Origin of the sequence: Andreprevotia lacus DSM 23236 (assembly GCF_900176275.1) — a bacterium.
GTDB classification, from domain to species: Bacteria; Pseudomonadota; Gammaproteobacteria; order Burkholderiales; family Chitinibacteraceae; genus Andreprevotia; species Andreprevotia lacus.
Map to the genome: position 1 here is coordinate 1 of NZ_FWXD01000023.1, position 56,541 is coordinate 56,541.

Annotated in this window: 54 protein-coding genes (1 of these 54 only partly in view); 31 read left to right on the plus strand and 23 right to left on the minus strand. The window is 62.5% G+C overall.

The features are described from left to right. On the plus strand, positions 1 to 1,404 hold a 1,404-nt coding region (locus B9A19_RS16385; protein ID WP_245804363.1), incomplete at its 5' end, for a glycoside hydrolase family 18 protein. A gap of 106 nt (positions 1,405 to 1,510) precedes the next feature. Here B9A19_RS16385 and fliD read toward each other — a convergent pair. After that, the gene (fliD, locus tag B9A19_RS16390) at positions 1,511 to 2,863 is read right to left on the minus strand and encodes a flagellar filament capping protein FliD (protein WP_176216978.1); all 1,353 of its coding nucleotides are present in this window, start codon (positions 2,861 to 2,863) and stop codon (positions 1,511 to 1,513) included. 476 nt (positions 2,864 to 3,339) lie between these two features. On the opposite strand from fliD, the gene B9A19_RS16395 reads away from it, so the two are divergent. The 4 genes from B9A19_RS16395 to B9A19_RS16410 all read left to right on the plus strand — a co-directional run bounded on the left by B9A19_RS16395 (position 3,340) and on the right by B9A19_RS16410 (position 7,436). Beyond that, the gene (locus B9A19_RS16395) at positions 3,340 to 3,630 is read left to right on the plus strand and encodes a co-chaperone GroES (protein WP_084092176.1); all 291 of its coding nucleotides are present in this window, start codon (positions 3,340 to 3,342) and stop codon (positions 3,628 to 3,630) included. A 179-nt stretch (positions 3,631 to 3,809) separates the two neighbouring features. After that, positions 3,810 to 5,450, plus strand: a complete 1,641-nt coding sequence (groL, locus tag B9A19_RS16400) for a chaperonin GroEL (RefSeq protein ID WP_084092178.1) — start codon at positions 3,810 to 3,812, stop codon at positions 5,448 to 5,450. Between the two features lie 481 nt (positions 5,451 to 5,931). Then, positions 5,932 to 6,453: a BRO-N domain-containing protein gene (locus B9A19_RS16405; RefSeq protein WP_084092180.1), complete on the plus strand. Its 522-nt coding sequence runs from the start codon at positions 5,932 to 5,934 to the stop codon at positions 6,451 to 6,453. A 71-nt stretch (positions 6,454 to 6,524) separates the two neighbouring features. Next, positions 6,525 to 7,436, plus strand: coding sequence for an ankyrin repeat domain-containing protein (locus B9A19_RS16410; protein ID WP_084092182.1), 912 nt, complete (start codon positions 6,525 to 6,527; stop codon positions 7,434 to 7,436). Positions 7,437 to 7,625: 189 nt separating this feature from the next. Here the strand turns inward: B9A19_RS16410 and B9A19_RS16415 are convergent, their stop codons facing one another. Then, complete coding sequence (locus tag B9A19_RS16415) at positions 7,626 to 8,081, minus strand: acyl-CoA thioesterase (protein ID WP_084092184.1); 456 nt, start codon at positions 8,079 to 8,081, stop codon at positions 7,626 to 7,628. On the opposite strand from B9A19_RS16415, the gene B9A19_RS16420 reads away from it, so the two are divergent. Next, positions 8,051 to 9,841 carry a WG repeat-containing protein gene (locus tag B9A19_RS16420; RefSeq protein WP_245804365.1) on the plus strand — a complete coding sequence of 597 codons (1,791 nt, stop codon included), beginning with the start codon at positions 8,051 to 8,053 and terminating at the stop codon, positions 9,839 to 9,841. The genes B9A19_RS16415 and B9A19_RS16420 overlap by 31 nt on opposite strands. 51 nt (positions 9,842 to 9,892) lie before the next feature. Here the strand turns inward: B9A19_RS16420 and lipA are convergent, their stop codons facing one another. The 6 genes from lipA to B9A19_RS16450 all read right to left on the minus strand — a co-directional run bounded on the left by lipA (position 9,893) and on the right by B9A19_RS16450 (position 14,842). After that, positions 9,893 to 10,858: a lipoyl synthase gene (gene lipA, locus B9A19_RS16425; protein WP_084092188.1), complete on the minus strand. Its 966-nt coding sequence runs from the start codon at positions 10,856 to 10,858 to the stop codon at positions 9,893 to 9,895. A 29-nt stretch (positions 10,859 to 10,887) separates the two neighbouring features. After that, entirely contained in the window at positions 10,888 to 11,538 is a 651-nt protein-coding gene (gene lipB / locus B9A19_RS16430) for a lipoyl(octanoyl) transferase LipB (RefSeq protein ID WP_281249582.1), read from the minus strand. Next, complete coding sequence (locus tag B9A19_RS16435) at positions 11,535 to 11,834, minus strand: YbeD family protein (RefSeq protein ID WP_084092190.1); 300 nt, start codon at positions 11,832 to 11,834, stop codon at positions 11,535 to 11,537. The genes lipB and B9A19_RS16435 overlap by 4 nt, the downstream gene beginning before the upstream one ends. Continuing rightward, positions 11,835 to 12,716, minus strand: coding sequence for a D-amino acid aminotransferase (locus tag B9A19_RS16440; RefSeq protein ID WP_217807098.1), 882 nt, complete (start codon positions 12,714 to 12,716; stop codon positions 11,835 to 11,837). 40 nt (positions 12,717 to 12,756) lie between these two features. Next, on the minus strand, positions 12,757 to 13,887 hold the full coding sequence (locus B9A19_RS16445; RefSeq protein WP_084092192.1) for a D-alanyl-D-alanine carboxypeptidase family protein: 1,131 nt from the start codon (positions 13,885 to 13,887) through the stop codon (positions 12,757 to 12,759). Positions 13,888 to 13,993: 106 nt separating this feature from the next. Then, the gene (locus tag B9A19_RS16450) at positions 13,994 to 14,842 is read right to left on the minus strand and encodes a PhzF family phenazine biosynthesis protein (RefSeq protein WP_084092194.1); all 849 of its coding nucleotides are present in this window, start codon (positions 14,840 to 14,842) and stop codon (positions 13,994 to 13,996) included. A gap of 153 nt (positions 14,843 to 14,995) precedes the next feature. Here B9A19_RS16450 and pcnB point away from each other — a divergent pair, with 153 nt between their 5' ends. The 5 genes from pcnB (at position 14,996) to panC (ending at position 19,236) form a co-directional block, all read left to right on the plus strand. Next, complete coding sequence (gene pcnB / locus B9A19_RS16455) at positions 14,996 to 16,357, plus strand: polynucleotide adenylyltransferase PcnB (protein ID WP_084092196.1); 1,362 nt, start codon at positions 14,996 to 14,998, stop codon at positions 16,355 to 16,357. Then, on the plus strand, positions 16,354 to 16,839 hold the full coding sequence (folK, locus tag B9A19_RS16460; RefSeq protein WP_084092198.1) for a 2-amino-4-hydroxy-6-hydroxymethyldihydropteridine diphosphokinase: 486 nt from the start codon (positions 16,354 to 16,356) through the stop codon (positions 16,837 to 16,839). The genes pcnB and folK overlap by 4 nt, the downstream gene beginning before the upstream one ends. Before the next feature lie 156 nt (positions 16,840 to 16,995). Continuing rightward, positions 16,996 to 17,787, plus strand: coding sequence for a 3-methyl-2-oxobutanoate hydroxymethyltransferase (gene panB, locus B9A19_RS16465; protein ID WP_084092200.1), 792 nt, complete (start codon positions 16,996 to 16,998; stop codon positions 17,785 to 17,787). Further along, positions 17,787 to 18,371, plus strand: a complete 585-nt coding sequence (locus B9A19_RS16470; protein WP_084092202.1) for a transglutaminase-like domain-containing protein — start codon at positions 17,787 to 17,789, stop codon at positions 18,369 to 18,371. The genes panB and B9A19_RS16470 overlap by 1 nt, the downstream gene beginning before the upstream one ends. 25 nt (positions 18,372 to 18,396) lie before the next feature. Further along, on the plus strand, positions 18,397 to 19,236 hold the full coding sequence (gene panC / locus B9A19_RS16475; protein WP_084092204.1) for a pantoate--beta-alanine ligase: 840 nt from the start codon (positions 18,397 to 18,399) through the stop codon (positions 19,234 to 19,236). Positions 19,237 to 19,304: 68 nt separating this feature from the next. Here the strand turns inward: panC and B9A19_RS16480 are convergent, their stop codons facing one another. Beyond that, positions 19,305 to 20,372 carry a TRAP transporter substrate-binding protein gene (locus B9A19_RS16480; RefSeq protein ID WP_176216980.1) on the minus strand — a complete coding sequence of 356 codons (1,068 nt, stop codon included), beginning with the start codon at positions 20,370 to 20,372 and terminating at the stop codon, positions 19,305 to 19,307. Positions 20,373 to 20,382: 10 nt separating this feature from the next. Further along, positions 20,383 to 22,035: a flavin monoamine oxidase family protein gene (locus B9A19_RS16485; protein ID WP_084092207.1), complete on the minus strand. Its 1,653-nt coding sequence runs from the start codon at positions 22,033 to 22,035 to the stop codon at positions 20,383 to 20,385. Between the two features lie 180 nt (positions 22,036 to 22,215). On the opposite strand from B9A19_RS16485, the gene B9A19_RS16490 reads away from it, so the two are divergent. Beyond that, complete coding sequence (locus B9A19_RS16490; RefSeq protein ID WP_176216981.1) at positions 22,216 to 26,040, plus strand: hybrid sensor histidine kinase/response regulator; 3,825 nt, start codon at positions 22,216 to 22,218, stop codon at positions 26,038 to 26,040. Next, positions 26,040 to 26,969: a diguanylate cyclase gene (locus tag B9A19_RS16495; RefSeq protein ID WP_139798916.1), complete on the plus strand. Its 930-nt coding sequence runs from the start codon at positions 26,040 to 26,042 to the stop codon at positions 26,967 to 26,969. Before B9A19_RS16490 ends, B9A19_RS16495 begins: the two co-directional genes overlap by 1 nt. Before the next feature lie 238 nt (positions 26,970 to 27,207). On the opposite strand, the gene B9A19_RS16500 is transcribed toward B9A19_RS16495, so the two are convergent. Next, the gene (locus B9A19_RS16500; protein WP_084092213.1) at positions 27,208 to 27,822 is read right to left on the minus strand and encodes a LysE family translocator; all 615 of its coding nucleotides are present in this window, start codon (positions 27,820 to 27,822) and stop codon (positions 27,208 to 27,210) included. Positions 27,823 to 28,018: 196 nt separating this feature from the next. On the opposite strand from B9A19_RS16500, the gene B9A19_RS16505 reads away from it, so the two are divergent. Beyond that, positions 28,019 to 30,004: a PhoX family protein gene (locus B9A19_RS16505; protein ID WP_084092215.1), complete on the plus strand. Its 1,986-nt coding sequence runs from the start codon at positions 28,019 to 28,021 to the stop codon at positions 30,002 to 30,004. 82 nt (positions 30,005 to 30,086) lie between these two features. Here B9A19_RS16505 and B9A19_RS16510 read toward each other — a convergent pair whose 3' ends face one another. From B9A19_RS16510 to B9A19_RS16540, 7 genes are all read right to left on the minus strand, one after another. After that, positions 30,087 to 30,878, minus strand: a complete 792-nt coding sequence (locus B9A19_RS16510; protein WP_084092217.1) for a thiazole synthase — start codon at positions 30,876 to 30,878, stop codon at positions 30,087 to 30,089. Positions 30,879 to 30,919: 41 nt separating this feature from the next. Then, the gene (gene thiS / locus B9A19_RS16515) at positions 30,920 to 31,123 is read right to left on the minus strand and encodes a sulfur carrier protein ThiS (RefSeq protein ID WP_084092219.1); all 204 of its coding nucleotides are present in this window, start codon (positions 31,121 to 31,123) and stop codon (positions 30,920 to 30,922) included. A 69-nt stretch (positions 31,124 to 31,192) separates the two neighbouring features. After that, on the minus strand, positions 31,193 to 33,379 hold the full coding sequence (locus tag B9A19_RS16520) for a RelA/SpoT family protein (RefSeq protein ID WP_084092221.1): 2,187 nt from the start codon (positions 33,377 to 33,379) through the stop codon (positions 31,193 to 31,195). A gap of 11 nt (positions 33,380 to 33,390) precedes the next feature. After that, positions 33,391 to 33,597, minus strand: coding sequence for a DNA-directed RNA polymerase subunit omega (gene rpoZ, locus B9A19_RS16525; RefSeq protein ID WP_084092278.1), 207 nt, complete (start codon positions 33,595 to 33,597; stop codon positions 33,391 to 33,393). A gap of 70 nt (positions 33,598 to 33,667) precedes the next feature. Further along, positions 33,668 to 34,282: a guanylate kinase gene (gmk, locus tag B9A19_RS16530; protein WP_084092223.1), complete on the minus strand. Its 615-nt coding sequence runs from the start codon at positions 34,280 to 34,282 to the stop codon at positions 33,668 to 33,670. A gap of 107 nt (positions 34,283 to 34,389) precedes the next feature. Continuing rightward, positions 34,390 to 36,018 carry a flagellin N-terminal helical domain-containing protein gene (locus tag B9A19_RS23365; protein ID WP_084092225.1) on the minus strand — a complete coding sequence of 543 codons (1,629 nt, stop codon included), beginning with the start codon at positions 36,016 to 36,018 and terminating at the stop codon, positions 34,390 to 34,392. A 411-nt stretch (positions 36,019 to 36,429) separates the two neighbouring features. Next, positions 36,430 to 37,296 (minus strand): YicC/YloC family endoribonuclease, encoded by an 867-nt coding sequence (locus B9A19_RS16540; protein WP_084092227.1) that lies wholly within the window; start codon positions 37,294 to 37,296, stop codon positions 36,430 to 36,432. A gap of 142 nt (positions 37,297 to 37,438) precedes the next feature. Between B9A19_RS16540 and B9A19_RS16545 the strand changes: the two genes are divergently transcribed. The 16 genes from B9A19_RS16545 to B9A19_RS16620 all read left to right on the plus strand — a co-directional run bounded on the left by B9A19_RS16545 (position 37,439) and on the right by B9A19_RS16620 (position 48,495). After that, positions 37,439 to 38,362, plus strand: coding sequence for a serine/threonine protein kinase (locus B9A19_RS16545; protein WP_245804366.1), 924 nt, complete (start codon positions 37,439 to 37,441; stop codon positions 38,360 to 38,362). Between the two features lie 7 nt (positions 38,363 to 38,369). Then, positions 38,370 to 39,278, plus strand: a complete 909-nt coding sequence (locus tag B9A19_RS16550) for a PP2C family protein-serine/threonine phosphatase (protein ID WP_084092231.1) — start codon at positions 38,370 to 38,372, stop codon at positions 39,276 to 39,278. Between the two features lie 72 nt (positions 39,279 to 39,350). After that, entirely contained in the window at positions 39,351 to 40,067 is a 717-nt protein-coding gene (gene rph / locus B9A19_RS16555) for a ribonuclease PH (protein WP_084092234.1), read from the plus strand. Between the two features lie 110 nt (positions 40,068 to 40,177). Continuing rightward, positions 40,178 to 41,191, plus strand: a complete 1,014-nt coding sequence (gene dusA, locus B9A19_RS16560) for a tRNA dihydrouridine(20/20a) synthase DusA (RefSeq protein ID WP_084092280.1) — start codon at positions 40,178 to 40,180, stop codon at positions 41,189 to 41,191. After that, positions 41,188 to 41,826 carry a retropepsin-like aspartic protease family protein gene (locus tag B9A19_RS16565; protein ID WP_084092236.1) on the plus strand — a complete coding sequence of 213 codons (639 nt, stop codon included), beginning with the start codon at positions 41,188 to 41,190 and terminating at the stop codon, positions 41,824 to 41,826. Before dusA ends, B9A19_RS16565 begins: the two co-directional genes overlap by 4 nt. A 37-nt stretch (positions 41,827 to 41,863) precedes the next feature. Next, on the plus strand, positions 41,864 to 42,457 hold the full coding sequence (gene rdgB / locus B9A19_RS16570; protein ID WP_084092239.1) for an RdgB/HAM1 family non-canonical purine NTP pyrophosphatase: 594 nt from the start codon (positions 41,864 to 41,866) through the stop codon (positions 42,455 to 42,457). Next, the gene (locus tag B9A19_RS16575) at positions 42,454 to 42,675 is read left to right on the plus strand and encodes a hypothetical protein (protein ID WP_084092241.1); all 222 of its coding nucleotides are present in this window, start codon (positions 42,454 to 42,456) and stop codon (positions 42,673 to 42,675) included. Before rdgB ends, B9A19_RS16575 begins: the two co-directional genes overlap by 4 nt. 2 nt (positions 42,676 to 42,677) lie before the next feature. Continuing rightward, positions 42,678 to 43,880 carry a radical SAM family heme chaperone HemW gene (gene hemW, locus B9A19_RS16580; protein ID WP_505579038.1) on the plus strand — a complete coding sequence of 401 codons (1,203 nt, stop codon included), beginning with the start codon at positions 42,678 to 42,680 and terminating at the stop codon, positions 43,878 to 43,880. 115 nt (positions 43,881 to 43,995) lie between these two features. Further along, positions 43,996 to 44,301 (plus strand): ElaB/YgaM/YqjD family protein, encoded by a 306-nt coding sequence (locus B9A19_RS16585; RefSeq protein ID WP_084092243.1) that lies wholly within the window; start codon positions 43,996 to 43,998, stop codon positions 44,299 to 44,301. Continuing rightward, a complete protein-coding gene (locus B9A19_RS16590; protein WP_176216982.1) occupies positions 44,298 to 44,675 on the plus strand; it encodes a phage holin family protein in 378 nt (125 codons plus the stop codon). The genes B9A19_RS16585 and B9A19_RS16590 overlap by 4 nt, the downstream gene beginning before the upstream one ends. After that, positions 44,672 to 44,989: a hypothetical protein gene (locus B9A19_RS16595; protein ID WP_139798918.1), complete on the plus strand. Its 318-nt coding sequence runs from the start codon at positions 44,672 to 44,674 to the stop codon at positions 44,987 to 44,989. Before B9A19_RS16590 ends, B9A19_RS16595 begins: the two co-directional genes overlap by 4 nt. A 77-nt stretch (positions 44,990 to 45,066) precedes the next feature. Then, entirely contained in the window at positions 45,067 to 45,450 is a 384-nt protein-coding gene (locus tag B9A19_RS16600) for a Rid family detoxifying hydrolase (protein WP_084092248.1), read from the plus strand. A gap of 84 nt (positions 45,451 to 45,534) precedes the next feature. Continuing rightward, entirely contained in the window at positions 45,535 to 46,221 is a 687-nt protein-coding gene (gene trmB, locus B9A19_RS16605) for a tRNA (guanosine(46)-N7)-methyltransferase TrmB (RefSeq protein WP_139798919.1), read from the plus strand. Positions 46,222 to 46,277: 56 nt separating this feature from the next. Continuing rightward, on the plus strand, positions 46,278 to 46,856 hold the full coding sequence (locus tag B9A19_RS16610; protein ID WP_084092249.1) for an LPP20 family lipoprotein: 579 nt from the start codon (positions 46,278 to 46,280) through the stop codon (positions 46,854 to 46,856). Beyond that, a complete protein-coding gene (locus tag B9A19_RS16615) occupies positions 46,856 to 48,172 on the plus strand; it encodes a flagella assembly protein FlgT middle domain-containing protein (RefSeq protein WP_084092250.1) in 1,317 nt (438 codons plus the stop codon). The genes B9A19_RS16610 and B9A19_RS16615 overlap by 1 nt, the downstream gene beginning before the upstream one ends. Continuing rightward, on the plus strand, positions 48,169 to 48,495 hold the full coding sequence (locus B9A19_RS16620) for a hypothetical protein (protein ID WP_084092251.1): 327 nt from the start codon (positions 48,169 to 48,171) through the stop codon (positions 48,493 to 48,495). Before B9A19_RS16615 ends, B9A19_RS16620 begins: the two co-directional genes overlap by 4 nt. A gap of 68 nt (positions 48,496 to 48,563) precedes the next feature. Here the strand turns inward: B9A19_RS16620 and B9A19_RS16625 are convergent, their stop codons facing one another. The 5 genes from B9A19_RS16625 to B9A19_RS16645 form a co-directional block, all read right to left on the minus strand. Beyond that, positions 48,564 to 49,340, minus strand: coding sequence for an SPOR domain-containing protein (locus tag B9A19_RS16625; RefSeq protein ID WP_084092252.1), 777 nt, complete (start codon positions 49,338 to 49,340; stop codon positions 48,564 to 48,566). Further along, positions 49,337 to 50,083 carry a type III pantothenate kinase gene (locus tag B9A19_RS16630; protein ID WP_084092253.1) on the minus strand — a complete coding sequence of 249 codons (747 nt, stop codon included), beginning with the start codon at positions 50,081 to 50,083 and terminating at the stop codon, positions 49,337 to 49,339. The genes B9A19_RS16625 and B9A19_RS16630 overlap by 4 nt, the downstream gene beginning before the upstream one ends. Then, positions 50,080 to 51,036 (minus strand): biotin--[acetyl-CoA-carboxylase] ligase, encoded by a 957-nt coding sequence (locus tag B9A19_RS16635; protein ID WP_084092254.1) that lies wholly within the window; start codon positions 51,034 to 51,036, stop codon positions 50,080 to 50,082. The genes B9A19_RS16630 and B9A19_RS16635 overlap by 4 nt, the downstream gene beginning before the upstream one ends. A gap of 103 nt (positions 51,037 to 51,139) precedes the next feature. Then, positions 51,140 to 51,673 carry an ATP-dependent protease subunit HslV gene (gene hslV / locus B9A19_RS16640; RefSeq protein WP_084092255.1) on the minus strand — a complete coding sequence of 178 codons (534 nt, stop codon included), beginning with the start codon at positions 51,671 to 51,673 and terminating at the stop codon, positions 51,140 to 51,142. Between the two features lie 91 nt (positions 51,674 to 51,764). Further along, complete coding sequence (locus B9A19_RS16645) at positions 51,765 to 52,967, minus strand: STAS domain-containing protein (RefSeq protein ID WP_139798920.1); 1,203 nt, start codon at positions 52,965 to 52,967, stop codon at positions 51,765 to 51,767. 231 nt (positions 52,968 to 53,198) lie between these two features. Here B9A19_RS16645 and B9A19_RS16650 point away from each other — a divergent pair, with 231 nt between their 5' ends. Next, positions 53,199 to 56,541, plus strand: partial view of a DUF748 domain-containing protein gene (locus tag B9A19_RS16650; protein ID WP_084092257.1) — the 5' portion only. 206 nt of this gene lie beyond the right edge of the window; only the first 3,343 of its 3,549 coding nucleotides appear in the window; the start codon lies at positions 53,199 to 53,201; its stop codon lies beyond the right edge, outside the window.

The window sequence follows — 56,541 nt, forward strand, 5'->3', positions numbered from 1 at the left end:
ACACCGAAGCCGACCGCAACACCGGCTCCGACCGCTACCCCGGCGCCGACCAATGTGCCGACTGCTACACCGAAGCCGACTGCTACACCGGTCCCGGGCACCCCGACCGCGACCCCGGTTCCGTCGGCAGGCGGCAAGGAAGTCGGTTCCTACTTCGCTCAGTGGGGCATCTACGGCCGCAACTACCAGGTAAAGGCCATCCAGACCAGCGGCTCCGCGGCCAAGATGACCTTCCTGAACTACGCCTTCGGTAACGTCTACCAGAAGAACGGCGGCTACGAATGCGACATCCAGTACCGTACCGAATCGGGCAATGGTGACGGTGGCGATCCGTTTGCCGACTACAGCAAATCGTTCGATGCCGCTTCGTCGGTTGACGGCGTGGCTGACAAGTGGGACGACGCACTGCGCGGCAACTTCGGCCAGATCAAGCGCCTGAAGGCCCTCAACCCCAACCTGAAGGTGTACATCTCGGTCGGCGGCTGGTCGTGGTCCAAGTGGTTCTCGGCCGCATCCGCGACCGACGCCCTGCGCAAGCAACTGGTCTCCTCGTGCATCAACACCTACATCAAGGGCAACCTGCCGGTGTATGACGGTGCAGGTGGTACGGGTGCCGCTGCCGGCGTATTCGACGGCATCGACATCGACTGGGAATTCCCGGGCGTACAAGGCTTCGGCTACAACACCGTCTCGGCGGCCGACAAGCAGAACTACACCCTGCTGCTGAAGGAATTCCGCACCCAGCTGGATGCAGTCACTGCCACCACCGGCAAGAAGTACGGCCTGACCGTCGCGATCAGCGCGGGCAAGGACAAGATCGACATGACCGAGCCGGCTGCCTACAGCCAGTACCTCGATCACATCAACATCATGTCCTATGACTTCCATGGCGGCTGGGAAGCCACGGGTCCGACCGACTTCCACAGCAACCTGTACGCCGATCCGGCCAGCCCGAACTACAACGACCCGAAGACCGGTCAACCGGGCCTGGGCGCCACCTACAACATCGACAGCGCAGTGAAGAACCTGATCGCTGCCGGTGCACCGGCTGGCAAGCTGATCGTGGGTGTACCGTTCTACGGTCGTGGCTGGACGGGTGTGACCAACGCCAACAACGGTCTGTACCAACCGGCCGCCAAGGCAGCCACCGGTACCTACGAAGCGGGCATCGAAGACTACAAGGTGCTGAAGAACGCAGCGGGTACGGTGTACACCAACGCGATCACCAAGCAATCGTGGAAGTTCGATGGCAGCACGTTCTGGTCGTATGACACGCCGGCGGACATTGCCACCAAGGTGAGCTATGTGAAGTCGAGTGGTCTGGGTGGCGTGTTCAGCTGGGAGCTGGATGGTGATGACACCGCTGGTACCCTGATGAGCGCAATGAGCGCGGTGCGCCAGTAACGGCACTGCATGGCAGCACGGCCTGACCAGCTGTGGTGCTGGCCAACAAAAAGCCCTCCCGATCGGGGAGGGCTTTTTTGTGGGCGTGATGCCTGCCGGGCGGTGTTTACATCGTATCGAACAGGGTGCCGCTACTGCTGCTGCCGTTGCTGAGTTGCGAGTATTTCTGTGCCAGCGCCTGTGCCTGCAGGGTCATGGCTTTTTGCAGCTGGTCGCGTTTGTTGTTGATGTTGGCGATATCGGCATTCAGCGCCTTGGTCTGCTTCTGCACGGTGCCCGACGAGCCCAGCAGACCGTCGATCTGGCTGCCGATCTGGCTGACCAGCCCCTTGTCCTTGCCGCTGAACAGCGCGGCAGCGCCGGCCGGGTCGGCGGTGACGGCTTTTTGCAAGGTATCCGCATTGATGGTCAGCTCGCTGGTCTTGGCGCGGGTAATGCCCAAGCGGCTCAGCGTGAGGGTGTTGCCGTCCTTGCCGCTGGCGGTGGCGCCATTGAAGATGCGATCCAGCTGCCCCTGGATGCGGCCGGCCAGCCCGTCGGCCTGCAGCTCGCCCTTTTGCAGCGTTTGCAGCTTGCTGCTGAGCTGATTGTAGGCGTTGACCAGATTGGTGATGTTGCTGGCAATCTGGCTGCTGTCCTGCGCAATGGTGACCGTGCTGCTGCCGGTGCCCGACAGCTTGAGCACGGCACCCGGTACAGCGTCAGTCACGGTATTGCTGGCGCTGCTGCGGCTGGTGCCGTTGATGGCCAGCAGCGCATTCTGGGCGGCCTGCGTTTGGGTCATGTTCTTGCCACCGGCCGGGTTGAAGTTGAGCAGCGCGGCCACCGCCGGGTCGCCACTCACGTCCAACCGCATGCTGTTGGCCGCGCCACTGGGCGACTTCAGGCTGAGCACATAGCCATCGGCGGTTTGCGTCACGCTGGCGGTCACCCCCATGTTGGCAGCATTGATGGCGGTGGCAATGCCCTGCAGGCTGGTGTTGTTGCCGCTGACGGTAATGCTCTTGCTGCTGGCAGCGGTAAAGCTCTTGTCGCCAGTGGTGCCCAGGTCCAGCTTGATGGTGATTGGGGCGCCGTTGCCGATATTTGTGGTGGCGCTGCTTTGCGGCTTGGCGGTCAGCACTTGCGATTGGGCGAGTTGATCGACCTTGATCGTATAGCTGCCCGCCGTGGCGTTGCCGGATGCCGTTGCGGTCAGCACGCCGGTATCGGACGACTTGGCCGAGGTGGACAAACCCTTGCCCGCCAGCGTGCTGGCCAGCGACTGGAACGAGGCCAGTGCGCTCTGCAATTGGCCCAGGCCGGATAGCCGGGTCTTGTCGCTGGTCAGCGCCGCATTCAGTTTGGGCGCCAGCGTGTTACGGCTCTGCATGGTCTTGCTGACCATGTCATAGACATCCAGCCCGCTTTTCTTGCCGGTCAGACTGGAAAAGTTGGACAGGGAAAGTGGCGATGTCATGCGTAACCTCTCGGATGCTGGATGGATGGGCAAGCCCGGCACCGGCAAGGCGGTGGTCATTCTTGCCGCCCTTGCCGCCGCCGTGGCGGCAACGAGGGCATTCCAGGGCTTGCCCGGGCTTGCGCTACTGGCTGCAATGCCGGCAAATCCATACATGGCTGAATGTGGACTTACCCCTTTCAAGCAAACTCGATGCCAGCTCAGGGGGGTAATGAAAGATTGCCGTTACATTGCAGGACTGAGGTGGTGGGAGGTGTGTTGCTCAGGCCGCCCGGCATGAAGTGCACAAGCAGAAAAAACGGCAGATATGCCAAGCAAAAAAACCGGCGGATTTTTGCTTTCTTCTATTGAAAAGGCACAGGGGCGTCCCTATTATTAGCACTCGTTAGCGTTGAGTGCTAACAGCTGGCCCGGCCACTATCGGTGCCGGGTTGTTTGTCTGCACATGCACAGATTTTCCAACAGGAGATTGAAAGATGGGTATTCGTCCCTTGCACGACCGCGTCGTGATCAAGCGTGTTGAAGCTGAAGAAAAGACCGCCTCGGGCATCGTGTTGCCGGGCGCTGCAGCCGAGAAGCCGGATCTGGGCGAAGTCGTTGCCATCGGCACCGGCAAGCAGCTGGACAATGGCTCGGTGCGCCCGCTGGCAGTCAAGGTTGGCGACAAGGTCATCCTTGGCAAGTACAGCGGCCAGACCGTCAAGGTCGGCGGCGAAGAGCTGCTGGTGGTGCGTGAAGAAGATATCTTCGGCATCCTCGAGGCCTGATTTCGGTTCGCCTTCGATCCGATGACTGCGTTGGCTGCGCGGCGAATCTCCTCGCCGTACTCATGTACGGCTGCGTCGAGTCTTGCTTGCCGCCTTGTCCTCGAATCGAATCCTTCCCGAAATGCTGCTGCACCCAGCGTGCAGCACTCCCCAGAATTCAATGATTTGGAGTAAATGAAATGGCTGCAAAAGAAGTCAAGTTCGGTGATTCCGCCCGTGCCCGCATGGTGGCTGGCGTCAACATCCTCGCCGACGCGGTTAAAGTAACGCTGGGCCCGAAGGGCCGTAACGTGGTGCTGGAGCGCAGCTTCGGCGCGCCGACCATCACCAAGGACGGTGTATCGGTTGCCAAGGAAATCGAACTGAAGGACAAGTTCGAAAACATGGGCGCACAGCTGGTCAAGGAAGTGGCTTCCAAGACTTCCGACATCGCCGGTGACGGCACCACCACCGCGACCGTGCTGGCGCAAGGCATCGTCAACGAAGGCCTGAAGTATGTTGCTGCCGGCTTCAACCCGACTGACCTGAAGCGCGGTATCGACAAGGCTGTCGTAGCCCTGGTTGCCGAGCTGAAGAAGATCGCCAAGCCGACTACCACCAGCAAGGAAATCGCTCAAGTCGGCTCCATCTCGGCCAACAGCGATGAAATCGTTGGCGCCAAGATCGCTGAAGCGATGGACAAGGTTGGCAAGGAAGGCGTGATCACCATTGAAGACGGTTCGGGTCTGGAAGACGAACTGGCTGTCGTGGAAGGCATGCAGTTCGACCGCGGCTATCTGTCGCCGTACTTCATCAACAACCCGGACAAGCAGATCGCCCTGCTGGACAATCCGTTCGTGCTGCTGTTCGACAAGAAGATCAGCAACATCCGCGACCTGTTGCCGGTGCTGGAGCAAGTGGCCAAGTCGGGCCGCCCGCTGCTGATCATCGCTGAAGATGTCGATGGCGAAGCGCTGGCTACTCTGGTGGTCAACAACATCCGTGGCATCCTCAAGACCGTGGCCGTCAAGGCACCGGGCTTTGGCGACCGTCGCAAGGCCATGCTGGAAGACATCGCCATCCTGACCGGCGGTACCGTGATCGCCGAAGAAGTCGGTCTGACCCTGGAAAAGACCACGCTGGCCGAACTGGGCCAAGCCAAGCGCATCGAAGTGGCCAAGGAAAACACTACCATCATCGACGGTGCTGGCCAGGAAGAAACCATCAAGGCGCGCGTTGCCCAGATCCGCAAGCAGATCGAAGAAGCTTCGAGCGACTACGACCGTGAAAAGCTGCAAGAGCGCGTGGCCAAGCTGGCCGGCGGCGTTGCCGTGATCAAGGTTGGCGCTGCCACCGAAGTCGAAATGAAGGAAAAGAAGGCGCGCGTTGAAGACGCACTGCACGCTACCCGCGCTGCAGTCGAGGAAGGCATTGTGGCCGGCGGTGGCGTTGCGCTGCTGCGCGCTCGTGCCAACCTGGGCGAACTGAAGGGCATCAATGCCGATCAGGATGCCGGTATCAAGATCGTGCTGAAGGCCATCGAAGCACCGCTGCGCCAGATCGTTGCCAACGCCGGCGACGAGCCGAGCGTGGTGGTGAACAAGGTTGTCGAAGGCACGGGTAACTTTGGCTACAACGCCGCTACCGGCGAATACGGCGACCTGGTTGAACTGGGCGTGCTGGACCCGGCCAAGGTCACCCGTTCGGCACTGCAACATGCTGCTTCGGTTGCCGGCCTGCTGCTGACCACCGACGCCATGGTGGCCGAGCTGCCGAAGGACGACGCTCCGGCCATGCCGGGCGGCGGCGGCATGGGCGGCATGGGTGGCATGGACTTCTAAGTCCGGTTTTCCCTGCAGCACACGCAGTCTGAAAAACGCCACCTTCGGGTGGCGTTTTTTTCTGCGCAGCATGGTGATCGGCGCGGGTCATTTGTGCAACAGGACGACCGACAAATACAGCATGCTGCGAGCATGGCCTGTTGAGTATGCGGCCAAACAACTTCGGTGTCGGCAAGCAAGCCCTGTTTTACATAACGGGGGGCAAGGCCGTGGTCTATGAATGGGATAAGCACCCGGCCAGATGATGAAGTCCGATTGGCCGCCATTGCAGTAGGCTATGTGGTGACCTGTTGCCGCTGCTGGCGGCTTGGGCCTGGTGGCGGTGGGGTGGCAGGGGCATTCCCCAAGGGGCGCTAAACAAACCCTGCTGGCAGCGTTACGCTCATTTGCAGGGGCTTGTACCGTCTGCGTTTCGCGTGCCTTGCCAGCTGGTTGTGCGGGGTTTTGCACGCCGCGCCAAACAGGCTTTAAAGAGAATCGCATGCGTGACGACCAAAACGACCTGTGGCAATTGGGCCGGATGCTGGCGATCCGCCTGGCCATCAGCGCGCTGGTGCTGTGGCTGGCCTATCGCCATGCGCTGACCTTGCTGCCCTTTGCTGCCGTAGTGGTGGCTGTGCTGATGGCCAAGCCGCTGCTGGAGCTGCTGCCGGCCATGATCGGCCGCATGAGGGCGGCGGCGTATCAGGATGCCGATCACTGGATCGCTTATGGCGGCTTTGAGGTGCGCATCTATCGTGACGAGCGCGGCGGCTGGTGGTTCGATGCTGCGGACATCTGCCGCCTCATCGACCGGCGCTGGCCGCCGGATGCCGAGGCCGCTGCACTGGCGCCCATGCAGCGCGGCAGGCCGGTGCTGAGCGAGACATCCGTTCATCAACTGCTGGGCGGTAGCGGCCACCCGCTGGCCCGTCGTCTGGACGGCTGGTTTGAGCGTGAAATGAAGGCCTTGCGCAAGCAACCTTCGCCACCGCCGGCTTCCAGTACGGATGCGCAAGACTGACCGGGCTTGTGAGCCTTGATTTGCTGGTCTAGTTTGAAATCAAGTACTTGTCAGCCGGGAGTGTGTGTCCCATGGATCGGATTTTGATTGGCGAGCAGCTCAGGCGCTGTCTGGGTGAATATCAGGAACAATACCCGGCAGAACTGGTAGCCAACTACCCACGCATTGCCAACACCATTGTTGATCTGTGGGGCAGCCGCAATCTGGACAAGTATTTTGAAGACCTGTTGATCGATGATCGCGGTGACCGCCAAGGCTTTCCCCCCTCGGTCGTCCACGAGCTCATGGGGCTGATGCGTGCTTACGACTGGCAGCGCAACATCAAGCCATCCTCCACGCCCGACATCTGGGGCCATGCGGAAGAGCCGCATCTGGAGTTCCGCAAGGCCGAACCGCTGTATACCTCGCTGACGCTGATTGAGGCCGCACAGAAAGGCGAGAAGGACCGCATCATGACCATGGTGAAGGCGGGCATCTCGTCCGACCGCACCGATGATCTGGGCAAGAGCGCCCTGATCTGGGCGGCATCCTATGGCCACACCGATGTGGTCGATTACCTGCTTACCCTGAAAACAGACATCAATCGTGCCGATCTGGGCGGATTCCGCGCCCTGCACTGGGCCGCCACCAATGGCCATCTGGCGGTGGTCAATACGCTGATCGAGCATGGTGCCAATCTGGACGTGCAAAACAAGCGCGGCCTTACGCCGTTGATGCTGGCGGCGCAAAACCTCAAGCAAGCCGTGGTATCGCGCCTGTTGCAGGCCGGTGCCAACCCGAATATTGAGGACGAAGAAGGCAGCAACATCCTGCACCAGTTGCTGCTCTACGGCCGTTCGCGCGAAGCCTTGCCCATCCTGACCCTGCTGCTGGAATACCAGGCCGATGTCGGCCGGCGCAACCGTCAGCATCAGTCACCGCTTGAAATCGCGATGCAACACGACGACGCGCAGATCCGCACGCTGTTTTCCCACCTGGGCTGAGCGCCAGCCATGCAAGCGGCCCCGTGAAAAACCGCCATCCAGAACCCGGCAAGGCCGGGTTCTGTGCATTTCGTCGGAGAGTAAGCCGCTTCCCTGCTGCTTGCCATGCCCCGTCCTGCGCTGTCCGCAAGCCTTGCTACGCGCATCAACGGCGGTGGAGAAACCTCTTGGTACGCGTGACGCGGCTGCTCAGGACTGCTGCATGCGTTGCTGGCGCCGGCGCTCTGCTGCCAGCCAGCGTGCCCTGGCAGTGTCATCGTCAAGCTGTAGCCCGGGCACCACTGCCGGTTTGCCAGCCTCACCCATCGCCACCATGGTGAAGTAGCAGCTATTGGTATGGCGCACCTCACGCGTGCGGATGTTCTCGGCCAGCACGCGGATGCCGATCTCCATCGACGTACGGCCGGTGTAGTTCACGCTGGCCAGAAAAGTCACCAGCTCGCCCACGTGAATCGGCTGCTTGAACAGCACCTGATCGACCGACAGGGTTACCACATAAGTCCCCGCATAACGGCTGGCACAGGCATACGCCACCTCATCCAGCAACTTGAGCAACTGCCCGCCGTGCACATTGCCGGAGAAGTTGGCCATCTCGGGCATCATCAGGATGGACATTGAAAGTTGGTGACGAGGGCTGCTACTCATGGCATGGGTCCGGATTGGTCATTGGGCCTGAATTAATTCAGATAAAGTATGTTTTGATTCAGCTTTTTGACAGTAATTGCCTGCACGCGCAAAATGCCACCATTCGAGTGTCATTCGTACGCTCATTGTTCACAAAGGATATGAACTTGCAGGACATTGGATTGTTTCGCGTCGTGTTGATTGGCCTGGTTGCCGGGCTCGTGTTGGGTGGCTGCAAGGATAACGCCACGAGTGAAGCTCCTGCAGCCAAAGTGGCGCCGTTGGGGCGGATGGCGGTCCCGGTTTGCTTGAATGAAGCTTGTGGCGTGGTCGATGAAACAGGCAAGATCATTAAACAATTTACGCGCGATTCGGTTGCACTGTATAGCACCCAGTTTGACAGCTATTTCCTGGTCGAGAATGGTGCCTGGGCCATGTATGGCCTGGATGGTGCCGTGTTGCGGCGCCTTGAAGAGGGCGCCAGCGTCAACGAGTTGACCCCTGGACTCTTTGCCGAAGTCAGTGAGGACAAAAGCCGCTCGGTGCTGTTTGATGCCAAGGGCAAGGATGTATTCCCCGAGCCGTTTGAGGAACTCGATTACGGTGGCCGGCATGAATTCATCGTCTATCAGCGCAACGGGCTGTACGGCATCATCAACGCCAAGGGTGAAATGGTTACGCCGGCGCAGTTTGACGAGTTGTCGTCCAACAACATCGACCTGGCACGGCAGGGCGGCGCGGTTGCCGCCGCGAAAGGAAAGAAACCCTGGGTCGTTCTGATTGATCAGAAAATCGCCAGGCAGGTGCCCTTCACCACACTGGACAGGGCCAGCGACGGTTATATTCATGCCGAAGTGCTGAAAGAGAACGATCAACGGCAAGGTTTGCTGGATTTGCAGGGAAACATCGCACTGGCGCCAACCAACGCGCTGATCGGCCATCCCTCCCCGGCAGGTATGGTCTTTTTCAAAAAGAACCTGAATAGTTCAACCTGCGGGTTCATGGACCTGCATGGCAAGGTGCTCATCCCTGCCCAATTCTCGGGGTGTAGCGAGTTCGGCGCCAAAAGCGGCGCGGCTTCAACTGATGCAGGCTATGGCTTGATTGACCACACCGGCAAGTGGCTGGTGCCGCCGCATTGGATTACGGTGAATGTCCCGGACAATCTCTGGCGTGGCGACCTATCGGCACGCAGCATGCTCATTGCCCATGGCGGCGATGTAATCAACGGCTATACCCATGCGATTCTGGACCTCGATCAAGGCAAGGTATTGTTTGAAAATCAAGGCTATACCGAGCTGGAAGTGCTTGATCGCGATCATATCGTCTTCAGCCGTGAAGCTGAGTCGCTGCTTAATCCGGCGATTGAAGATGTGGAGGACAAGCGCATTGCCGTCGGCCTGATGGACCCTGCCGGCAAGGTGCTGATTCCGGCCAAGCAGTACTTCCGTTACCAGTTCGATGCATCGCGCCAGTTTATCGTGGCATTTGCGGATCGCGGTTTGATGGGCTTGCACGCGCGTGATGGTCGGGAACTGGTGCCCGCCAAATGGCCCATTCTGAAAATCCTGCCGGGGAAAAATGCAGTGGTGGGGTTTGATACGGCTGATGAGCGTGACTACTTCGGCTTTTATGCGCCCAACAACGTCAAAGCTTTGTACCGGGCCGATGGGCAGGAAATATTCTCGGTGAGGAAAAAGCCCGACAGCAATCAAGAGGAATTGGTGGGGCCGGGTAATCGGGTAATCTGGCCAGCCGCAGCAAAACCAGTGGCACTTTAAAAACAAAAAGGCGTCGCAAGCGACGCCTTTTTGTTTGTGGCAAGCCCGGCCTTACAGCCCGGCGTGGTGTGCCTGCTGGTCTGCGTGGTAAGAACTGCGCACCATGGCACCGACGGCAGCGTGGTGGAAGCCCAGTTCATAGGCCAGTGTTTCCCATGCCTTGAACTGGTCCGGGTGCACGTAGCGCAGTACCGGCAGGTGGCCGTTGGATGGCTGCAGATATTGGCCGATGGTGATCATGTCGATATCGTGCGCGCGCATGTCGTGCATTACCTGCACCACTTCCTCGTCGGTCTCGCCCAGGCCGACCATGATGCCGGACTTGGTCTTGACGTGCGGATACAGCGCCTTGAAGTCTTTCAACAGCTTGAGCGAGTGCATGTAGTCCGAGCCCGGGCGGGCTTGCTTGTACAGGCGCGGCGCAGTTTCCAGGTTGTGGTTCATCACATCCGGCAGGCCGTCGGCGAAGATGTCCAGTGCCAGTTCCAGGCGGCCACGGAAGTCGGGCACCAGCACTTCGATTTGCGTGGCGGGCGACTTGGCACGGGTCTGGCTGATGCAGTCGACAAAATGCTGGGCGCCGCCGTCGCGCAGGTCGTCGCGGTCCACCGAGGTGATCACCACGTAGTTGAGGCGCAGCGCAGCAATGGTGTCGGCCAGGTGCTTGGGTTCTTCGGCATCCAGCGGATTGGGGCGGCCGTGGCCCACGTCGCAGAACGGGCAGCGACGGGTGCAGATGTCACCCATGATCATGAAGGTGGCCGTACCCTTGCCGAAGCATTCGCCGATATTGGGACAGGATGCTTCTTCGCACACCGTATGCAGCTTCTGCTCGCGCAGGATTTCCTTGATCTCGTAGAAGCGGCTGTTGGTGTTGGGCGCCTGCACGCGGATCCACTCGGGTTTCTTCAGCCGCGTTTCCAGTTGCACCACCTTGATGGGGATGCGTGCGGTCTTGGCTTCGCCCTTGTGCTTTACGCCAACGGCGTTGGAGGGCGTCTTGATGTCTTCGGTCATGGGGGTCCGGCCGCGCAATGCGCGGTTACTCAATTGATTTGTTGCAGGATTTTTTCGGCCATTTTACCCGCGATGCCGGCAGGTGTCTCGTCCACGCCGAAATCACGCAATTGCGCCACCTGCAGCCCTTCATAGCCGCAGGGGTTGATCATGCCGAATGGCGCCAGGTCCATGTCCACATTGAACGACAGGCCGTGAAAGCAGCAACCGTTGCGGATGCGCAGCCCCAGCGCGGCAATCTTGGCCTCATCGCCATGCGGGGTGCGCACATAGACGCCAGGCGCATCGACCTTGCCATAGGCGGCGATGTCGTAATCGTCCAGCAGTGCGATCACGCTGTTTTCCAGCCGGCGCACCAGCTCGCGCACACCCAGGCCCAGCCGGCGCAGGTCGAACAGCGTGTAGGCAATCAGCTGGCCGGGGCCGTGATAGGTGACCTGCCCGCCGCGATCGATCTGCACGATGGGGATGTCGCCGCGCTGCAGGATGTGCTCGGGCTTGCCGGCCTGGCCGAGCGTGAACACGGGCGGGTGCTCCAGCAGCCAGATTTCATCCGGCGTATCGGTGCCGCGCGCCTGCGTGAAGTCCTGCATCGCTTGCCAGGTCTGCGCGTAGTCGGCCAGGCCGAGCTGCTTGACGGCAACCGGTGGCCGCAAGGCGGGTGATGCCAGATTGGTCACAGCAGCATCTGCACCAGCGGATGTGCGCGCAGCGCGACATCGACGGCATGCACCTGTTCGATGGTGTCGAAGGTGATGGACAGTGTGGCCGAATAGTAATTGCCCGAGCTGGACGCGCGCACGGTTACCAGATCGATATGAAAGCCCGGCACATGCAGCGCAGTGACATCGACCAGTGCCGCGACGAATTCGTCCTGCGCCACCTGCTTGTGGCTGACCGCCTTGACCGGGATCAGTACCGGAAAGGTCACCAGTTCTTCCAGCTTCTTGCCGGGGATATTGTTCAGTTGTGTCATTCAGTAATCCTTGCCCTGTTGCATCACGCCGGTCTTGAAGGCAGCGTAGTGCGCATACATGGCTTTGTAGATGGGGCCGGGCACGCCATTTCCAACCGGCCGCCCGTCCAGCGTAACGATGGCCAGCACTTCCTTGCTGGACGAGGTCAGCCAGACCTCATCGGCAGCGCGCAATTCGTCCGCCGAAATTTCGCACGCCTGCAGCGGCATGTCGTGCTGCTGCGCCAGCTCGATGATCAGATCGTAGGTGATGCCGGTCAGCATCAGGTGCGACGGGGGCGGCGCCAGGATCACGCCATCCCTCACCACGAAGATATTGCTGGCCGAGCCTTCGATCATCAGCCCGTCGCGGATCAAGATCGTTTCTGCCACGTCTTCATCAACGGCATGCTGCTTGGCCAGCACATTGGCCAGTAGCGAGATCGCCTTGATATTGCAGCGCAGCCAGCGCACATCGGCCTGCGTGACCGCGGCCACGCCTTGGGCCAGCAGCGTGGCGGAGGGTGTGGTCAACGGGTCGGCAAACAGGAATACCGTCGGCGTGCTGTCGGCCGGAAAGGCATGGTTGCGCGGATAGGCCGCGCCGCGTGTCACCTGCAGATAAATGGACTGGTCGGCAAAATCCTGCTGCGCCACCAGCTCGCCCACGATGGCGGTCCATTCCGCTTCGCTGTGCGGATTGGCGATGCGCACCGCATCCAGGCTGTGCTGCAGCCGCCGCAGGTGCTCGGCCAGCCGGAAGGGCTGGCGCGCATACACCGGGATCATCTCGTACACCCCGTCGCCAAACAGGAAGCCACGGTCGAGCACCGGCACCTGCAGCTGCGCCAGTGGCGCAAAGCTGCCGTTCAGATAGGCGATCATGTCGGGCCAGTCAGCCATGGATGTGACTCGCAGCAAGGCAGCAGCCAGTCTGGCTGCCTTAATTGAACTTCATTTTCATACTATCCCAGATGCGGCCAAAGAAACCGGCCTCTTCGATGCCCTGCAGCGCAACAACCGGGATGTCCTGCAGCGGCTTGCCGGCCACGCTGAGCTTGAGCGTGCCGATCTGCTGGCCCTGCTTGATCGGCGCCACCAGCTTGTCGGCCGGGATGAACTGCTTGGCCACCTTGCCCGCGTCGCCCTTGTCCACCGTCACATACAGATCACGACCGAAGCCCGCCTTGACGGTATTTTCGCTGCCTTTCCACACGCGTACCTCGCCAACCGACTGACCGGCGGCAGCCACCTTGGGCGTGTCGTGGAAGTTCAGGCCCCAATTGAGCAGTTTGGCCGATTCATCGGCGCGCACGGTGTCGCCGCTGGTGCCCACCACCACCGAGATCAGCCGGCGGCCGTCGCGGTGCGTGCTGGCAATCAGGTTGAAGCCGGCGCTCTCGGTGTGGCCGGTCTTGAGGCCATCCACGTTCGGGTCACGCTGCAACAGCAGGTTGCGGTTGGGCTGGTCGATCTTGTTGTACTTGAACGACTTCATCGAGTAGATCGGATAGAACTCGGGGAAGTCACGAATGATGGCGCCAGCCAGGATGCCCAGGTCGGCGGTCGAGGTATACAGATTGGGGTCGGGCAGGCCGGTCGAGTTGGTGAAGTGGGTGTTCTTCATGCCCAGCCGCGCCGCTTCCTTGTTCATCAGCTGCGCGAACACTTCCTCGCTGCCGGCAATGGCTTCGGCCAGTGTCACGCAGGCATCGTTGCCGCTTTGTACGATCATGCCCTTCATCAGGTCGTCCACGCTGGCCGGCACCTTGGGGTCAAGGAACATGCGCGAGCCTTCGGTTTTCCAGCCCTTGGCCGACACGGTCAGCATCTGGTCGCGCTTGATGCGGCCTTCCTTGACGGCCTTGAAGGTCAGGTAGGCGGTCATCAGCTTGGTCAGCGAGGCCGGTTCGATGCGCTTGTCGGCATCCTGTGCGGCCAGCATGCGGCCGCTCTGGAAGTCGGTCAGGTAATAGGCCTTGGCCGCAATCGGTGGCAGCGGCGGCGCATCGGCCAGCGCAGCGGTTGCGAACAGGGAGCAGAGCAGGGCGGGGGCGAGCAGGCGGGCAGTCATGTGAGCAGAAGCTTATGTTGCGGTGCAAAGCACGGATTATACGGGAGCCGCTTGATTGCGGTGCCAGTCAGACTGTACATGGCACCGCTTGTTCCGCCGATCGGTATTATTCGAGATCGAATTCCCCACGGCCCACCTCGACCACGCGGCCGCCGACCTTGATGGCGCGGTCAACGCCGACGCTCAGCCGCAGGTGCGCCAGCCGGCCGGTGTCTTGCCCCTGGATCATGGTGTAGGCAAACGGCGCGGCGTGGCCGGCACCCAGCAACCAGCCGCCCAGATTGGCGCAGGCCGAGCCGGTGCCGAAATCCTCGCCCAGCTGGCCGTGCTGCACCCAGAAAAAGCGCGCGTAGATCGTGCCGGGATCGTTGGCATCGAAGGCCCATACCAGCGCGCAGGCGCGGTTCTGCTTGTTGAAGGTCAGGGCGTTGAACAGCGGCAGATCGGGCGCGGCAGCGCTGACCAGCTCGGGGCTGGCCAGTTGCACTACCAGTTGCTCGCTGCCGGTGTCGATGAAACGCGGTGTGCCGACGATGGCAGCTGCAGGCAGGCCCAGTGCGCTGGCGAGTTCGGCTGCCGGCGCCGCATCGCGGTAGGTGGGGGCGTTGGCAGTCAGTGTGGCGCGGTCACCGTCGACCACGACCGGGATCAAGCCGGCGCGCAGGTCCAGCATCACCTTGCCGCCCAGCCCGCGCACGCGATCCAGCGTAACGGCGGTGCCCAGTGTCGGGTGGCCGGCAAACGGCAGCTCGTAGCCGGGCGTGAAAATGCGCACTTGCGCGCTGGCCGTCTCGCTGGGGAAGACGAACGTCGCTTCGGACAGGTTGAGCTGGCGTGTCAGCATCTGCATTTGCGCATCGTCCAGCCCGCGTGCGTCTTCAAATACAGCCAGCGGGTTGCCGGCGTAGGCGGCTTCGGCGAAGACGTTGACGATACGATAGCGGTAGCCTGGCATGCTTGGTCCTTGGCGTGATGAGGTTGCCATCATCGTGCCGCCCGTCGCCGCGCTGCACCAGCGGCAGTGCAGCAGTTAACAAAGCAGCACAGTAGTGACGGCATCGCTCTGTATAATGCGGTTTTTGCGCAGATTCACAGATATAAAGAACACATGATTCGCAAACTGATCGGCAAGGTATTCCGCCGCCCGGGCAAGCAAAAGGTGCTGCACGCCAAACACCTCGGCATACGCCGTGAAATGTTGCACTCCAACGCACTCAAGGTGTGCGACAAGCTGCAGGATGCAGGCTTCGATGCCTACATCGTGGGCGGTGCCGTGCGCGACCTGTTGCTGGGCAAGCAACCCAAGGACTTCGACGTGGCCACCAGCGCCACACCGGAGCAGGTGCGTCATGTGTTCCATCGTTCGCGCATCATTGGCCGGCGTTTCCGCATCGTGCACGTGCCCTTCTACGATCGTGATGGCGAGGAGGTGATCGAAGTCACCACCTTCCGTGGCGCTTCGGATGCGCCGACCGACGAAGCCGGTCGCATCCTGCGCGACAATGTGTATGGCTCCATCGAGGAAGATGCCGCGCGGCGCGATTTCACGGTCAACGCGCTGTATTACGACCCGAACGCCGAGCAGATCCTGGATTTCCATCACGGCGTCGATGACATCGAAGCCAAGCGGCTGGTGATGATCGGCGACCCGGTGCAGCGCTACCGCGAAGACCCGGTGCGCATGCTGCGCGCAGTGCGTCTCGCATCCAAGCTGGGCCTGACCATCGCACCGGCCACCCGCAAGCCGATGGCCGAACTGGCCGACCTGCTGGAGAACATTCCGTCCGCGCGCATCTTCGACGAAATGATGAAGCTGCTGCTGTCGGGCAAGGCGTGGGCCTGTATGAAGGCACTGCGCGACGAAAAACTGCACAAGCACGTGTTGCCGCTGCTCGACCGCCTGCTGTCGCGCCCCGAGAGCAGTGCCTTCCTGCAAAAGGCACTGGAAACTACCGATGCGCGCCTGGCTGAGGACAAGCCGGTATCGGCCGGGTTCCTGTTCGCCGCCTTGTTGTGGCAGGAAGTCGAATTACGCTGGAAGAAGAACGAGGCGGCCGGTGAGCACGCAATGCCGGCCTTGGTCAATGCGATGAACCAGGTTGAAGCGCAGGTGGAAAAGAAGCTGTCCATCCCCAATCGCTATAGCGCAGCCATGAAGGAAATCTGGCTGCTGCAGCCGCGTTTCGAGCAGCGCACCGGCATGCGTGCGCACCGCATGCTGGAGCAGGCACGCTTCCGCGCCGGCTACGATTTCCTGGTGCTGCGCGCCGAATGCGGCCTGGCCGACAAGGCACTGGCCGACTGGTGGACGCAGTTCCAGTACTGCGATGCAGATACCCGCTCGGCCATGATTGCAGGCCTTGGCAAGGCTGCGGCTGGCGCTGCAGACAAGAAGCGCCGCCGCAAGCCGCGCCGCAAGCCATCCGGCGATGCCGCAGGCGGGGGCGAACAGGGCGGTAGCGCGGCATGACCATGACCGCGTATGTGGCACTGGGCGCCAACCTTGGCAAACCCGCGCGGCAGCTGCGCCGCGCGTGCGAGCTGCTGGGCCGCTTGCCGGGCACGCAGCTGCTGCGCGTATCCAGCTTCTATGCCAGCCCGGCACTGGGCTACACCGATCAGCCTGATTTCATCAATGCGGTTGCCAGCGTGGAAACGCGCCTGTCGGCCGAAGAATTGCTGGAAGCGCTGCTGGCCATCGAGGCCATCAATGGTCGTATCCGCTCGTTCCGCAACGCCCCGCGCACGCTGGACCTCGATCTGCTGCTGTATGGCGATAGCGTGATCGAACGCCCCGGCCTCTCGGTGCCGCATCCGCGCATCATCGAGCGTGCCTTCGTGCTCAATCCGCTGCTGGAAATCGCACCTGACATCATCATCCCCGGCAAGGGGCCGGCCAGCGGCTATCTCGCCGCCGTATCCAGCCAGCCCATCAGCCTGTTTGAGGAATGACGGTTAACCTGCTGGAATCCCTGATGGAAGCAGGTTCCAGCCCGTGTAAGCTGAATGATGCAACGCACCACAAGTGTCTGCCCGGCGTGAGCGGGTCACTGCCACCGCATGTAGCCCGCTCCGTCCCGACCCCGTAACACACACCGTGGAATACCCATGAAAACGACCCTCTCCACCTTGCAGAAAATGAAGCAGGACGGGCAGAAAATCGCCATGCTGACCTGTTATGACGCGAGTTTTGCCAGCCTGATGAGCGAGGCCGGTGTGGATGTGCTGCTGATTGGCGATTCGCTGGGCAATGTGATCCAGGGCAAGGGCAGCACGCTGGCGGTGACGATGGAGCAAATGATCTACCACACCGAATGCGTGGCGCGCTGCGCCGGTGATGCGCTGGTGCTGGCCGATCTGCCGTTTGCCAGCTTCCAGCTTTCGCCGCAGCAGGCATTCGAGAATGCCGCGCGGCTGATGGCGGCCGGTGCGGAGATGGTCAAGCTGGAAGGCGGCATGGTGATGGCCGAAACCGTTGACTTCCTCGTGCAGCGTGGCATCCCGGTATGCGAGCACATCGGCTTCCAGCCGCAATCGGTCAATGCCTATGGCGGCTACAAGGTGCAGGGCAAGTCCGATACCGAGGCCGAAGTGCTCAAGCGTGATGCGCTGGCGCTACAGGCTGCCGGTGCGGCGCTGATCCTGATGGAAATGGTGCCGGCGCGCGTGGCCAAGGCTGTAACCGATTCGCTGGCGGTGCCGACCATCGGTATTGGCGCCGGGCCGGATTGCGACGGCCAGGTACTGGTGATGCACGACATGCTGGGCGTTTACCCCGGCAAGAAGGCACGCTTCGTGAAGAACTTCATGCAGGGCGCCAGCAGCATCCAGGCCGCCGTCGAAGCATATGTGAAGGCGGTGAAGGGCGGTACCTTCCCGGCCGACGAACACTGCTTCTGATGGATACCGGCACGCTGGCGCCCTACCTCGCTGCCAGCGAGGTGATCGATTTTCATCACCCGGCCGTGGCAGCGCTGGCGCGCGAGTTGGCGGCGGACGATGTCTTGACCACTGCCCGGCAATGCTTTGACTGGGTGCGCGACCATATCGACCACTGCATCGACTTCGGTCGCGACGAAGTGCCCTGCACGGCCTCGCAGGCGCTGGCGGCCGGCACCGGCTTCTGTTTTGCCAAATCGCACCTCTTGGTGGCGCTGTGGCGTGCCAACGGCATCCCCGGTGGCTTTGGTTACCAGCGGCTGACCTTTGACGGGCCGCTGCCACCGCACTGCCTGCACGGTTTTGCCGTGGCGCATCTGCCCGGGTATGGCTGGTATCGTTGCGACCCGCGCGGCAACAAGCCGGGCATTAGCTGCATCTTTGATCCGCCGCACGAGCAACTGGCCTTCCCGATACAATATCCTGGCGAATACACGTCGCAGACCATCCATGCCGAACCGTTGCCCGAGCTGGTGGCCCATCTGGGGCAGGTGGGTAGCGTAGCGCGGTACCGGCAGCAGCCTTTCGATTTTCATCCGGCCTGAGCGCCGATTTCCCGGTAGTTCAATCATGCAAATCATCCACACCATTTCCGAACTGCGCGCGTGGCGCAAAACGGCCGGCCGCGTCGCCTTTGTGCCGACCATGGGCAATCTGCATGCCGGCCACATGGCGCTGATCCGTGAAGCCAGGCAGCATGCCGACCGCGTGGTGGTCAGCATTTTCGTCAACCGGCTGCAGTTTGGTCAGGGCGAGGACTTTGACCGTTATCCCCGTACGCTGGAGCAGGATGCACAGCTGATCGCCGCCGAGTGCCCCGAGGCCGTGGTGTTCGCGCCGGACGAGCGCGAGCTGTATCCGCACGTGATCCAGCAATACAAGGTCGAACCGCCGGCCATCCAGGATGAGCTGTGCGGCGCTTTCCGCCCCGGCCATTTCCGTGGCGTGGCCACCGTGGTGACCAAGCTGTTCAACTGTGTACAGCCCGACGTGGCCTGCTTTGGCAAAAAGGACTACCAGCAGCTGTTCGTGATCCAGAGCATGGTCGAAGAACTGAACATGCCCATCACCATCATCCCGGTTGATACCGGCCGCGCCGCCGATGGCCTGGCGTTGTCCAGCCGCAACGGTTATCTGAGCGAAGCCGAGCGCGCCGAGGCGCCGCGTATCTACCATCATCTGACCCGCATGCGCGATGCCATTCTGGCCGGCGAGCGCGATTTTGCGCGGCTGGCCGACGAAACCATTGCCGACCTGAAGCAGCGTGGCTGGGGTGATGTGGATTATGTGGAAACGCGCAATGCCCGCACGCTCAAGCCGGCCGTGCACACCGACCACGAGCTGGTGATCCTGGTGGCTGCGCGTCTGGGCAAGACGCGCTTGATCGACAACCTTGAAGTGCGCTGCTGACCGGTTCAAGCAGACAGCAGACAAAAAAACGCGGCCATCCGGCCGCGTTTCTCATTGGTACATGCCGATCAGGGAATGGCAACGCCAGCGGCCTGCCCGGCAGTCTTGTTCCATTCGTCGCGACATTCGTTGCCGCAGCGTTCCAGCCAGCGCTTGACCACCACCTGCTTCACCAGCTGCTTGAGCCTGGCCTTGTCGGCCGCAGCCGGGGCAACGATGGTCATCTGCCCCTTGGTCGGCAGGTTGCAGGCATCGGAGCCGCTGTTGCAGGCCAGACCCAGCTCGGTCTGCGCGTTGGCAGCCTGCCACAGCTCGCTCGACAACTGGGCAATGCCCTTGTTCAGCGCGGCTTTCTCCTTGGGGGTGAGCTGCTCCCAGCTATTGTTGTTGACCGCCAGCATCAGCACGCTCCAGCCCAGCGGCAGGTTGTAGAGGTGGCTGGTGACTTCGTAGAGCTTGGCGGTGTTGGCCGACAGTGTGCCGGTAATCAGGCAATCGATCTCGCCGGCCTTCATCTTGTCGTAGACCTGATCGAACGGGATGTTGAGCGTGGTGGCGCCATAGGCCTCGATCAGGTCGCTGGTGGTGCGCAGGCTCACGCGCACCTTCTTGCCCTTGAGTTCGGACAGGCTCTTGATCGGGCTGGTGCACATCAGCTCCTGTGCCGAGTAAGGCCATAGCGCCAGCACCCGCACGCCGTGCTTCTTGCGGAAATAGCCATCCAGCACCGGCAGATAGGCATCGGCCACCTTGTGGCTGGAGGCCAGGTCGGTGGTCAGCCCGGCCAGATCGACGCCCTCGGCACGCGGGTCCTGCTCGGATACATAGGAGAGGATGGTGGTGCCGAAGTCGGTCAGCCCCAGCTTCATCATGCGCAGCACTTCACCGCCCTTGAGGCCGAGATCGTTGAATGGCGTGATCTCGGCCTTGAGCGTGCCCTCGCTCAGCTTGGGCACGGTCTGGCTCCAGAACGGCAGCTCATAGTTCTTGTACTGGCTCAGCATGCTCCACGAGCCAATCACCTTGAGGGTACGTACGCCGGCATCGCCCTCAGTGCTTGTGTCGGCAGCGTTATCGGCGCAAACCGGCCCCGCGGCCAGCATGGTGAGCAGCAGGGTCAGCAGCGCACGTTTCATCTTCATCTCCTCATGAGTGGGCAAGCGGGGCTTGCGCGCAGGCCTCATAGTCATAGTCGTCGACGGGCAAGGTGACACCATCGGCAGTAAGCGGCGCCAACTGTGCATTGCCCAGCAGTTGCTGGCAAGCATAAATGGCAGAGTCGATGGCGCCGACGATCCAGGTATGGTGCACGCTCAGGTGCTCGCCGGCGAAGTAGATATGCCCCTCATTCTGGCGCGCCACGTTGAACAGGCGACGGAACTGGCCGGGGTAGAACATCGCATCGCCGGTGGCCCATTTGTCCGGCCACGCCACCGAGAAGGCCTCGATGAACTGCGACCGGACATCGACCGTGCCCTGATACACCGTCTGCAGGTCACGCAGCGCCAGCCGTACCCGCTCGGCATCGTCCTGCGGCAGCCAGTCGTAGGCATCGGTCATCCACGAGTACAGCAGCAGCACGCCCGGACCGGATTCGCCGATGCCGTAGGACGGATAGACATACCAGCGCGAGGGCAGATCGGTGATCGACTGGCCGCCCTTGGCGCCCGGTTTCACCTGCTCCCAGAAGCGGCTCTTGAAGCGCATGCCGATCTTGTACAGCGGTTCGAAATGCAGCGCGCGTATGCCCTGCATCTTGGTGGGTGACCATTGCGGTGTTTCGATCATGCGCAGCGCTGCCGGCGGCAGGGCCAGGATCACGCGATCGAAGATGTCTGAATCATGATCACGGTAATGAATCTTCACGCGGCCGTCGGACAGGTATTCCACTTTGCGTACCGGCGCATTCATCTTGATTCGGTCGTGGCCGATGAGGTCGGCGCAGGCATCGGGCAGGCGGTCCATGCCGTTGGCGATGGTTTTCCAGGCCGCGCCGGAGAAATCCATGCTTTCGATCACCAGTTCGGTAAAGCTTTGCTGGAACTGATTGGTGGCCGACGTCATGGTTTCGACGTAGTTCACCTTCTCCATCGACCAGCCCTTGAGCTCGGTCAAATAGGTGTACATCGACAGGTTGTCGTATTTCACGATCTCGGCAAAGCCGGCGTTGAAGTCCTTTTCCAGCAATTCAAGAAAGGGCGACAGCGCTTCGTCCAGCAGTTGCGAGGCCGTCTTGTTGCGGTCTTCCGGCGCCAGCGGAAAGCCCAGCTCGGCCGGGTTCTTGTTGGCATATTCCACCGTCATCGTGCTGCCATCGGGCTTGCGTTTGCCGTTGACGTAGACCAGGTCGCCTGGCTCGTCATACAGCACGTAAGGAATCAGCTGGATTTTTTTGCTCGGCGACAGGCGCTGATTCAGATAACTGATCAGTTGAAAGACGGGTTGCTGCTCGGGGATTTCCGGCAGGCGCATGGCGCCGGCTTCAAAGTACTGATTCTTTTCGGCCGTGAAGCGGTGGGTATAGATGCGGCCACCAAGATGATGCGGCTGCGCTTCGAACAGGTGGCAGTCATGCCCTTGTTCCTTGAGCAGCAACGCGGAATACAGACCGGCCATGCCGGCGCCGACGATGCCCACCCGCAACGGGCGTTGCGGCGCTTGTGGTGCCTGACCAGGTTCGGGGGCGGGGGCCTGGGCTTTCAACCATGCCTGATAGGCCGCGCGCAGACTGGGCGAACCCTGTGACGCCAGGTTGGGTTTGCGGATGCCGGAGAGCAGCGGGGAGGATGAAGACATCATGACTCCTTTCTAATCAGGACAAAATAATCGAAAATGGAAGAAAGATTGTGTGAGACCATGGCACGGAATTTCATTCATAGCTCATATGGCCTGCTTGCAGCAAAAAAAATGCGCCTATGAATTAAGAGTTGTCCCGCAATGCAATATGCCGTTGATATTGCCCGGGCCTGCCCAGAATCCATGAACCTGATGACCGCTTCGGCCAAGACCGACCGCCCCGCCTCTGCCTACCGTTCAATCGCATTTCGTCTGCGATTGGCCTTCGGCTTGGCTGCGGCCAGCACGCTGATTGCTTCGGCGGCGGCGCTGTGGGCGTTCCGCTCGGTCAGCGAAACGTATCGCGTGGTATCCGGCCACAGTTTTCCCGCTTCGGTCTCGGCCACCGAGCTGCAGGCGGGCAGCCGCGAAGCAGCTGCCGCGCTGACGGCCCTGGCCGGCGCAGGTTCGCCCGAGGCGCGGCGTACGGCTGAAAGTCGCATGAAAGCAACACTTGCCAGCTTGCATCATGCGCTGGCGCCGCTGTCGGGCCAGCACCACTATCCGCAAATGACGCGCTTGCTTGAAACGCTCAAGCAGAATGTCGCGGAAACCGACAATCTGGTGGGCGAGCGGCTGTTGCTGGACGAGCACATGCAGCAGTTGCTGGATGACAGCGAGCGTTCGCAACAGCGTTTCATCCAGGTCATGGACCCGGTGCTGACCGCGGCCAATGCGGATTTGCTCTCGGCCACCCGGCGCGCATCCGTATCGGCCGGTGCGGCGGTGCACGGCCTGATCGACAGCGAATTTGCCGTGCTGCATGCACTGATGCAGATGCGCACCGATGCTTATCGCCTGCAGCTGGTTGCCGCCGACGGCAATGCATGGCGCGAGCGCGCCAGCCCCATCATGGCCGAGATCGAGCGTGCCATGCAGCAGTCCGGCCCGGAAGGCCGCGCCGCCGCGCAAAAGCTGCTGGGGGCGCTGCGGCAGCGTTCGCGCGAGCCAGTGTCGCTGAGCGTGGTGCAGGCGGCGGTGTCCGAGTTCGATGGCGTGATGACGCCGCAAATCCGCCAGTCCACGCTGCAATTGCTGGCGCGCAGCGAATCCGTCACGCTCGATTCGACCAATGCCGTGGTGCTGTTGGTGTCCCAGCAGGTGACCTCGCTGTCTGCCGCCGAGCGCTTGAGCGGCGAGGTGAACCTGATGGCCGGTTTGCTGGGGCAATCCTTGCACGTGGGTACGCGCGAGCGCATTGCCGAGATCGAAGCCAGCTACAAACATGCACAGCAGCGTGCGCATCAGGCGCTGGCCGAGATCGGGCCACAGCGCGGCACCGCAGAGATCCGCCGCGAACTTGCCGCGCTGGAGTCGCTGGGCGCGGGCCCCAACAACATGTTCGACATTGCCCGCAATGAATTGAAGCTGGTGCAGGACTTGCAGATCCTGCTGGAGCGCAACCGCTCCACGTCCGAACAACTGGTGAGCGTGGCGCATGAAGTAGCTCAATCGGTGGGGGGCGAGCTGGGCCAGCAGATCGATACGCTGGAGCAGCGCCTGACCGGCAGCCGCTGGCTGCTGGGCTCGGCCACCGTACTGGCGCTGGCGCTGACCCTGCTGATTGGCTTCTGGTATGTCGGCCGCTCCATCGTGCGCCGGTTGTCGGCCATCTCCGGCACCATGCGCGATCTGGCTAGCGGCAAGCTCGACGTGCCGGTGAACACGCGCGGCAGCGACGAAATCGCCATCATGGCGCAAAGCCTGCTGGTATTCCGTGGCGCCCTGGTGCGGCTGAACGAGCAGACCGAGGTATTGCGGCAGGCCAACGAGAAGGCCAATGCCGCCGCGCGGGCCAAGAGCGAGTTCCTCGCCAACATGAGTCACGAAATCCGCACGCCGCTGACCGCCATCCAGGGCTATGCGCATCTGCTGGCCGACAGTGATCTGGCACCGCGCCAGGCCGAGCATCTGGCGCGCATCCGGGCTTCGTCGCAGTCGCTGCTGGGCATACTCAACAGCATTCTCGACTTTTCCAAGATCGAGGCCGGCAAGCTGGAGCTGGAGACGGTCGATTTCGATCTGGAGCAGGTACTGGAGCAACTGGCCGGCACCGTGATGCTGCAGGCAGACGAAAAACGGCTGGAGCTGGTCTTTGCGCTGGATGGCCACGTACCGTCGCCGCTGCGTGGTGATCCGCTGCGGCTGGGGCAGGTGCTGCTCAATCTGGTCAACAATGCGCTCAAGTTCACCGAGCGCGGCGAGGTCGAGCTGCGCGTGCTGGCCGCGCTGACGCCGGATGGCCGCATTGAACTGGGTTTCTCGGTGCGCGATACCGGCATTGGCATGAGCGAGGAGCAGTGCGCGCGCCTGTTCAATACCTTTGCCCAGGCGGATAGCTCGACCACGCGCCGCTATGGCGGCACCGGCCTGGGCCTGGTGATCGCGCAGCAACTGGTGCGGCTGATGGGGGGCGAGATCGATGTGTTTTCCGCGCCGGGCCAAGGGTCCACATTCCACTTTGCACTAGTGTTCGACATCGCCGACCAGACCGTGCCTGCGCTGCCGCCACTGGGCAAGCGGGTGCTGTTGGTCGAAGACCAGGACGCCTGCGCCGCCGCACTGCACCGCCAATTGAATGATATTGGCTGCGCCGTGGTCGTTGCCGCCGATGGCGATGATGCCCGCGCCTGTTTGCGCAACGCGGTCGAAGCCGGCCACGAATTCGACGCTGTTCTGCTGGATGCTGCCGATCCGCAGCTGCGCCCCAATGATGCACTGGCACTGCTGGGCGAACAGCATGCCACCTTGCTGCTGATGACGACCCCGAGCCAGCACGATGCCACGCTGGGTCTGGCCGATTGCGTGTTGCCGGTACTGGACAAGCCCATCCTGCCGCGCCGTCTGTATCAGGCGCTGCAGCGCATGTTTGGCACCGATGAGCCGGCACTTCCGGTAGTAGCGGGCCTCGATACTTCGATGCCGCTGGCTGGTCTGCGTATTCTGCTGGCTGAAGATACCGAGGTGCTGCGCGAGTTTGAGCAAGAGTTGCTGCTGTCGCTCGGCGCCGAGGTCGAGCTGGCCGTCAATGGCCGCGAGGCAGTGCGGGCGGCCATCGCGCCGTCCAGTCATTTTGATCTGGTTTTAATGGATGTCCAAATGCCCGAACTGGATGGCCTGCAGGCCTGCCGGGAAATCCGCGCACTCAAGAGTGCGGATGAGCTGCCCATCATTGCGCTCACCGCGCATGCCATGGCCGAAGAGCAGCGTCGCTGCCTGGCCGCCGGCATGAATGATCACCTGGCCAAGCCCGTTGAGCCGGCACGCCTGCTGGAAACCGCTTTGCGCTGGGCCGGTGGCGAGCGTCGCGAAGTCGCCGGCACCACGCAAAAGCGCGAAGTCACGACCGTACCGGTACTGCCTGGACTGGATTTGCCGACGGCCTTGCTGCGGCTTGGCGGGCGCGAGGAAACGCTGCGCCGCGTGCTGCCGCGCCTGCGCGATGGTTATGCCGACAGCGTACCGCGCCTGCGCGATCTGCTGGAACAGCGGGACATCGAAACGGCCCACCGGCTTGCACACACATTGAAAGGGGTGGCTGCCACCCTGGAGGCCACCCGTGTCGCCACGCTGGCCAGCGAGATTGAGCAACGTTTGCAGAGTGGCGACACTGATATACAGGCCACATTGCAACAACTCGATGATGCGTTGGTCGAAGTGGTGGACAGCATCAACCGTTTCTACAGCATGTCGCCGGCACAGGAAGTGGCTCAGCAGAGCGTACAGCAGCCCGATCATGCTGCCTCGCTGGAAGATCTCGACCAGTTGCTGCGTTTGCGCAGCCTGAGCGCGCGCCAGCAGTTCCGCCACGCCGAGGCGCTGCTGGCCCGGGTGGATGCGGCGGCCACCGAGCGGCTGGCTGCTGCCATCGAACAACTTGATTATGCAACGGCGCGAACCATACTCGCGGGTCTTGCCCCGTTGTGGCAGGCGCGCAACATGGCGCCGGTGCAGAGCAAGGTGAAATAATGCGATCCATGCCCCAAGCCACGCTACTGGTGGTCGATGACGAGCCGGCCAATATCGAAGCCCTGGCTGCCGTGCTCGACCCGCACTATGAGCTGCGCTTCGCCATGTCCGGTCTTGAGGCGCTGACCGCCATGCACGACGGCCCACTGCCCGATCTGGTGCTGCTTGACGTGATGCTGCCCGATATCGATGGCTTCGAGGTGTGCACCCGCATTCGTGCCGATGCCCGCACCGCAGGTGTGCCGGTGATTTTCATCACCGCACTGGGCCAGCCCGCGCAGGAAGAACTGGGCTTTGGCGTGGGTGCCGTCGATTACATTGCCAAGCCATTCACCGCCGCTTCGGTACGGGCAAGGGTGCGCAACCATCTGGAGCTCAAGCGCAACCGCGAGTTGCTGCAACGGCTGGCCATCACCGATGCGCTGACCGGCCTTGCCAACCGTCGACACTTTGACGAAGCGCTGCGGCTGGAAGTGCAGCGGCATCGCCGCCAGGGTTTGTCGCTGGGTCTGGCGCTGATCGATATCGACCATTTCAAACGCTATAACGATCACTATGGCCACCCCAAGGGGGATGAGTGCCTGAATCTGGTGTCCGCCGCGCTGGCAGGCAGCCTGCGACGTGCCTCCGACCTGATTGCCCGCGTCGGAGGCGAGGAGTTTGCCATTCTGATGCCCGAGACCGATCTGGAGGGGGCGCTGTCGGTGGCCGAGCGCGGCCGCGCCGCCGTATCCGAGCTGGCGATCCCGCATGCGATGAGCACCACTCAGCCCTTCATCACGGTCAGTATCGGCCTGCATGCGGGTATCGATATCGACGACGCGCAACGCTATCGCGCCGCCGATCAGCAGCTCTATCGGGCCAAGGCTGCCGGCAGGGACCAGATCATGTGGGATGGAAAGGGAAATGCCGCCGGCGGAGGCAAGTAGGCCCCAGGCGGTCAGCCGGCAGCGCATGGCTGACAAGACGCGAAGGGGGGCGAGCCTGTGCGTTGACGCAAGCGTGCGGGCATGAAATCGAGCTGTGCGGTTGTGTCGTTCCCAAATTAGCCAGGCAAGACGAGGCCTCGGCATCTGTTGTGCGTCCTCGGTAGTCATCCGTGGACAAACCGGCATCAAGCTCCCTGCAAAGCCGGGTTTTCCCCTTTTTTGAGGGTGAAATAGCGGCTCAACGACGCGCCAGCGCCAGTGCGCCCCCTACGGCAAAGAAGGCGCTGCCACAGCTGCGGTTGAAGATACGGATGCGGCCGGGGTGGCGCAGCCAATTGGCCAGCTGATGCCCTCCTGCGGCATAGGCGACCTGCCACATGCCCTCGATCACGAAGAAAGTGCTCAGCAATACCAGCCACTGCTGGCCCTGCGGCAGCGACGGGCTGATGAATTGCGGCAGGAAGGCGCCGGCAAACAGGATGGCCTTGGGGTTGGACAGCGCCACGGTCAGCCCGGTGCGATAGCGGCTCCAGGCCGTGTCGCTTTTGGCCTGCGGCAATGACAGCGATTCACCGGCGCGCCAGCACTGAACGCCCAGGTAGACCAGATAGGCAGCCCCTACCAGCTTCAGGATCAGGAACAGGGTGGCTGACGCTGCCAGGATGGCGGCCAGCCCAAAGGCCGACAACGTGAACAGCAAGGCGAGGCCGCACAGCGCACCGGCCATGGTGGCCAGCGTGGCGCGCCAGCCGTAGCGCGTACCGTGACTGAGCATCAGCAGCATGTTGGGGCCGGGCGTGGCGGAAATGAACAGCGTGACGGCGATGAAGGCGAGCCAGATTTCCAGTTTCATTTTTTCATTTCCTTGTCATACCGATTGCGCATGCTGCGGCTTGCATTCGTCTCTGTATCAGCCTGCTTACCGCTGGCTGGGCGTGACGACATTCATCCCATAGCGTGCGCGTGAAACGGCGGGCAGGACAGTGGCAGTCCGGCCGGGTCGCTACCGGTACAGTGCCCGGCGCGCAGCGCAAAGCACCGGAGCCAGCATGACCAAAACCTATGCCGATAAATCCGCCGCCTGCAACACCAGCGACAACCCGCATTTTTCCAGCCTGATCGAGCAGCTGGACCTGCCCTTGTCGCGCCGCAATTTCTTTGCCGGTGGTGGGGCGCTGCTGGCCGGTCTGTCGCTGTCGGGCTTGCCGGGTGTGGCGGCTGCCGCAGCGCGTGCCGGTCAGGCTGCATTGACGCCGCCGCAGGCACTCAAGGCGGTCAGCCTGGGTTTTGCCGGTATTCCGCTGGGCACCGATGACACGGTCAAGGTGCCGGCCGGCTATCAGGTGCAGGTGCTGTATGCATGGGGTGACCCGGTCGGTCTGTCCGGCAACATGCCGCCGTTCCGGCAGGATGCATCCAACAGCTGGCAGGAGCAGGCGGCACAGGCCGGTATGCATCATGACGGCATGCGCTACTTCCCGCTGGTCAACGCCGGTTCGCGCCAGCGCGGCCTGATGGCCATCAACCACGAATATACCGACGACGGCTTGCTGCACGTGGGTGGCATGGCTAACTGGAATGCCGACAAGCAAAAGAAAGCCATGGCGGCACACGGCGTCTCGGTGATCGAGATCGAACAGCGTGACGGCCAGTGGAGCGTGGTACGCCCGTCCAGATATGCCCGTCGTGTAACCGCCTATACGCCGATTGCACTGTCCGGCCCGGCCGCCGGCCACGCGTTGCTGCGCACTGCCGATGATGCCAGCGGCCGCGAGGTATTGGGTACCTTCGCCAACTGCGCCAATGGCTGGACGCCGTGGGGCACCTACCTCACTTGCGAGGAAAACTGGCACGGCTATTTCACCGACTGGTCGGACAATGGCGACCCCAAGGGCTTCAATGCCAAGCGCTATGGCCTGAAAGGCGCCGACGCCGGCTATCGCTGGGCCGATGCCGATTTCCGCTTCGATGCACAGCTGAACCCGAACGAGCCGAACCGTTTTGGCTGGGTGGTCGAGATCGATCCGTTCGAGCCGGATGCCAAGCCGGTCAAACGTACCGCGTTGGGCCGCTTCAAGCATGAAGGTGCTTGCCTGTCGGTGGCGCCGTCGGGCCAGTGCGTGTTCTATATGGGTGATGACGAGAAGTTTGAATACATCTACAAGTTCGTGACCGCCAAGGCGTGGAACAAGAACGACCGCAAGGCCAACCGCAACCTGCTGGACGACGGCACGCTGTACGTGGCGCGTTTCAATGCCGATGGCAGCGGTGAGTGGCTGGAACTGAGTCACGGCAAGCCCGGCCTGACGGCCGAGCACGGCTTTGCCGACCAGGGCGAGCTGCTGATCAAGACCCGCCTGGCGGCCGACAAACTGGGTGCCACCAAGATGGACCGCCCTGAGTGGACCGCCGTCAACCCGCACAACCCGGGTGAGGTGTTCTGCACGCTGACCAACAACAGCGACCGTGGCAAGGAGGGCAAGCCGGGCACCGATGCGGCCAACCCGCGTGCCAATAACCTGTTTGGCCACATCATCCGCTGGGTGGAGGCCGGCAATGATCCGACCGCCAAACAGTTCAACTGGAGCATTTTCGCGCTGGCCGGCAACCCGGATGCCAAGGATGCCAACCATCGCGGCAACATCAAGGGCGATATCTTTGGCAGCCAGGACGGCCTGTATTACGCTGAAACCGGCATCCTGTGGATACAGACCGATGTATCGACCACCACCATCAATGCCAAGGAATACGCCGGCATGGGCAACAACCAGATGCTGGCGGCCAATCCGCAGACTGGCGAGGTACGCCGCTTCCTGGTCGGCCCGCGTGGTTGCGAGCTGACGGGCATCACCTTTAGCGCCGACCACAAGACGCTGTTCGTCAACATCCAGCACCCGGGCGAGCCATCCAGCGAGCGCAGCGACCCGGCCAAGCCGCAGGCCATTTCCAACTGGCCGGACGGCCCCGACGGCGGCCGTCCGCGCTCGGCCACACTGGCGATCACGCGGGTCGATGGCGGCGTGATCGGCATCTGATTTTCATTGTCGCCAGATGCAACAAGGGCAGCCCGCGGGCTGCCCTTGTTGTTCATGCTGCGCCGCGTTGTTGCGGCCTGCTTTACTTGGCGGCGATCAGGCCCGCCAGCGGGCTGCTCGGGTCGCCGCTGTACAGCTTCTTGGGCATGCGGCCGGCCAGGAAGGCTTCGCGGCCGGCTTCCACGGCCAGCTTCATCGCGTGCGCCATGCGGATCGGGTCGCGTGCGCCGGCAATGGCGGTGTTCATCAGTACGCCATCACAGCCCAGCTCCATGCCGATGGTGGCGTCGGATGCCGTGCCCACGCCGGCATCGACCAGCACCGGCACCTTGCTCTGTTCGATGATCAGGCGCAGGTTCCACGGGTTGAGGATGCCCATGCCCGAGCCGATCAGCGAGGCCAGCGGCATGATGGCGCAACAGCCGATCTGCTCCAGCTCACGCGCCACGATGGGGTCGTCCGAGGTGTACACCATCACGTCGAAGCCTTCCTTCACCAGCACTTCGGCGGCTTTCAGCGTTTCGCGCACATTGGGGTAAAGCGTTTGCGGGTCGCCCAGCACCTCCAGCTTCACCAGCTTGTGGTCATCCAGCAGCTCGCGCGCCAGACGCAGCGTGCGGATGGCATCGTCAGCGCTATAGCAGCCGGCGGTATTGGGCAGGTAGGTGAACTCGCTTGGCGGCAGGTAATCGAGCAGGCTGGGTTCGCCAGCGGTCTGGCCGATGTTCACGCGGCGGATGGCCACGGTAACGATCTCGGCGCCCGATGCATCGATGGCGGCGCGGGTCTCGGCAAAATCCTTGTACTTGCCGGTGCCGACCAAGAGGCGCGAGCCATAGGTTTTGCCGGCAATCTGGAACAGGTCTTGGGTCATGATGGTGCTCGGGAAAACGGAAAGGGGAGGGATGGCGGCAATCAACCGCCGCCGACGGCGACAACCAGCTCCAGCCTGTCACCATCGTTCAGTGTGGTTTCTGCGTGCAGGCGCTTGGGCACGATCTCGCCGTTGAGTTCGACAGCGAAGCGCTTGCCGATCAGTTCAAGTGCTTCAGCAAGCTGCTGTACGGTCAGCGTGGCGGGGAACTGGCGTGGGGCGCCGTTGATGGAAAGCTCTATCACGTTGCTGCTCGCATCCGGTTAATCGCGGCGATTTTATCACGCTGCTTTGCGGCGCAGCTTTGCCTTGCCTCAAGTCCGTGTGCGGTTGATGCGGTAGACGTTGGGCAGGCTGCGCAGGCCGCGCAGGATTTTGGCGAGGTGCTGGCGGTTGTTCACCTGCAGGGTGAACTGGATCTGCATGTAGCGTGCGTCATCGTCCTCCGGCTCTTGGGTCGAGACGGCGGCGATGTTGGCGTCGTGCTCGGCAATGGCGGCGGCGATGGTGGCGAGTGCCCCGCGTGCATTGTCGACCAGTACACGGATCGGTACGTCGAACAGGCGACTGACTTCCGGGTCCCATTCGACGTCGATCAGCTTGTCTGCATCGATACGGCCCTTGGACAGCACAGGACAGTCGTGCGTATGGATGATCAGGCCCTGGTCTTTCTTCACGAGGCCCAGAATCGGGTCACCCGGGATCGGGTTGCAGCAACGGGCAAACTGGATCGCCATGCCCTCGGTGCCACGGATGGTGACAGCAGGGCCCTTGCGCGTGGCAGGGGTTTCTTCTTGCCACAGCCCGGCCAGCTGGGCGAGGCGCTTGGCCACCATCACCGGCAGGCGCTTGCCCAGGCCGATTTCGGCCAGCACGTCGTCGCGGTTGCGCGCGCTGCTTTCCTTCAGGTAGCGCTCCCAGATGTCGTCGACGGCAAAATCGGTGGCGAGGTGCAGGCTGGCGAAAGCGTTGTTGAGCAGTCGCTCGCCCAGCTGCACCGATTCGTCAAACCGCATGGTCTTGAGGAAGTGGCGGATATGCCCGCGCGCACGGCCGGTGGTGACAAAGGTCAGCCAGCTCGGGTTGGGCTTGGCGTGCGCGGCGGTAATGACCTCGACCTGATCGCCGTTCTTCAGGTGATAGCGCAGCGGCACCAGTTCGTGGTTCACCTTGGCGGCGATGCAGCGGTTGCCGATATCGGTATGCACCGCATAGGCAAAGTCCACGCAGGTGGCGCCCTGCGGCAGGTTCAGGATCTTGCCCTTGGGCGTGAACACGTAAACCTGGTTGGGGAAGAGGTCGACCTTGATGTGTTCAAGGAACTCTGCCGCGTCGCCCGATTCGGATTGCAGCTCCAGCAGGCTTTGCAGCCACTGGTGGGTTTTCTTCTGTACATCCGAGATGCTGTCGTCACCGCTCTTGTACATCCAGTGGCTGGCTACGCCCGCGTCGGCAATGCGATGCATGTCCTGCGTGCGGATCTGGATTTCGATCGGTGTGCCATAGGGGCCGAACAAGGTGGTGTGCAGGCTCTGGTAGCCATTCGACTTCGGAATGGCGATGTAATCCTTGAACTTGCCGGCAATGGGCTTATAGAGCGCGTGCAGCGCGCCCAAGGTCAGGTAGCAGGTGGACACGTCCTTGACGATGACACGGAAGGCATAAATGTCGAGGACTTCGGAAAAGCTCAGGTGTTTGTCCAGCATCTTGCGGTAGATGCTGTTGAGGTTTTTCTCGCGCCCCGATACATGTGCTTCGATATGCGCGTCGGCCAGCTTGTGCTTGATGCCGTCGAGGATTTTATTGACGACTTCACGGCGGTTGCCGCGCGCCGACTTGAGCGCCTTGGACAGCACGCTGTAACGGCGCGGGTGCAGGTACTTGAGCGACAGGTCGTCCAGTTCCTGATACACCGCGTTCAGGCCGATGCGATTGGCAATCGGCGCGTAGATGTCCATGGTTTCACGCGCGATGCGCTTTTGCTTGTCCGGCCGCATCGCATCCATGGTGCGCATATTGTGCAGCCGGTCTGCGAGCTTGACGATCATCACGCGCACATCGCGCGCCATGGCCAGCAGCATCTTGCGGAAATTCTCTGCCTGCGCTTCTTCCTTGCTCTGGAATTCGAGCTTGTCGATCTTGCTCATGCCGTCGACCAGCTCGGCCACCGGCTTGCCGAACTTCTCGGTGATTTCCAGCTTGGAAACCCCGGTGTCTTCCATCACATCGTGCAAGAGCGCGGCGGCCAGCGCCTGGGCGTCGAGGTGCCAGGCCGTCAGCAGGCTGGCGACAGCCAACGGGTGCGAGATATATGGCTCTCCCGACTGGCGCTTCTGGTCGCGGTGTGCAGCTTCGGAAAAAACGAAAGCCCGGGACAGCATGTCGCGATCCTCGGGCTTCAGGTATTGCGTCTCTTCGGTCAGGAAGAGGTTGGCCGCATCCAGCACATGCGGCGCCATGGCCGCAAGTTCGGGAACATCATGCGCAGCCAGTGCGGCCATAACCGTGCTTCTTACGAGCGGCGGTTGAGCAGCTCGCGGCCGACCACGCCGGCGGCGACTTCGCGCAGTGCCAGTACGGTGGGCTTGTCGCGGCCCGGATGGTCAACCTGCGGGGTCGAGCCATTGGCCAGCTGGCGGGCGCGATAAGCGGCAGCCAGGGTCAGGTCGAAGCGGTTTTCGATATTGTGCAGGCAGTCTTCAACGGTAACGCGGGCCATCTTCATTCTCCAAAAACAGCGCCGCCCGCAGGCGGCGAAAAACGTATTTTAACAGAGCTGGCGTTTTGCTTCAGCCCTTGAGGCTGGCAATCAGATCAACGTGGCGCGCGCTCTGGCGCGGCAGCTTCAGGCGCTCGGCCCGCACGATGCTCACGATGTCGCGCACGGCTTCGTCGATATGCTCGTTGACGATCACATAGTCGAATTCATCGACGTGGCTGATTTCTTCGCGCGCGGCGGCCATGCGGCGGGCGATGATTTCCTCGCTGTCCTTGCCGCGGTTGCGCAAGCGGGTTTCCAGTACATCCACCGACGGCGGCAGCACGAACAGGCCGATCGAATCAGGGAACAGGCGGCGCACCTGCTGCGCGCCCTGCCAGTCGATTTCCAGCAGGATGTCGCGGCCGTTCTCGATCACCTGGTTGATCCAGGTTTGCGAGGTGCCATAGTAGTTGCCATAGACCTCGGCGTGTTCAAGCAGCTCGCCGGCATTGATCATGCTCTCGAATTGAGCGCGCTCGACAAAGTGGTAGTCCTTGCCGTTCACCTCGCCGGCCCGGGGCGCACGCGTGGTAAACGAGATCGACAGTTGTACATTCTGGTCGGCCGCAAGCAGCGCTGCGACCAGGGTCGTCTTGCCGGCGCCGGACGGCGCGGTGACCACGAATACATTACCTTTGGCCATGCGTGAAAACTCGTAGGAAAACTAAGGCAGGTTAGCACATTCGGTGCGGGCTGGCGCACGAAAAAAAAGGGACGGCGAACCGTCCCTTTTTGTTGCCATCGCCATACTTATTTGAGTAGCGACAGCACCTGCTGCGGCAGCTGGTTGGCTTGCGCCAGCATCGCCGTACCGGCCTGTTGCAGAATTTGCGAACGGGTTAGGTTGGCGGTTTCCTGCGCGAAGTCGGTGTCCTGGATGCGGCTGCGTGCGGCACTCAGGTTCTCGGACGTGGTGGCCAGGTTCGAGATGGTGGCCGAGAAGCGGCTTTGCAGGGCACCGAACTTGGCGCGCTGGTCGTTGATCAGGGTCAGCGCATCGTCGACCACGCGCAGCGCCTGGGTGGCGCCTTCCACGGTCGAGACATCCAGCTTTTCTACCGTCTTCAGGTCGGCCTGGTAGGACACGCCCGAGCCGAACACCGTGCCGCTGGCCGAGGTGGCAGGGGGGTTGGCACCGGTATAGAACACGCCGGAGCCGAAGGCCGCACCGCTGGTGGTCAGCGCATACGAGGTGGACGAATTCAGCACCACCTGGCCAGCGAAGTAGGCCGCACCGGTCGCGCCTGCGGTAAAGACCGAGCCGCTGGCAAGGCGTTGCGACGAGCCGTTCGAGGTGGCCGGGTCGTAGTTCCACTCGGTCACTGCGCCGCCAAAGCCGCTGGAGATGCCGCTGGCCGAGCTCAGCACGATATTCTGGCCGTCGTCCGCGGTCAGCTTCACGCCGTAGGTGGTGGTGCCCGCCGTATCCTGGAATACCTGCACCTGCGCGGTAACGCCGGTGGACGACGACTTGGCGTTGAACGCGGTGACGGCCTGCTGGTATTCGTCCGCTTCGATGATGCCGTTGCTGTTGGCGTCTGCAATGTTGAACGTGACCGACTGGAAGGTGTTGCTCTTGGAGGCAACCGCCAGCGTGTAGGCACCGGAACCCATGGTCAGTACCGTCTCGGTGCGGGCCGAAGCCTTGACGCCGGTATTGGCCTGATTGATCTTGGCGGCAATGTCGCTGGCCATGTCGGTGTTGTTCACCGAAATGCTCACACCATTGATGCTGAAGGTGCCCGAGCTGGTTACAGCCACGCCGGCGCCATTGACCGCACCAGTGGCGCCGGGGGCGAAAGCAACGCCCGAGGTCACCAGATTGCTGATCGCCAGCGCACCGGTGCCGTTGCCGTCACCGATCTGATAGGTGCCGTACTGGTTGGTGCGCAGATTGGCCGTGGTGGCGGTGATGGTTTCGTTCGCATTCGCGCCGACCTGATAGATGGCAGCGGTGAACGTGCCATCGAACAGCTTCTGGCCGTTGAACTGCGTGGTTTGCGCAAAACGGTCCAGCTCGGATGTGAGCTGCGACACTTCCGAATTGATCGCTGCGCGGTCGCTGGTCGAGTTGGTGGCGTTGCCCGATTGCACGGCCAGTTCGCGGATGCGCTGCAGGATGTCGGTCATCTGGCCGAGTGCGCCTTCGCCGGTCTGCGACAGCGAGATGCCGTCGTTGGCGTTGCGCTCGGCCTGATTGGAACCGCGAATCTGCGAGGTCATGCGCTGGGAAATGGCCAGCCCGGCAGCATCGTCCTTGGCGCTGTTGATGCGCAAACCCGAGGACAGCCGCTGCAGCGAGGTATTCAGGCTGTCCTGCGATTTGTTCAGGTTATGCTGCGCATTCAGCGACGGTATGTTCGTGTTAATGACTTGCATCTCAATGTCCCTTTCGAGATTGGCGGCACGACGTGTCGATCGAAAGCCGACTTGCTGGGGGTCGTGCAGCCCTAGTCAGGTTAAAAGGGCGCATCGATATGGGTGACGCCCCGGCTGACTACGCATGAAGCAATCCGCGTGCCAAGCTTTCAAGCCAGTATTCAGGCGGGCTGCGGGCCGATGAACGGTCAAAAATAGGGACATGGGCCGGGCAGGCCGGCAAAGCTTGCCGCTGTCATGTTGTCAGTTTGGCGGGCTTTGCCGGTTGAACGGTGAGACTTGCCGCTACTGCGGTGTGGCTGTGGCAACATCATGCGCAAGCCGGCGGCAGGGCAGAAAAGACAAGAACCCGGACTGGCCGGGTTCCTGGTCGCAGGGCATCTGCTGCGATGAATACAAGAGGGCGGACGCTTACTCGATATTCTGGATCTGCTCGCGCATCTGCTCGATCAGCACTTTGAGCTCGATCGAGGCGCGGGTGTTTTCCACCGCAGCAGCCTTGGACCCCAGTGTGTTGGCCTCGCGGTTCAGTTCCTGCATCAGGAAATCCAGCCGTTTGCCATTGGCGCCACCCTTCTTGAGGATGCGGCGTACTTCGTCCAGGTGCGTGGACAAGCGGGACAGCTCCTCATCCACATCGATCTTCTGTGCAAACAACACGATTTCCTGGCGGATGCGCTCGTCATCGAGGCTGCCCAGTGCTTCGAGCAGGCGTGTCTTGAGCTTTGCTTCGTGATCGGCCACCAGTTGTGGAATGCGCGGCTTCACTTCTTCGACGATGGCTTCCATGCCGGCGACCCGCTCCAGCAGGTGGGCCTTGAGCTTTTCGCCCTCGCGGGCGCGGCTGGCGTTGAATTCTTCCAGTGCGTTGTCCAGCAGCAACATGGCGGTGTGGGCCAGCGTGTCGCCCAGCGGGGCCTCCTGATTGATCACCCCTGGCCAGCGCAGCGCCTCGCCCAGCGACAGTGGCTTGCCATCCGGCACATACTGTTGCGCCGCTGCTGCGACTGCCAGCAGCTCTTGCAGCAGCGAGGCATTCAATTCCAGCTTGCCGGCCACGCCGGCTTGCGCATTGAAATTGACCCGGCATTCGAGCTTGCCCCGGCTGACCTTGTCGCCGATGCGCTCGCGGATCTGGCCTTCCAGTGCGCGCAATTCCTCGGGCAGGCGCAGGGTGAGGTCGAGAAAGCGCTGGTTGACCGCGCGCAGTTCGACGCTGAGCGTGCCGCCGGCCATGGCCTGCTGGGCAATGGCATAGCCTGTCATGCTATGGATCATGAATGAAGTGCTCCACAGTGCGCGCCTTTACTTTCAACCGGCAGGCACCGACAATGTTTTCAATAAAGCGCCGAGTATAACGGCAAGCCACTGAAGAATGCCGACACCCAGCAATCAGCCGCTACCGCGCGGATTCCAGCTATTGAATTACACCATCGCCAAGCTGTTGTCTGCTGGCGGGTTTTCCATCGTCTATCTCGCGCACGACGAGAACGACTACCCGGTGGCGATCAAGGAGTATCTGCCCAATTCGCTGGCGCTGCGCAAAGAGGGCGAGAAGGTTGCCGCCAGCAGCGATGAGAACCTTGCCTTGTTCCGGCATGGTCTGAAGTGTTTCTTTGAAGAAGGCAAGACGCTGGCGCATATCCAGCACCCCAATATCGTGCGCGTGCTCAATTTCTTCCGCGCCAACGATACCGTCTACATGGTGATGGAATACGAGCGTGGCCGGACCTTGCAAAAGGAAATCCAGCTCAAGCACGGGCGCGAAGGGGTCGAGGAAAAGCTGATCCGCCACGTGTTCTATCATTTGCTGAACGGCTTGCGCGAAGTGCACCTGAACAAGCTGCTGCACCTCGACATCAAGCCGGCCAACATCTATATCCGCAAGGAAGGCTCGCCGGTATTGCTCGACTTTGGCTCGGCCCGCCAGACGCTGACGCAAGAGCACAACCGCCTCACGCCGATGTATACGCCGGGCTTTGCAGCGGCCGAGCAATACAACAAGAAGGAAACGCTGGGGCCGTGGACGGATATCTATGGTATCGGCGCATCGATGTTTGCCTGCATCACCGGCACTGCGCCGCAACCGGCCGACCAGCGCCAGAAGGAAGACAAGCTGTTCGACTTGCGCGACCGCTATGGTGATCGCTACTCGCCGGAATTGCTCGACCTGATCTGGCAGTGCCTGCTGCTTGATCCCACCCAGCGGCCGCAAAGCGTGCCGCAGGTGCAGAAGTCCTTGCTGGAACCGGCATCGCCGCCGGCCAAGAAACCGGGCCTGGTGCGCACGCTCAAGCGCACCTGGCAAAACCTGACCGCGCGTGCCGCGCCGCCTTCACAATAAAAAGACGATGAAATTTACCGTTTACCAGGACAGCCGCACCGGCGGCCGCAAATACAATCAGGACAGGGTCGGCTATTCGTACAGCCGCAACGCGCTGCTGCTGATCGTCGCCGACGGCATGGGCGGGCATCTGCATGGCGAGGTGGCGGCGCAGATTGCCGTCGAACTGGTGATCGACCAGTTCCAGAAAAAGGCGCTGCCGGCGCTGGATGACCCGCAGCGCTTTCTGCTCGACGCTTTTCAGCGCGCGCACGAGGCGATTTACCACTACGCTGCCAACCACCAGTTGCTGGAGATTCCGCGCACCACTTGCGTGGCTGCCATCGTGCAGGACGGCGTGGGCTACTGGACGCACACCGGCGATTCGCGCCTCTATCTGATCCGTGGCGGCCGCATCCTGCGCCAGACGCGCGATCACTCCAAGGTACGCAAGCTGGTCGAGGAGGGCAAGATCACCCCGGCCGAGGCGCTGGTGCACCCCGAGCGCAACAAGATTTACTCCTGCCTCGGTGGTGCGTTTCCGCCCGAGATCGATATTGGCGGCCGCATCACGCTGAGCGATGGTGATACCTTGCTGCTGTGCACCGATGGCTTCTGGGGGCCGCTGGACGAAGGCGACATGACGCACTTTCTCGGCGCCTTCCCGGTGTTGTTTGCCATTCCGCAGCTGATGGACCGGGCGGAGCTGGCTGGCGGCAAGTTCGGCGACAATCTGACCGCACTGGGCATCAACTGGCACGACGATGCCCAGGAAACCGACGACGACAGCGTCGTTTCAACCCAGCGGCTGGACCAGAACACCATTACCACGCACGTCGACCCGATTGATGCCAAGGCCGCGGCCGATTTCACCGAGGACGACATCGAGAAGGCGATTGCCGAAATACAGGCCGCCATCTCGAAGTATTCCAAGTAATCACGTCGCCATTGCGCGGGTAAAGGGAGCGGGCCGGTTATAATCGGCCCTAACCCTTTTCAGGATGCCGCCATGCGCCCCTCCGGCCGTACCCCCGCCCAGCTTCGCCCCGTCCGCATCACCCGCAACTACACCTGTCATGCCGAAGGCTCGGTGCTGATCGAATTCGGTAATACCAAGGTGCTGTGCACTGCCAGCGTGGAAGAAAACGTGCCGCCCTTCCTCAAAGGCAAGGGGCAGGGCTGGGTGACGGCCGAGTACGGCATGCTGCCGCGCTCGACCAATTCGCGCATGAAGCGCGAGGCCGCGCAGGGCAAGCAGTCTGGCCGCACGCAGGAGATCCAGCGCCTGATTGGCCGCAGCCTGCGCGCCGTAGTGGACATGAAGGCACTGGGCGAACGCCAGATCGTGCTCGATTGCGACGTGATCCAGGCCGACGGCGGTACGCGTACTGCCAGCATCACCGGTGCCTTCGTTGCGCTTACCGATGCCATCAATGGCCTGATTGCAGCTGGCAAGCTGGCCGCCAGCCCCATCCGCGAGCACGTTGCCGCCATCTCCGTCGGCGTGGTTGGCAGCACCCCGGTGCTGGATCTGGATTATGTGGAGGATTCGGACTGCGAAACCGACATGAATGTGGTGATGACGGCTTCCGGCCGCTTCATTGAAATCCAGGGCACCGCGGAAGGCGAGCCGTTCTCGCGCGCTGAAATGAATGCGCTGCTTGATCTGGCCGATGCCGGCATCCGTGAGCTGATCGTGCTGCAAGGGCAGGCGCTGCAGGCTTGATGCCCCGGCCGGCAGCCGGGTTTGACCCCGCCATGGCTGGCGCGGGAAAATAATTGCCAAGAGCCCGACGCATTGCTGCGCCGGGCCGTTTCATTTTGACAGGCCGTATCGTGACACTAGCCCTTACCCCTTCGCGCCGTTTCTGCATTGCACCGATGCTCGACTGGACGGACCGTCATTACCGGCGCTTTGCGCGCGAGCTGAGCCGCCACGCGTGGCTGTATACCGAGATGGTGAATAGCGGTGCGATTCTGCATGGCGACAAGCTGCGCCATCTGCGTTTCGACGAGGTAGAGAACCCGCTGGCGTTGCAGCTGGGTGGGTCCGAGCCGGCTGATCTGGCCCGCTGCGCAAAAATTGCCGAGGATTGGGGTTACGACGAGGTGAACCTGAATGTCGGCTGCCCGTCCGAGCGCGTTCAGAGCGGCAGCTTTGGCGCCTGTTTGATGCTGGAGCCGACCCTGGTCAGCGATTGCGTGAAGGCCATGCGCGACGCGTGCGGTATCGATGTAACCATCAAGCACCGCATCGGCATCGACGCGGTCGAGGATTACGGCTTTTTGCTCAATTTCGTGGCCGAAGTGCACGAGGCGGGCTGCAATACCTTCATCGTGCATGCGCGCAATGCCATCCTCAAGGGCCTCAGTCCCAAGGAAAACCGCGAGATTCCTCCACTCAAGTACGACTATGTCTACCGCCTCAAGCGCGATCTGCCGCAGTTGGAAATCATTATCAACGGCGGCATTGCCGACCATGCTGCCGCACAGCAGCATCTGCAGCATGTCGACGGCGTGATGGTGGGGCGCGAGGCCTATCACAATGCGTGGATGCTGGCCGAGGTAGACCGCCTGTACTACGGCAGTGACTGGCAGCCGGAGAGCCGGCATGCCGCGATGCGCGCACTGCGGAGCTATGTGGAAGCCGAGCTGGCTGACGGCTTGCCCCTGCGCTTGTTTACACGGCATATACTGGGGTTATTCCAGGGCATGCCGGGTGCGCGGCAATGGCGGCGAACGCTGTCCGATGCCAAGTTGCTCAAGGATGCCGGCTGGCCGCTGATCGAAGCTGCGCTGACCGAAATGCGGCCGGCAGCCGTTACAGAACAGGAGGGGAGTGAGCCATGAAACGACTATGTGCATTGCTGGCGGCAGCCCTGTTGGCCGGGCCGGTGCTGGCCGACGAGGTGACCTTGATCGCTGTGCTGGGCGGCAAGGCCATGTTCAAGATCAATGGTCGCAAGCAGGTGCTGGCGATCGGGCAGGAATCGGGCGGCGTCAAGCTGGTAAAGCTCGAGTCGGAGAGTGCTGCGGTGCAGATCGGTACACTCACGCGCACCCTGCGCCTGGGTGAAGGCTATGTCTCGGATGAGGGGGCGCCACGCGGTGATGGCTCTGGCTCATTCACGCTCAATGCCGATCCGGCAGGCAATTTCTTTACCGACATCAAGATCAACAGCGTGATCGAGCGCGGGTTGATCGATACCGGCGCTACCAACCTGTCCATGCCAGAGCAGATCGCTCAGCGCATGCATATCGAATACAAAAACGGGCGGCAAACGGCGGTCAAGACCGCCAACGGACTGGCCAAGGTGTGGATCGTGAATGTGCCGCGTGTCGACATCAGCGGCATCCCGCTCTACACGGTTGAAGTGGCGGTGATTGAAAGCAGCGGTCTGGACACCATCTTGATCGGAGGAACGGTGCTCAACCGCTTCCAGCTCACGCGCGGCAGCGGCGTGCTGACGCTGTCCAAAAAATAAGCTGGTTGCCTTTGCAGCCATCGTCACGGAATCCACAGTGAAACGTATCGTGCTTGCCAGCAACAATGCCGGCAAATTGAAGGAATTCCAGCGGCTGTTTGCGCCGCTGGATATCGAGATCATCCCGCAGGGCCAACTGGGCGTGTCCGAGGCCGAGGAGCCCTATGGCACCTTTGTCGAGAACGCCCTGACCAAGGCGCGCCATGCCAGCCGGGCCACCGGCCTGCCGGCACTGGCCGACGACTCGGGCATTTGCGTGCATGCACTGGGCGGTGCGCCGGGGGTGTATTCGGCGCGCTTTGCCGGCGAGCCCAAATCGGACGCGCGCAACAACGAAAAACTGCTGGCCGAGCTGGCCGGCAATGACGACCGCCGTGCCTGGTATTACGCTGCGCTGGTGCTGGTGCGCCACCCGGAAGACCCGCAACCCGTGATTGCCGACGGCGTGCTGCTGGGCGAAGTGCTGACCGCAGCGCGTGGCGATGGCGGCTTCGGTTACGACCCGCTGTTTCTGATTCCGCCGCTGGGCAAAACCGCCGCCGAGCTGACACCGGACGAGAAAAGCCCGATTTCGCACCGTGGCAAGGCGTTGCAGGTGTTGCTGGGCAAACTGCAGGAAACCGGGCTGTGAGCGACGAAAAGCGTTATGCCGTCTGGTGTCGGCCCGATCAATCGGTGGTGTCGTGTACCGAGAAGGTCAAGGTGATGAACGAGAACCTCGACGAAATCGTGCAGATGATGCAGGACGCCTTCGAGGACGGCCTGTTGATGGAAGTCGCCGAAGACCAGATGAAAACCGTGCTGCACCGGCTGGTTGACCAGCTGCACAACCCCTACCAGAAGTCCTGATTATGTCCGCCATTGCCATGCCCGTTGGCCGTGCCAACTGGGGCCTGACCGCCTTGCCGCCGCTGGCGCTGTACATCCATTTTCCGTGGTGTGTGAAGAAATGCCCGTACTGCGACTTCAACTCGCACGCGGTGCGCGGGCAGGGCGGCGACGGGCTGGACCCGGCGCTGGAGGCACAATACATCGACGCACTGCTGCGCGATCTGGAAACCTGCCTGCCGCTGGTATGGGGCCGCCCGGTTACCAGCATCTTCATGGGCGGCGGCACGCCCAGCCTGTTTTCGGCGCAAAGCATGGATACGCTGCTGGCCGGCATCCGCGCGCGCGTGAAACTGCTGCCCGATTCGGAAATCACGCTGGAAGCCAATCCGGGCACCTTCGAGGCCGCCAAGTTTGCCGGCTATCGCGAGGCTGGCATCAACCGGCTGTCCATCGGCATCCAGAGTTTCAACCCCGCGCACCTCAAGGCGCTGGGCCGCATCCACAACGATGACGAGGCATTGCGCGCCGTCGAGATCGCCCACCGACATTTCGACAACTTCAACCTCGACATCATGTACGCGCTGCCGCAACAGACGCTGGAACAGGCGCTGAGCGATATCGACCGTGCCATAGACTGCCAGTCCACGCATCTGTCGGCCTACCACCTGACGCTGGAGCCGAACACGCTGTTCCACCGCTACCCGCCCAACCTGCCCGACGACGATATGGCGGCCGACATGCAGGACGCGATCGAGGAACGCCTGGCCGCAGCGGGTTTCGAGCACTATGAAACCAGCGCGTTTGCCAAGCCGGGTCGTCGTGCGCGGCACAACCTCAATTACTGGACCTTTGGTGATTACCTCGGCATCGGCGCCGGCGCGCATGCCAAGATCAGTTTCCCCGACAAGATCATCCGCCAGATGCGCTACAAGCAGCCCGGTGAATACCTGCAGCAAATGGCGGCAGGCAGTGCGGTGCAGACCGAAGAAGCGGTGACGCTGGAGCAACTGCCATTCGAGTTCATGCTCAATCTGCTGCGGCTGACCGAAGGCTTTGATTTGACCTTGTTCACCGAGCGCACGGGCCTGCCTATCACCAAGCTGGTCCACGAAGTCGAGCGCGCGCGTGCTGACGGGTTGCTGGAACGCGAGCTCAACCACGTGTGCCCGACCGCACGCGGCCGGCGCTTTCTGAATGCCTTGCTGGAGCGCTTCCTGACGTGATCGCGATTGGCGTGTCGCGCATTTGTGAAGTTTTCACTCGAAGCAAGGATTTACATAACAAATTCGTCAAGCTGCGCCAGAATGAAGCTTCTTTCACCTCAACGTGGAGTTCAGCATGACTGCCAAAGCGGAACAGAAGGAATTGCTCGACGAACTGCGTACCGTGCTTGATGACACCGAAAGCCTGATCAAGGCCACGGTGAGCGAGCAGGGTGACAAGGCTGGCGCGCTCGGCGAGCGCATTGCGGCCAATCTGTACGAAGCCAAGGCCAAGTTGATCGAAGCCGAGCGGCTGGTGGCCGGCAAGGCCAAGGCTGCGGCCAAGGCCACTGATGACTACGTGCACGAGAACCCGTGGACGTCGATCGGTATTGCCGCCGGTGTCGGCTTCCTGCTCGGCATGCTGGTGTCGCGCCGTTGAGCGAACACGACGCCCCCAACCCACCTCAGCTGATCCGGCGCCTGCTGGCCAATCTGTTTGGCCTGGCACGCAACCATCTTGCGCTGTTCAGCATCGAGCTGGAGGAAGAGCGCGAGCGGCTGTTGTGGCTGCTGGCACTCTCCGTGCTGGCGCTGGTGCTGGTGGCGCTGGGGCTGGTATTGCTGTCCATCGCGCTGGTGTGGTGGGTAGACCCGGCCTGGCGCACCTGCGCCTTGGCCGGGCTGGGGGCGGCTTACCTGCTGCTGGCCCTGCTGTGCGGCTGGCTGGTGCGGCACAAGCTGGTGAATGGCCCGGCGCCGTTTGCCGGCACCCTGGCCGAGCTACGCAAGGACAGGGAGCAACTGCTGCCATGAGCCGACGCAACTTGAGCAGAAGCGAATTGCGCCGCATGCGCAAGGAAGCCTTGCAACTGCAGGCCGATGCCTACCGCATGCAGCTGGGACACGATTGGCAGGCCTTGCGTCAGCCGGTGGATCAATCCATCGGTGGCGGCAAATTGCTGGGCTTGCTGGGTAATCCGCTGCAGTTGGTCGAGCTGGCCGGCAAATTGATGACGCATGGCCGGCTGGGCTGGATTGCGCGGGCGATCCCGCTGGCGCTAACCGGCTGGCGTGTCGCGCGTTTGCTGCGCAGCTGGTTGCGGCGCAAACAGCGTGATGAGGGGTGATGCGCTTGGGCGCACGTCGGCAAACGGGCTAAAATCGCCCATCGGATGCAAGTCCACCCTAAAGACCGGAGCAGCGTATGAGCAAGACCATCATCCACAGCGACAACGCCCCCAAGGCCGTCGGCACCTATTCGCAAGCCGTCAAGGTGGGCGATACCGTTTACCTGTCCGGCCAGATCGGTCTGGACCCGGTCAGCAACGTGCTGGTCGATGGTTTCGAGGCGCAATGCCACCAGGTGTTCAAGAACCTGCGCGCGGTGTGCCAGGCGGCGGGCGGCGATCTGTCCGATATCGTGAAGCTGGGCGTATTCGTGGTCGATCTGGCCAACTTCGCCACCCTGAACGAGATCATGGGCGAATACTTCAGCGCGCCGTTCCCTGCGCGCGCGGCCATCCAGGCCGCTGCGCTGCCCAAGGGCGCACTGGTTGAAGCCGATGCCGTACTGGTGCTGACTAAATAAGCAGCGCCGGCTCGGGTATAATCCCGCCATCTAGTGTCACAAACGCCGCCGATGCGGCGTTTGGCTTTTTCAGGATTCCGCTTCATGGACAACCCGCATTTCATGCGTCGCATCCGCAGCTTCGTGCTGCGCCAGGGCCACCTGTCGGCCGGGCAGGAACGCGCGCTCAACGAGTTTGGCCCGCGCTTCATGATCCCCTATGCCGCAGAGGCGCTTGATCTGGATGCCGCCTTTGGCCGCAGCGTACCGCGCGTGCTGGAAATCGGCTTCGGCATGGGCCAGGCAACGGCCGAGATCGCCGTTGGTCGCCCGGACAGCGATTTTCTCTGCGTCGAGGTGCATACCCCCGGCGTGGGCAGCTTGCTCAAGCTGATCGGCGAGCAAGGCATCGGCAATATCCGCATCGTGCAGCACGATGCAGTCGAGGTACTGGAACACATGCTGCAGCCGGGCTGCCTGGATGGCGTGCACATCTACTTCCCCGATCCGTGGCACAAGAAACGCCACAACAAGCGCCGCCTGGTGCAGCCTGACTTCGTCAAGCAACTGGTATCGCGCATCAAGCCGGGGGGCTATCTGCATCTGGCCACCGACTGGGAAGACTACGCGATCCAGATGCTGGAGGTACTGTCTGCCGAGCCGGCGCTGGAAAACACGGCCGATGGTTATGCGCCGCGTCCGGATTACCGCCCGCTCACCAAGTTCGAAAACCGGGGCATCAACCTCGGCCACGGCGTGTGGGACCTGGTATTCAAGCGTCGTGCTGGCTGACAGCCGGACGAGCGGCTAGACTCGCAGTATTCCATCCAGATAGAACGGAGTTCGCCATGATCAAGCGATCCGCCATGCTGGCCGCACTGGCCTTGTCGGGCGTATTGCTCGGCGGTTGCGGCATGCTGAAAACCGCCAGCAATGACAACGGCGCTCCGGGGCGCATGCCGGACGTGATCGTGCCGTCGCGGGTTACTGCGGTAGGTTATGGCGCCATGCCGAACATGGATGGCCTGACCATGGCGCAACGCCGCATGCTGGCCATGCGCGCGTCCAAGCTCGATGCCTATCGCGCCTTGGCCGAAACCGTGCAGGGCCTGCGCCTGACCGGGCAGAGCACGGTGTCGGCGCTGGCACTGCAGAACGACAGCTTCCGTTACTACGTCGATGCTTATCTACGCGGCGCACGCGTGCTGTCGGTCAACCCGCTGCCTGATGGCGCGTATGAGACGGTGCTGGAGCTGCAACTGAACGGCGACTTCGTGCGTGAGGCCGGCAGTGCCCAGCAAGGCATGCAGGTCGAGGCGCCCAAGCCCGAGGCCAGCAAGGTCGAGGCCCCGGCGCCCAAGCCGGAAGCCGCCGCAACGCCGACGACCAGCAAGACCGTCGCCAGCAATTTCTATTACGCCAAGTGATGAAGCTAGGACTGGCCGCACTGCTGCTCGGCGCCGTGCTGTGGGCCGGTGCCGTGCAGGCTGCGCCGGTACTGGGTGCCGCGCCCTATGCCGGTGACGTGAACGCCGCGCGCGACGCAGCGATCAACGATGCATTGCAGAACGCCGCGCTGTTCAATGGCGCCATGGTGACAGCCACCGGGCGCAGCGATGCCGGCCGTAATGCAGAATCGCAACAGGTACGCCCGCAGCAGCCAGGGCCCGGCAGCTATACGCTGCTGCGTGAGTGGCGCGAAGGCACCATGTATTTCGTGCAGATCGAACCCGGTATGGGGCAGCCAGCCAAGGCCGCTCCCATGCCGGCCCCGGTCGAGGCTGCTGCCGAACCCGCTGCGGTGAACGTTGCCAGCGGCGGCAAGGCCCAGTGTGCCGGCGCGGCTTACAAACGCAAGGTGCTGGTGACGCCGTTCTGGCTGACTCGCCCGGCGCAAGCCAATGATCTGGCCGACCCTGGTAACGGTTTTCAGCATGTGCTGGCAGACCGATTGGGTAACGGTGGCCGCTTTCTGACTTATCTGGGCGCGGACGAGCTGGCGTTCGCACCGCAGCCCGGCGTGATCGACCCGCAACTGCGCCCGGAGCAGGTGCGCCAGCTGGCGCGCCGCTATGGCGTGCAGTTCATCATTGGCGGGCTGGTGCATGATCTGTCCACCTCCGGGGTGAAGTACCGCCCGGTTTACGGGCAGGAAATCCGCCCCGAAGAACGCAAGATCACCTTTGCGCTGCCACTGCTGGGCTGGCTGGGCGCCGGGGTGAAATCCATGCCCAAAGCGCGGCAGGTGGACATGGAGGTCTATCTGTTCGACGGTGTTTCCGGCGCGCTGGTCTCGCGCCATCGTGGCCAGCAGGTGGCCAGCGGGCAAGTGATGGCACGGCCGGATCAGGCCGTGGACAGCGCCGGCTTCGCACAGGGCGATCTGGGCCAGACCGTGGGCAGCGTGCTTGACCAGCTGGCGCAGCAGGTCAGCGGCGACGTGGCCTGCATCCCGTTCTCGGCGCGCATCGTGCGGGTCGAAGGGCGCCGGCTGTATTTCGACGCCGGTACGGTATCCGGCATCGCCCCCGGCGACGTGCTGCAGTTGTACAGGTTGCGCGCCGGACAGGACCTGCAGGCATTGAGTGCGCTTGATGCGCAAGGCCAGGGCTTGGTCGAGGATCTGGCCGGCAGCGTGCGCGTCGAACAGGTGCAGCCGCTGTTTGCCACTGCGCTGGCTGAAGGCAGCCAGCCCGAGATTGGCGACTATGTCCGCTTTGTCAGTACAGGAAAAATGCGATGAAAACCTTGCTGCTTGCCGTGTTCATGCTGGGTACGCTGGTTTCGGCGCAGGCGCGCTTGTTGCCGCCGTCGCGGGTGCACAAAACGGTTGCCACAACTCAGCCTGACCCGGCCATGGTGCGCGTGTTGCCGGCCAGCATGTTGCCCAAGGATGCCATCGTGCCGGTGCAATCGGTCGCCCGCGCCTTGCAGCAGGAGATGCCGGTCATGGCCAAGCCCCCGGCAGCCGTTGCCGCCCCGGCCGCTGCCGCACGGCGCGACGAAGGGCCGCAGTGGATACCGCTGAGCAGCGAGCAGCGCTGGCAGCAATACAGTTATCCTTGAACAGAGGGTTTCAGCTGACCATTCAAACAAAAGCGGCCCGCAGGCCGCTTTTGTTTGGGCGGGCAGCCCTATTTACAGGCCACCTTTTCCACTTGCGAGCCGCGCAGCAGTTCGGCGACCTTGGCCAGCTTGGCTTGTTGCTCGTCGCTGATCTTGCGCACCAGGAAGCTGGTGTGGCGCACGCCGTCGTCACGCTCGCGCACGATGGCCGATTTCACGCCCTTGTCGCGCAGGTCGTTCAGGCGGCGGTCGGCCGCTTCCTGGGTCGAGAAAATGCCCAGCGAGATGGCGTTCTGCCATTTGCTGCCATTGTTGACCACGAAATAGTCATCCACGCCCAGCTCGGCAAATTGCTGTGCCTTCTTGCGCGCGGTTTCGATGTCGTTGAGCGGCGGCACATAGACCCAGAACTTGGCATTCTGGGCAGCGGTGTTTTCCTGCGCGGTCAGGCCCAGCTGGCGCAGTTTGTCGCGGGCCAGATTGGCCTGGTCGCCCGTGATGCCGGTCCAGCGTACACACACGTCACCCGTGGCCTGCGCCTGCGGTTCGGGCGATGGCGCGGGCTTGCTGGTGGGCTTGGGGGTCGGTTCGGGCTTCTGCGTCGGCACCGGGGGGCTGGTGGCTGCCGGTTTCCCCGACGGGGCCGGCGTAGGCTCGGGCGTGTCTGCCACCGCTGGCGCCGGGGTGGCGCTGGGGGCCGGCGTGCTGGCTACGTTGACGATATGCACCTGCGAGGCATTCATTTCCTTGCTCACGGTGCGGCCTGGTTGCGCGTGCGGGGCCACATGCGTGTAGCCGAAGAACAGCAGGTTGGCGACCAGCAGGATGAAGAACAGCCATTTCATGGGGTGAATTCCTTGGCAACGGCCAATGCGGCAAGGCCGCACAGGACGAGATCGGGTTCGATACGATGGGGCGAGACCAGCAAGGGGGCAATACGCTCGGCATCGCCGCCGGCCAGTAACAGCAATGGCTCTTCGCCGCGTGCGCCCAGCCGGCGCATCGCGGTATCCACAGTGCCGGCCAATGCGGTGAGTACGCCGGTTTCGATGGCGTCCTCGGTGCTGGTGGGAAAGTCATGCAGGCTGCCGGCCGCATCGGGCAGGCGGGCCGTGCCCTGCGCCAGCGCGGTCTTCATCAGCCGGTAGCCGGGCAGGATCATGCCACCCAGGAACGTGCCGTCGGCGGTGACACTGTCCACCGTCAGCGCCGTGCCGGCACTGGCGATCACCAGCGCCTGCGCAGGGTGGCGCTGGCTGGCGCCCAGCACAGCCGCCCAGCGGTCTGGCCCTTGTTGTTCGATGCGGCGATAGCGGTTGCGTATGCCCAGTGCTTCCTTGCTGACCTGCAGCCAGCGCGGCTTCTGTTGCCAGGCCCGCAGGCACAGCACGTCAAGCTGTTCACGCAGTGCTGGGGCGGCAACCGTACAGCCAAAAATGCCGTCGGGTGCCGGCAGTGATGCAAAACGCGCAGCCAGCGTCGGCAGCTCGGCATGCAGCGCATCGCCATCGGCCAGCCGTTGTGCGCCGCTTTCCAGCGCCCATTTCAGCCGGGTATTGCCAAGATCCAGCAGCAAGCGGGTGCTCATGTACGCCTCAGGCTGACATCGCCAGCGTGGATGATGGTTTCGCCTGCCTCGGTCTGCAGCCGCAGCGCCCCTTCGCTGGTCAGCCCCAGCAATAGTCCCTGCCGCATGCCGCCGGCGGGGTCGAGCACGTTGACGCTGGCGCCTGCCCAAGCGTGGCGTGCTTCCCACTGGCTGCGGAAGGCAGAGAAGCCATTCTGCGCAAAGCGCTGCAGGCCGGCTTCGAGTGAACCCAGCAAACGGGCCAGCAAGGCATTGCGTGACAGGGTGAGTCCGCCTTCGTGCAAGCCGGCCACGGCCTGATCGGCCACGCGTGGTGCGGTCAGGTTCAGGCCAATGCCGATGACGGTAGAGACCGGCCCCATGGCATCGCCAGCGATCTCGATCAGGATGCCGCCGGCCTTGCGGCCGCCGTTTTGTGTGATCTCCAGTAGCAGGTCGTTGGGCCATTTGAGCTTGATGCCGGCTACGCCGCAATCAGCCAGCGTTTCGGCCAGCATGCTGCCTACCGCCAGCGGCAGGCCGGCAAGGGTATTGGCGCCGCCGGGAAAGGTCCAGCACAGCGAAAACAGCAAGCTGCCACCCAGCTGCCCCTGCCAGCTGCGGCCCATGCGGCCGCGGCCGTTGTCCTGCCATTCGGCCGCCAGTACGCGGCCATGCGCGGGCTCGGCTGTCAGCCGCTTGTTGGTTGAATCCGTGCGCGGCAGTACCTCGACACGCAGATGGCTTGCCGGCCCCAGCGCGGCCTGTATGGCCGCAGCATCCAGCCAGTCTATGTCCTGGGTCAGCCGGTAGCCGGCACCGTGACGGCGCTCGAGCGCAATGCCGAATGCTTCGCTGTCGGCCAGCGCGGTCGATACGCTGGCGCGTGAAAGGCCGAGCCGATCCGCAATATCGGCACCGGAGGTAAAACTGGAGGCGTTGAGAAAACGCAGGCAGGCAAGCGTGTGGGTCATGGCTTGCGATTGTAGCCGAGCCGCCCGTCTCTGCGCGCGGCCGGGCTACGATCGTTGTTGCATGTCGTAACCCCGGCAGCAGATCGCGTCCCGAGCGCGAAGCTCAGAGGCTTTCGAGTACGTGGTTCTGGTTGGTGTAGATGCAAATGTCGCCAGCGATTTCCAGCGCCTTCTTCACTACCACCTCGGGCGGCAGATCGGTGTTATTGAGCAGAGCGGTAGCGGCCGCCTGTGCAAAAGCGCCGCCAGAGCCGATGGCGGCTATGCCTTGCTCGGGTTCCAGTACATCGCCATTGCCGGTAATCACCAGTGTGGCGGTCGGGTCAGCCACGATGAGCATGGCTTCCAGCCGGCGCAGCGCCCGGTCGGTACGCCAGTCCTTGGCCAGCTCCACCGCCGCGCGCGTCAATTGTCCCTGGTGCTTTTCCAGCTTGGCTTCAAAGCGCTCGAACAGCGTGAACGCATCGGCTGTGCCACCGGCAAAGCCGACGATGACCTTGTCGTGATACAGCTTGCGCACCTTGCGTGCGGTACCCTTGATGACGACATTGCCCAGGGTAACCTGGCCGTCGCCACCGACACAGACCTTGTCGCCGCGGCGAACGGAAACGATCGTGGTGCCGTCGAATTGCTGCATGGAATTGCCCTGCGGATGAGATTAGCGAACAGGTGGGGGCAGTCACGGCGAACGCAAGAGCGCAGCGGCCTGCTGCTGCGCGGGCAGGGTGCTATTTTGCCAGTGGCATCAGCTCGGTGATGCCCATCAGCTTGAACAAGCCGGCAATCGGTTCGTTGGCGCCGGCGAGGGTAGGCATCTTGCCGGCCTGCATCAATTCCACACCGAGGTTGAGCAACTGGCCGGCAGTTTCAAAGTCCACCCGGCCTACGCCGCTCAGGTCGATGACGGGTTTGCCATGGCTCTGCGCAAACTGGCGGATCTTGCCGATGCTGTCTGCCGCACCGCCGACCAGATCGCCGCTCAGCTGCATGCGGTCTGGCGAGGAGGGGGCTTCTGCCGCCGCATCGCCGGTTTTTCCGGCTGGCACCGGGGCGGCCTTGACCACCAGCCTGTCATCCCACGACGGGGGTGATACCTCGAAGGTGATGGCGTAATCGATGGCGAGGTTATCGAAGTTTTCCTGCTCGCCTATCGTTTGCTTGAGCTCCATCAGCAGCAGCCAGAAGGTGGCCTCTGCATGATTGCGGCGCCCGGTTTCGATCTTGCTTGCCAGCAATTTGCCGAAGGAATCTGCCCCCAGCAGTTGCAGGCTGGCTTTCAGCTTGCGGGCACGTGGCCACAAGGACAGCAGCTCGGCTGCGGCCGTGGCGTCAATATTGACGACGCGGCTGGCGTCGAGCCGCACGATACCGCCTTTTTCGCACGCAGCCAGCACCTTGCTGAGTTCGGCCTGTACGGTGCTGATGGACAGGTTGGCCGGCAGCGAGATGGCCCCGCTGGTCGGACCGCTAGGGCGGGCGGCGGGGGCCGCCTTGCGCAGCTCGCGCCACAGCGGCGGCGAGGTTTCGAATTCGACCACGTATTGCAGCGCCAGCTCATCAAAGCCGGCGTGATCGCCGGCCAGCTGCAGCAGGTCGAACAACAGCAGCCACGTTGAGGCCTGCCGGGTACCAACGATGCCCGGGATGGCGGCCTTGGCGCTTTCAATGGCGGCGGCAAGCTGGCCGTTGGCGTACAGCACCACGGCCTCTTCTTCTGCCGGGCTCAGGTGCGTGCCGGCATCGGCCACCTCGATGGTCAGCTCGGACAGGTTGTAGCTGGCGCTGTCGGCAGGGGAATCCATCGGTGATGGGGCCGGTGGTCTGGCCGGTTCCTGCTGCGGCAATACCGACGCGCGGTCGAGCGCCGCCGGGCCTGATGAGGCCGGCTTGACTGGATCGTTGTCTTTTTTGCGGAACAGGGAAAACGCCACGATGTATGGTTCCTGCTGAATTCTGCCCGTACTGAGCGCAATGGCGATGCAAGCGGTTAGACCGCAATTCTACTGCCAAATCGGCCGCAACTGCGAATCTTGCTTTGAATGAAAGGCATTGCGGCGCCGATCAACGGGCTTGACGGCCTGCAACCACTCAGGGTTTTTATGGTGGTCATGGGTATGGGCCTGACGCTATAGTTTTAGTTCCAACTACCTCGCAGCGCCACCATGAAACCTGCCTTGTTGCTCAGTGCCTTGCGCCGCCGCGCGCGGTGGATCGTGATACCGATCGCCGTTGTGCTGGGCTACGGTGCGCTGGCAGGGTGGCTGTTGCCCTGGTGGGCCAGACCACGGCTGGAACAGGTGCTGGGGCAGGCGTTGCACCGCAGTGTGCAAATCGATGCGCTGGCGTTCAACCCCTATACCCTGCGTGCCACGCTCGGGCCGCTGCAGGTGCGGGAAGGCACGCAAACCGTGCTGTCGATCCGGCGGCTGGATGTCAATCTGGCGATTGCTTCGCTATGGCGCCGTGCTCCGGTGGTGCAAAACCTGACGGTGGATGCGCCGTATCTGCAGATCAGGCGGCTGGATACCCACCGCTACAACTGGTCTGATCTGTTGCAGGGGCAATCTGGCAGCAGCGGCGAGCCACAGCGTTTTGCCGTGCACAATATCCGCATCAGCAATGGCCGCATCGATTTTGCCGATGCCTTGCTCAAACAGCAGCACCGGCTGGATGCGCTGGCGCTGGACATCCCCTTCATCTCCAACCTGCCGGTGTTCATCGAGACCGAAGTACAGCCCAGGCTGGCTTTCAGGCTGGATGGCGCACCGCTGCAACTGCAGGGCAGCACCCGGCCATTCGGCAAGCATGCCGATACCCGGTTGGCGCTGACACTGGATGGCGTCGATCTGGCTCGCTACTGGGATTACCTGCCCACGCCGCCCGCACTGCGGCTCAACAAGGCCGTGCTGGACAGCCGCTTGCAACTGGTGTTCCGCCAGGCCGGGACGCCTACCGTGCTGCTGGAAGGGCAGCTGGCCGCGCACGATGTATCGCTCGATGGTAATGGCGCACCCTTGTTGCGCATGCAGGCACTGCAACTGCAGCTGGACAAACTGGAACCGTTGGCGGGCCGTTATGCCATACGCAAATTGCTGCTGCAGCAGCCCGAAGTCACCTTGGCGCGCGACGGCAAGGGCGCGCTCAACTGGCTGGCCGCGCTGCAGCAGCCGGTCGCCGACAAACCGGCGCCGGCTCCGGCAAAGGCCGGCCTGCCGCTACAGCTGCATATCGCGCAGTTCACTATTGAGGGTGGCGCGCTGGATTGGGCCGATGCCCCTGCGGGCCTCCACACACGGCTGGCGCCGATTGCGCTGCAGGTCGATCAGCTCGATACCACCGCTGCGCAGCCGGCCAAGATAGCGCTGAGCGTGGCTGGCCCCGCCATCGGCACGCTGCAGCATACCGGCGAGCTGCAGCTGGCCGCACGCCATGCCAGCGGCGTGTTGAACCTGGCGGACGCCCCGCTGGCCGCATGGGCGCCGTATTACCGCAGCTTGCTGCGCAGCGAACCGCTGGAGGGCACGCTGGGTGGCGAACTGCACTACGATCTGGCGCTGCCGGCAGATGGGTCGGCAGCGTTCAAGCTGAGCGACAGCAGCGTGCAGTTGCAGCAGTTTGCCTTGCGTCCGCAACGCGCCAAGGCCCCGGCGCTGGCGGGCAAGACGCTGGCCGTAACGGGCATCGCGCTTGATCTGGCACAACGGCAACTGGGCGTGGACAAGATCGTGCTAGATGGCCTGAACGTCGATCTGTCGCGCCAGCGTGACGGGCAATGGCTGCTGGCCAGCCTGTTGCCGCCCGGCGATGGCGCACAAGCCGGCCCGGCCTGGCAGCTGCAATTGCAGCAACTGCAATTGGCTGGCGCGGCATTCAGCGGTCGCGACGATACGCTGCCCAATGCCGTGCCACTGGGTATCAAGTCCGTTGCGCTGCAGGCTGGACCATTGCGCTGGCCATTGACGGGAAGCACCCAGCTCAAGCTGTCAGGTGCCGGTGCGCACGGTGGGGACTTCGCCATTAGTGGCGGGCTGGATTTGCAGCAGCTAGTCGGCAAACTGGGCATCCAGGCCAAGCAGCTCGATGTGGCCTATGTGCAGCCGTATTTCAGCCGCTACCTGAATGTGTCGCTGACCAGCGGCAAGCTGGGCGCCAAGGGCGAGCTGCAGCTCAAGGGCGGTACGCCGCTGCGCGTGGCCTACAACGGCGATTTCAACCTGACCGCGTTCAATGCAGTGGACAAGCTCAGTGGCGATGATTTTTTGCGCTGGAAGAGTTTTTATCTGGGTGGCATTGCCTTCAACAGCCAGCCCTTTGATCTGGCGATCAAGGATGTCGCGCTCACCGATTTCTACTCGCGGCTGATCCTGACCAGCGCCGGGCGCATGAACCTGAGCGATATCGTGGTCAAGGATCAGACCCCTGTATCCGTCACCGCCAGTGCACCGGCTGCGGCCAAACCAGCCGCCGAGCAGGCCAGTGCAGTGCTTGCCACCGCGCCCAAGACCGCATTGCCGCCGATACGCATTGCCAAGGTGACGTTCTCGGGTGGCAACATCAACTACACCGACAACTTCATCCAGCCCAATTACACCGCCAACCTCACCGACATGGCGGGTTTGCTCACCGGCCTGTCATCGGTCGAGGCCACGAGCGCCACGCTGGATTTGCGCGGCAGCGTGGATCGCATCGCCCCGGTGAATATCAGCGGCCAGCTCAACCCGCTGGCCAAGGATTTGTTCATCGACATCAAGGGCGGCGTGAAAGGCTACGAGCTGACCGCCGCCACCCCCTACGCATCCAAATACGCAGGTTATGGTATCGACAAGGGCAAGCTCTCGATGGACGTGAGCTACCACATCGAGGGCGGCAAGCTGCAGGCGCAGAACAAGATATTGCTGGATCAGCTCACCTTGAGCGACAAGCCATCGGGCAGCCCGGACGCCACCAAGCTGCCGGTGAAGTTCGGTCTGTCGCTGCTCACCGACCGCAACGGCCAGATCAATGTGCAGATACCGGTGAGCGGCACGCTGGACGACCCCAACTTCAGCGTGGGCCACATCGTCTGGCAGGCGGTATTCAATGTGCTGACCAAGATCATCACCGCCCCCTTCGATGCCTTGGCCGGTGCATTCGGCGGTGGCCCCAGCTTTGCCTATGTGCCGTTCCAGCCCGGCAGCGCCACGCTCGATGCCAAGCACTATGATCCGCTGACCAAGCTGGCCGAGGCGCTGGCTGACCGGCCGTCGCTGCAACTGGAAATCGCCGGCTGGGTCAACCCGGAGCTGGACCGTGAGGGCTTGAAGCAGGACAAGCTGGATAAACTGATCCGGGCCGCCAAGGCCCGCTCACTGGCCGACAGCGGCCAAGCATCCACTGATGAACTGACTGTGGACGAGGCGGATTACGAGCGCTTCATCGCGCCGGTTTACAAGCAGGCCAAGTTTCCCAAGCCCAAGAACGTGCTGGGCTTGAGTAAATCACTGCCGGTGGAGGAAATGCGCAAGC

Excerpts from the sequence above, each read along its gene's own strand:
- fliD (WP_176216978.1), bottom strand. The coding sequence starts at position 2,863 with ATGACATCGCCACTTTCCCTGTCCAACTTTTCCAGTCTGACCGGCAAG.
- panB (WP_084092200.1), top strand. The coding sequence starts at position 16,996 with ATGAAAACGACCCTCTCCACCTTGCAGAAAATGAAGCAGGACGGGCAG.
- B9A19_RS16405 (WP_084092180.1), top strand. The coding sequence starts at position 5,932 with ATGCGTGACGACCAAAACGACCTGTGGCAATTGGGCCGGATGCTGGCG.
- B9A19_RS16600 (WP_084092248.1), top strand. The coding sequence starts at position 45,067 with ATGAGCAAGACCATCATCCACAGCGACAACGCCCCCAAGGCCGTCGGC.
- gmk (WP_084092223.1), bottom strand. The coding sequence starts at position 34,282 with ATGGCCAAAGGTAATGTATTCGTGGTCACCGCGCCGTCCGGCGCCGGC.
- trmB (WP_139798919.1), top strand. The coding sequence starts at position 45,535 with ATGGACAACCCGCATTTCATGCGTCGCATCCGCAGCTTCGTGCTGCGC.
- B9A19_RS16550 (WP_084092231.1), top strand. The coding sequence starts at position 38,370 with ATGAAATTTACCGTTTACCAGGACAGCCGCACCGGCGGCCGCAAATAC.
- B9A19_RS16520 (WP_084092221.1), bottom strand. The coding sequence starts at position 33,379 with ATGGCCGCACTGGCTGCGCATGATGTTCCCGAACTTGCGGCCATGGCG.
- B9A19_RS16565 (WP_084092236.1), top strand. The coding sequence starts at position 41,188 with ATGAAACGACTATGTGCATTGCTGGCGGCAGCCCTGTTGGCCGGGCCG.
- B9A19_RS16620 (WP_084092251.1), top strand. The coding sequence starts at position 48,169 with ATGAAAACCTTGCTGCTTGCCGTGTTCATGCTGGGTACGCTGGTTTCG.
- pcnB (WP_084092196.1), top strand. The coding sequence starts at position 14,996 with ATGATTCGCAAACTGATCGGCAAGGTATTCCGCCGCCCGGGCAAGCAA.
- B9A19_RS16440 (WP_217807098.1), bottom strand. The coding sequence starts at position 12,716 with ATGGCTGACTGGCCCGACATGATCGCCTATCTGAACGGCAGCTTTGCG.
- B9A19_RS23365 (WP_084092225.1), bottom strand. The coding sequence starts at position 36,018 with ATGCAAGTCATTAACACGAACATACCGTCGCTGAATGCGCAGCATAAC.
- B9A19_RS16445 (WP_084092192.1), bottom strand. The coding sequence starts at position 13,887 with ATGACTGCCCGCCTGCTCGCCCCCGCCCTGCTCTGCTCCCTGTTCGCA.
- B9A19_RS16470 (WP_084092202.1), top strand. The coding sequence starts at position 17,787 with ATGGATACCGGCACGCTGGCGCCCTACCTCGCTGCCAGCGAGGTGATC.
- B9A19_RS16450 (WP_084092194.1), bottom strand. The coding sequence starts at position 14,842 with ATGCCAGGCTACCGCTATCGTATCGTCAACGTCTTCGCCGAAGCCGCC.
- B9A19_RS16495 (WP_139798916.1), top strand. The coding sequence starts at position 26,040 with ATGCGATCCATGCCCCAAGCCACGCTACTGGTGGTCGATGACGAGCCG.
- B9A19_RS16500 (WP_084092213.1), bottom strand. The coding sequence starts at position 27,822 with ATGAAACTGGAAATCTGGCTCGCCTTCATCGCCGTCACGCTGTTCATT.
- B9A19_RS16505 (WP_084092215.1), top strand. The coding sequence starts at position 28,019 with ATGACCAAAACCTATGCCGATAAATCCGCCGCCTGCAACACCAGCGAC.
- B9A19_RS16625 (WP_084092252.1), bottom strand. The coding sequence starts at position 49,340 with ATGAAATGGCTGTTCTTCATCCTGCTGGTCGCCAACCTGCTGTTCTTC.
- B9A19_RS16395 (WP_084092176.1), top strand. The coding sequence starts at position 3,340 with ATGGGTATTCGTCCCTTGCACGACCGCGTCGTGATCAAGCGTGTTGAA.
- B9A19_RS16415 (WP_084092184.1), bottom strand. The coding sequence starts at position 8,081 with ATGAGTAGCAGCCCTCGTCACCAACTTTCAATGTCCATCCTGATGATG.
- B9A19_RS16480 (WP_176216980.1), bottom strand. The coding sequence starts at position 20,372 with ATGAAACGTGCGCTGCTGACCCTGCTGCTCACCATGCTGGCCGCGGGG.
- B9A19_RS16610 (WP_084092249.1), top strand. The coding sequence starts at position 46,278 with ATGATCAAGCGATCCGCCATGCTGGCCGCACTGGCCTTGTCGGGCGTA.
- B9A19_RS16540 (WP_084092227.1), bottom strand. The coding sequence starts at position 37,296 with ATGATCCATAGCATGACAGGCTATGCCATTGCCCAGCAGGCCATGGCC.
- B9A19_RS16435 (WP_084092190.1), bottom strand. The coding sequence starts at position 11,834 with ATGACACAACTGAACAATATCCCCGGCAAGAAGCTGGAAGAACTGGTG.
- B9A19_RS16490 (WP_176216981.1), top strand. The coding sequence starts at position 22,216 with ATGAACCTGATGACCGCTTCGGCCAAGACCGACCGCCCCGCCTCTGCC.
- B9A19_RS16595 (WP_139798918.1), top strand. The coding sequence starts at position 44,672 with ATGAGCCGACGCAACTTGAGCAGAAGCGAATTGCGCCGCATGCGCAAG.
- panC (WP_084092204.1), top strand. The coding sequence starts at position 18,397 with ATGCAAATCATCCACACCATTTCCGAACTGCGCGCGTGGCGCAAAACG.
- rph (WP_084092234.1), top strand. The coding sequence starts at position 39,351 with ATGCGCCCCTCCGGCCGTACCCCCGCCCAGCTTCGCCCCGTCCGCATC.
- hslV (WP_084092255.1), bottom strand. The coding sequence starts at position 51,673 with ATGCAGCAATTCGACGGCACCACGATCGTTTCCGTTCGCCGCGGCGAC.
- B9A19_RS16615 (WP_084092250.1), top strand. The coding sequence starts at position 46,856 with ATGAAGCTAGGACTGGCCGCACTGCTGCTCGGCGCCGTGCTGTGGGCC.
- folK (WP_084092198.1), top strand. The coding sequence starts at position 16,354 with ATGACCATGACCGCGTATGTGGCACTGGGCGCCAACCTTGGCAAACCC.
- B9A19_RS16635 (WP_084092254.1), bottom strand. The coding sequence starts at position 51,036 with ATGACCCACACGCTTGCCTGCCTGCGTTTTCTCAACGCCTCCAGTTTT.
- B9A19_RS16585 (WP_084092243.1), top strand. The coding sequence starts at position 43,996 with ATGACTGCCAAAGCGGAACAGAAGGAATTGCTCGACGAACTGCGTACC.
- groL (WP_084092178.1), top strand. The coding sequence starts at position 3,810 with ATGGCTGCAAAAGAAGTCAAGTTCGGTGATTCCGCCCGTGCCCGCATG.
- hemW (WP_505579038.1), top strand. The coding sequence starts at position 42,678 with ATGTCCGCCATTGCCATGCCCGTTGGCCGTGCCAACTGGGGCCTGACC.
- B9A19_RS16485 (WP_084092207.1), bottom strand. The coding sequence starts at position 22,035 with ATGATGTCTTCATCCTCCCCGCTGCTCTCCGGCATCCGCAAACCCAAC.
- rpoZ (WP_084092278.1), bottom strand. The coding sequence starts at position 33,597 with ATGGCCCGCGTTACCGTTGAAGACTGCCTGCACAATATCGAAAACCGC.
- B9A19_RS16510 (WP_084092217.1), bottom strand. The coding sequence starts at position 30,878 with ATGACCCAAGACCTGTTCCAGATTGCCGGCAAAACCTATGGCTCGCGC.
- lipA (WP_084092188.1), bottom strand. The coding sequence starts at position 10,858 with ATGACCGAAGACATCAAGACGCCCTCCAACGCCGTTGGCGTAAAGCAC.
- B9A19_RS16410 (WP_084092182.1), top strand. The coding sequence starts at position 6,525 with ATGGATCGGATTTTGATTGGCGAGCAGCTCAGGCGCTGTCTGGGTGAA.
- B9A19_RS16630 (WP_084092253.1), bottom strand. The coding sequence starts at position 50,083 with ATGAGCACCCGCTTGCTGCTGGATCTTGGCAATACCCGGCTGAAATGG.